This is a genomic window from Acinetobacter sp. AS167 (genome assembly GCF_037152175.1).
Taxonomy (GTDB): Bacteria; Pseudomonadota; Gammaproteobacteria; order Pseudomonadales; family Moraxellaceae; genus Acinetobacter.
Map to the genome: position 1 here is coordinate 230,685 of NZ_JBBCMP010000004.1, position 57,671 is coordinate 288,355.

The following is a 57,671-nucleotide window of genomic DNA, read 5'->3' on the forward strand; positions in this document are numbered from 1 at the left end:
GCTTTCCCTATTCGAAGTGCATTTAAATACTCATCTACCAGTTGTTCCGCGATAGATTTTAAATCATCGTCTCCGATATTCAGCTCTTTGCCAGCCAGAAATATACTGCAAATAAAACGGGACACATCCCACGTTGGATAGGCCAAAATTGCCTCGTCAAAATCATTTAAATCAAAATAAACCACTTGATGTCGACTACGATAACTACCAAAATTCTCGATATGTAAATCACCACAGATCCAAGTGATGGTTTGATCTTTCCATGTTTGTTGGCTTGCTAAATCTTCATAATATAAATGACATGAACCACGAAAAAAGCGGAAAGCACTGCTCGCCATTAATTTATATTTAATTGCTAGAAATTTCTCATCTCGCGACTGATTAAAATGAATAACTCGCTCATAAGGATCTCGCATCGGTTTACTCCAATACTTATACATTTCGTTAGATTAAATCGCTAAGCTGAAAATTTGATGAATAAAAAATTGAATAAATCAAGCACACTTTTTCTTGTTTTAAAAGCTTAACTCTTTAATCTCTTGATCTAAAAGCAAATAGTTTGTGAGTTTTTTGTGATTTTGAGCAGATCCTATTAACACCCAGCGCCCAACAATCTGTTTTTCAGTTTTATTTTGCACGCCACGTAAAATTTTCATATGGTATTGTTTAAATAATTCCTCATATTTATCTAAAGTTTCTTGTTGATAATCACATAAAATTCTATAGTTACGCGATTGGTGAATGGCTTCAATTCTCTCTTGAAAATAGACAAGAAATACGAGAACAACCAATACCAGTACTATACCAACACATGCTAAATATTCATAACCAGCACCTGCGGCCATACCTAAAGCTGCCACCATCCAAATCGTTGTTGCTGTAGTAATCCCAGAAATTCTATTATCATCTTTAAAAATAACCCCCGCACCTAAAAAGCCCAAGCCAGTCAGAATATTTGCAGCCAAACGATCAGGATTTTGCACTCCAATTTTAATTGAAAGTATGGTGAATAAACAGGATGCTAAACTCACCATAATCATAGTTCGCAATCCTGCCGACTTACTGCGATACTCACGCTCTGCTCCAATAATTGCACCAATCGCCAAAGCCATAAGTAAGTGGTAGATGTCATTATTCATTGATTTTCTACATAGCTATTTTTATCACTCTAGGTATACGAAATTTGAGTAAAAAAAAGCAAGCGATTCGCTTGCTTTTCTTGTCAATTTTTATTGAACAACAATGCTTACTGTAACTGTGTCCATTCAATCACAGCTTGAGCATCATCACCAATCAAGGTCCACTCACCATCCATAACATTTAATTGCAATTGCATGGTGCGTTGACATAAAGCTTGAATTGCTGTTGTCGTCGCCTCAGACAATTGCCATACCTGAACATTTGACAATGTTTTGAGTTTAGAACTTCTTTTATACCATTCTGCAACGGCTGAACCATAGGCGATCACAGCCACTTCTTTACAACGCGCTGCCGCTTTTTTAACTTTGTCTTCGTCAGGCAAACCAACTTCAATCCATTTAATCAACTGTCCGGTTAAATCCTTCTCCCATAAAGCAGGTTCATCAGTTTCAAATAAATCTTTGGTAAATTCCAAACGTTCATCTGCAAAGCGAGCATATGCCAATACACGTACCATCAAACGTTCAATCGTTTCAGACGGATGTAATGCCATCGTGAATTGATAATCACCATATTGATGCACATCCATATTGGCAATATTCAGATCAGCCTTATAAATTGTTGCTTTTAATGCCATGAAAGTTCCAAAAAGTTCTTAAATATGGCGCACAGTCTATAAGATTTTCAAAAGGATTACTGCGTTTTTTCCGCCTGATCAATTCGACAATTCAACAAAGCCGTTTCTAAACTTTCCCAATCACGATTGTGCTGGCTAATGAGTTCGATCCGATTATCCAAGCTTTCTTCACCCGATTTATAATTCAAATTTTCAGGATTAAAATTAAATGTCATCCAACCTTGATTGGTATTGAATATCCCTTTGATGCGCAACCAGTCTTTTTGCTCACACAAGACATCTAACAAGTCATAAAAATCGAATTGCCAACGCTTTGAAAATTTCCAACCAGCAACAGTATACCCATTAGCCGTTTCAACATAGTGATAAGGTAATTGTTTAACCACAGGCAGTACTTCATCGGGGTTAAATTGTTTTTGCACTTGAATCAGCGGTACAACTTTTCTCTCCCCCCCTTGATGTGATAGATCCAGCTGTTGAATATCAAGATTACCCTGCTCTGCCAATACCCAAGTTTGAATATAAGCAAAGTAATCATTTTTAAACTGGTTTAATACCTCATGATCAGACGCAGACATGCTATCTGCATGCGAAACCACAACAATTTGTGCAGCTTTTAACTGATCTTGATAATGCGCTTGATTCACCCATTCAGAATCATGTAAGCGACTCCCATCGATTACTGTCACCAACGCACGCATATCAATTTGCGCTTGCCATTGCGGTTCAGTCAATTGTGCCAAAAGTTGAGCGGGATGACCTAAGCCTGTAGGTTCTATAAATAGTCGATCGGGTTGTTTATCATAAATCAATCGAGACAAGGCAATTTGCATAGGCAATTGTCCTGCACAACATAAACAACCACCGAGTAATTCTTTTACTTCATAACCTGAGTCTTGTGGTAACAATTGCTGATCCACACCAATCTGTCCAAACTCATTCATAAGAACTGCCCAAGTTTCATTTTCTGGCTTCTGTTGAAGCAAATGCTGTAATAAGGTGGTCTTTCCAGCCCCTAAAAAACCAGAAATAATATGAGTTTTGACTGTTTTTTGGCTTAAAATCTTCAAAGGATCGACCCAGCATATTAAATGAAAGAAATAGATAGATATTGTGACTCTTCTTATTATTACTGAAAAATTGCCAATAGTTTCAGGTTTAACATCTATTTTTTAAATTAAATTTACAAAAACAATCCAAAACTCCAATACCAGGTTCATAAAGATTGCATAATGAATGTTTAGAGTAAGTAACAATGCAGTGTGTTTTTTAATCAACTTTTCATATTTACATACACTTTTACCTATGTGTAGAAGTCAATAGATCACAAAAAAACAACATAATACAATGATTTGTTTTAAACATGTAAACCAGCCTGTTACGCTTTGTTGCTTAGGTTGCCCATTTTTTCATCTGCACTTAGCATGACATTACTCCCTGTGATCAGCAACGCATTTAACAACTGACGCTCTCACAGGTCGTTATACGATCAATTCAATGAATTAAGGATGCCAAAATGAAACTCGTTAAAACACTTTTAGCTACTACACTTGCTTTCACTGCTTTCTCAACTTTTGCTGCTACTGATACAGCTGCAACTGAAGCTGAACAAGTTGTTGTATCAACTCAAGAACAACCAGCTGCAACTGAAGATACTCAAGCTGCAGGTCAACCTACAGCTCAACCTGCGACTGAAAGCGCTGCTGAAGCTCCAGCGACTTCTGCTCCTCAAGCAGGTCAATAAGATTTAACTCTCCTCCCGAGTTAGCAATTGGGTTGTCTGAAAAGACAATCTGAATAAAAAGACTAGATCATGCTGCGATTTAGTCTTTTTATTTTTCTAATGTCTTTTACTTGATCTTTGCTGTCTTTAAACAATTAGACCCAACATATCGAAATCTGGCTTTCTTATTATTAGAAAAGAAATTTGATAACTTTATATTCTTTCTGATTTGTAATTTTTGATCCTAAAAAGAATTAATTTTTTTATTTCATATAAATAGATTCCATATTTTAAGATTTCAAAAAATATTAACCTAAAGTTTAAAAACTCAATGCCTGTATCGCTTCATTTTGCTCAACTCTAGTATAGAGAGGATTTTTGAATAATTCATATATACTCTTTTGCACTTAAATCAGTTTGTAAATTTATAATTAAAACCTGACATATCCAGACTTACGAGGAATTTAAAATGTTAAAAAAACTGATCGGTTTAGGCGTCATCAGCACCCTACTTGTTGCATGTAGCAAACCATTACCGACAGACAAACAAAACTACTCAGGCACATGGCAAAGTGAGGATGGCAGTGTAAATTTGATGATTACGCCTGAAGGACGCGTTGAATATAGCAATAAACAACCTAATTCAAGCTCATCTGTATCTGCACCAATTTCTAAATTTGAAGGCAATAACTTTAGTGCTGGCATTGGACCACTTTCAACTGAGTTTAAAGTTTCTCAAGCACCGCAACAAACTGCCAATGGGATGTGGAGCATGACGGTAGATGGACGTGTTCTTAACAAAGTCAATTAAAAGTGTGGAACTGTTTTTATCAAATTTTTATCGTTTGAATTTATTGTCAAAGCCACCTAATTATTCATATAAGTGATTTGCATCAAGTCATTGATCATAAATGAAGCTTATGTTTTTGTATGAAATTTTGAAACTGTTGGTTATCAATTCGTTTTTTTACTTTTGAATCGTAGATGGTGATCCTACCGTGGGACGACAGGGATGTCGCCGTTCGGCGGTATAGCCCTCTTCCATGAGCAAAAACAAAGCAATGCTTTATTTGCAGCGCAAGGTCTGGCATCTCCTACATAAGTGAGGCATCGCCTACTCAAAGGTATTTAAACTTTGAATGTAGTGTGGGTCATTGTAAGCTTTTTTAAAATCAAACAATTTATTCCGCTATACAATTGATTTGATTTAAATATTAATTAAAAGAAATTATATTCTTGTGTTTGATTTTTTTGACAGGTTAACCATTTGTTTAAATGTCAATCGCTTATTGCTGGCAAATATAGCGCATCAAGCTGACTACATTTCATTTTAATTTTGAGATTACCTAAAGCGCCCCCTCATTGGCAACGAGGGGGGAAACTTAATCAATTAACTATTTGAAGCTTTTTTATAAATACTACAAGAAGGATGATGATTTTCTTGTAAACGTGCCACTTTACGCTGCTCAGCCGCTTCAAAACGACAGCGTTTCCAATCATTATCCAGATTTAAAGCTGGAATTTGTTGTGGTTTACCATTTTCATCTACAGCCACCATGGTGAAATAGCAACTGTTAGTATGACGTACTGTACGTTTTTGAATATTTTGTGCTTCAACACGAATCCCGATTTCCATTGAAGTACGACCAACATGGTTTACACTGGCAAGAAAGCTGACCATTTCACCCACATGAATTGGTTCTTTGAAATTCACTTTATCGACTGAAAGTGTTACCACATAACTACCTGAATAACGACTTGCACATGCATAAGCGACCTGATCAAGCAGCTTAAGGATGGTTCCACCGTGTACATTACCTGAAAAGTTTGCCATATCTGGGGTCATCAAAACGGACATGGTTAATTCTGACTGGTCATCTGTAGCTGGGATCATTTGATCTAATGGAGACATCGTATTCTAGACTCTATTTTGGCAGGAGATTTAAGTCTATTATTATATATCTTTTCAACTAAAAAACATGTTTAATTCGGCAATTGACCATTCTCTCAATTTATGATTATGAACACGGTCATTTATTTGAAGTATATCTTATTGGTTTATCAATCATTTTCTATTTATTCAACATGTTTGCTACAATATTTCTATATTTAGGTTTTTTCTGATCCGAATACTTGGTGTTGGATTTTAAAGTACTTCTAACTGTTGATCTTAGTTCTGGACTTGAAATTGCTGTTGAGCAGTTTCAATACTTTTCTTACTGGCAATAACCACGTCTAGATCATGCATACGTTGATTAGCTGCATCCATTCCAGCTTGCATAGTATCCTGACGACCTTTTACATCAAAAATATGTGCTTTTTCACGCAAATCTGGTTGAATCACAATATCTGCATTTTTTAATTCTTCAGCCGCTAATCTATTTTGCATGATATTGATATTTTGGTTAAATAGCCCCCAGACATTACTCGTTTCAGTATTGACAGGTTGTGCCAATATATCCACCGCAATCACGATATCTGCACCTAATTCTTTGGCAATATTCACCGGTACAGGGCTTACTAAACCACCGTCAACATATTCCTTACCTTTAATTTTGGTAGGAATAAACATGCTTGGAATAGATACAGAAGCTCTCACAGCCTGACCTGTATTACCATAATTAAAAATCGTCTTTTCACCATTTTGTAATTCTGTAGCAACAACATACATAGGTATTTTCATTTTTTCCAAAGGCATTTGATTGATTTGCTTATTGACATAATCTTCAACTTTTTGCCCATCAAAAAAACCTTTCATGCCAATTTTAAAATCGCGTACATCACCCACTTTCATATTGAGTGCAATTTGGCGTAGTTGTTCAGGCGATTTTCCACTGGCATAAATTGAACCAACAATACTTCCCGCACTTGTTCCAACAATAAAATCAGGTTTAATACCATGTTGCTCCAACACTTCAATTACACCAATGTGTGCATATCCACGCGCGCCTCCACTGCCCAAGACCAAGGCAATCACAGGTTTTTTCTTTGATAATTGTTTGTATTGATAAAAAGTATAGTCCAATCGCGAAGAGGCTTCCAAAACCTGTTGTGATGCCAATATACCAGCTTGCGATTTTTTTTCGGGTGAGTGTGCACATGCAGTTAGTAACAAACCACAAAACAAAGAAGCAAAGATTTTCTTTAACAATGACATATACTCTCAGATCATGGCACAATCTAAATTCGCCTGTATCTAAGCATAATTTGCAATGATTTGCTGTTGTATTTATTTATTCTGTCATGATTTTCGATTAGATTTTAAAAATCAATGTCTAAAATAATCCTAAAAATATGCCCACACTTTTTGAAATTTTTTGGATTTTTTTAAAATTAGGCTGTAGTAGTTTTGGCGGTCCAGCGGCGCATTTAGTGTTCTTTAAACAAGCTTTTGTAGAGAAAAGAAATTGGTTAAATGAGCAGCAATATGATCAACTGCTTGCACTCACCCAAATGCTCCCTGGCCCAAGTAGTAGTCAAATGGGCATGGCTATAGGTTGTTTACAACATCGATATTTAGGCGCAATTGTCGCTTGGATTGGATTTACTCTCCCATCAGCACTGCTAATGTTTGGCTTAGCAAGATTCATTCAGCAGCATCCAGTTTTTAATCTAGCCTTATTTTCAACAATTCACTCAATCATCTTAGCAATTATAGTCTTTGCTTTTTTACAGATGTTTAAAAGCTATTGTAAAACCAAACTACAATTTACCTTAATGCTGGTCAGTACTGTGTTGCTACTCTTATTTTCAAATGCATGGCTACAACTTGCGATTATCCTTGGTAGTGCTATTTTAGCCATTTTAATGACACGATTTAAATACATTCAAAAGGATTCAAATGTTTTTGCTAGTGGTAATCAGCAGGCAAATTTTAATGTATTACCGAGCTCTTATCATCACAAATCAATCTGGTTGATTGGATTTGTTTCAATTTTTTTTGCCCTGTGCTTAGCAATGCTTTTTTCCAACAAGCTACTATTTCAAGCCAGTTTTAGTTTCTATAAAACAGGTGCTTTAGTCTTTGGTGGTGGCCATGTGGTTCTTCCCATGCTTCAGCAAGATTTTGTCGATACAGGCCTAATCAGCAAACAAGATTTTGAATTAGGCTACACACTTGCGCAATTTATGCCAGGACCACTCTTTAGCTTTGCCAGTTATCTTGGTGCATATTTGCCCCTTACAACTTTTCCCATTGTAAATGCTGTCATAACAACACTGTTGATCTTTTTACCTTCTTTTTTCTTTGTTTTTTTAGCTTTGCCTTACTGGTCTAAGCAACTTGTGAATCCTTATATTCAAAATTCTGTGATACTCATCAATGCTGCAGTTGTTGGATTTGTCCTGTCTGTGATTATCCCTATGCTACAAAAAAGCATGGAAAATCCATTAGATATCATCACCACCTGTTTAATGCTGTTGAGTTTAGAACTTAAAATTTCAATTTTTATCAGTATTCCTAGTCTTTTATTTATTCATTATGCCTTGCTAAATTTCATTTAAAAAGCCAGTGATATCACTGGCTTTTTAAATCTAAACATAAATTAAGCGATAAATTTTAGAATCAATTGAATCACTGTTGCATTAATTAAGTCGACAAAAAATGCACCACAAAGTGGAACAATCAAAAATGCTTTATGTGAAGGGCCATACATATTGGTAATGGCTTGCATATTTGCAACAGCTGTTGGTGTAGCACCCATACCAAAACCACAATGCCCTGCTGCCAATACAGCTGCATCGTAATTTTTTCCCATTACACGGAATGTCACGAAGGCGGCATATAAAGCCATCGTTAATGTTTGTGCACTCAGAATAATCACCAATGGCCCTGCTAAATCTGCTAACTGCCAAAGTTTTAATGAAAGTAAAGCCATCGCAAGGTAGAGTGAGAGTGCTGCATTACCAAATACATCGATCGCGCGATCAAACATTTTAACTCTTAAAATGCCTTCAAGTACATTACGAAGAATAACACCCCCAGCCAATGCCCAAACAAATGTTGGTAGCTCAAACCATTGCCCTTTACTGTAACCGGTCATGAATTCAGCAAAAGCCAGACATGCTGCAAAAAGTCCCAATGTTGTAATCGCATTATCTGCAGTAATCAAACGGACTTGGTGTGGATACTCAAATGGAACATATTCCCCAAGATCAGAAACGGCTTGTTGATTGGTCTCATCCACTTCTTTTTGTGTTTTTGGGTTCGATAGCTGATAACGGTTAATCAGCAACTTGGCTAATGGACCACCGATGATCCCACCAATAATTAAACCAAACGTTGCGCTCGCCATACCCAACGCTAAAGCACCTTGTATACCATGCTGGGTTTCTAAAATCTCACCCCAAGCACCTGCTGTACCATGTCCACCTGTGAGCGTAATTGAACCTGCAATCAGACCAATCAGTGGGTCTAGCCCCATGACTGTTGCCAACCCAATCCCAACAAAGTCTTGTACGACAATAAATGAAGCAACACAAATTAAAAAAATGACTAAACCAAAACCGCCTTCTTTTAATTTTGCAAAATTTGCACTTAAACCAATCGAAGCGAAAAATACCAACATGAAACTGGTTTGTAATTCACTACTCGTGGTAATGCTATAACCCCAAAAATTATGGATGAGTAAAGACAAAATTGCGGCAACAAGTCCCCCAGCAACAGGTTCTGGAATATTATATTTACGGAGAAAATCAATCTTATTGACCAGGAAACGACCTAATAACAATACGATGACTGCTGCAATCAACGTATAGAAGGCATTAAAAGAAAATTCCATAAGTAATTGTCCATTCTTTGGCTAGATTTTTTGTTGTATAGGTATAGAAATGCTATTCCATAATAGTAGCAGACTTAAAATCACTCAGATTTAGTGATTACCTAATTGCCTGATATATACAACAAAAAATTAAAATAAAAAGCAGATTTTCAACATTGAAAATCAAAAAGGCTCATCGCGATAAATACATTAGCGATTAGATATAAACAGAATTGCAATGCTGCAAAAATTTAGAAAAGAAAATGGTCATGATGTTACTCCTATTATTGATAAAAGATCATTTCATCAAACAATGAGAAATACAGTTCTCATAAGTCATTCGCTTTACAAGAACAGGCCAAAACAGGTCATTTATCTATACGATAATATGAACATAGAAAAAAAGTGGGTTAATTATGCATTTTTTTAAGCAAATGTCTTACGTTTTTACAATTTTAGCTATCATTTTAAATTATATTTTTTTCTTATCTATTTCTTTTATAAATACTCATGCATAAAAAACCGAGGAGCATTCCTCGGTTTTTGGGATTAATAAATTTCTAAGCTGGAATTAGAAATTGTATTTCGCCATTAAACCTACACGGTTATCTTTATAAGATTGACCCGCGAAAGTTTCACGCTTACCGTTGATATACTCGATACCTAAATCAATCGGTTTCGCTGGAGAATAGATCACGTTTAACCAAGCTTGTTGAATTTTTTCATTCGCGTTTTGGTTTGCTTTCGCAAAATCTGTACCGTTGTCAGCAAACAATGCGCCATATGCTAAAGTCGAACGCAAATTAGGTAAGATTTTATATGTACCACCCACTTGAAGTGCAGTGAACTCATTCTGCTCAATATCGCCATTTACAATAGCATAAGCATTGTTACTGCCGTATAGGTAATTGCTATTGCCCACCACATAAGATGCATCAGCAAAAAGTTTTAAAGGATCCGCAACTTTAAAGTCTGTGCCAAGTGCAACACCCCATCCCGTCTTATCTTTGCCAGCATTGTTATCTTTATAGTTTTCCACTAAAACACGTGCAGACGCATTACCGTTGCCATCAGCATATGATTGTGTAATTTTACCTGTTAACACAGGAAGACTATATTTAACTGCTGTACCTGTAGCCCCAGCACTATTACCTTCTTCAGCAGCAACCAATAATTTTGTAGTTGGTGCCAGATTGTATGCATAACGTACTTGTGGAATACGTGTAGTACCGCCACCTGCGTTAGTTGCAAAGTCAATCATTTCTGGCGCATGGCTAGATAGGAAGTTAGATGTTGTTTGACCGAATAACCAGTTGTTATAGGTTAAATAAGCATGACGAATACGAAGGTTTTCATTTACACCGTTACCTGCAAAGTCAACTTCAACTTTACCACCAACTTTAGCATCACCTACTGGCGTATTAAAATCTAAACCAATACGTGTTGTTTTTGCTGTCGCGCGGAGTTTGTCTTTCGCTTCTCCAGTAGTTGAACTAATTTTGTTGAAGTCGTCATCACCGCCTTCAATGATATAGTTGGCATCACCACGAACAAAACCATAAATATTGATATCTGCACCAGACTTAGACTTTAAGCCAACTGATGAAGAAGATGGTGCTGCTTGAACTTTAGATTCAACTAATCTCACTTGCTGTTGTTGTTGCTGAAGAAGTGCTTTTAATTCTTGAACTTCATTGCGTAATTGTTGAATCTCTTGACTGTCAGTAGCAGCTTGAGCTGTATTTACCATCAAAGCTGTTACTGTTAATGCTAAACTTTTGACGATCAATGACTTGCGATTTGTGAATAGACTCATTAAATACTCCTAGCCTTATTTATGATGTGCATCCGTACAATTTGATCTTTTAACCCCAATACTTTGCTAAAAAATCAATTTTTCTTGTTTTCTTCAGTAGTTTCTCAGACACCACATAAAAAAAACTTTGCACATATATGCTTGCTATTAAATTATGAAAGCGTTGAAACTAAGTTAAAACCCAAAAGTAACAATTTGTGTATAATTCTTACACCTTTGTAATCTAGCGTAACTCAACCCCTTTATTAAATCAGTTTTATCGAATAAGACTTTAATTTCAATTCTTTTTTCAGATTAGTATTTCTATAATCATTATATAATCTAAGGCTTAGCTAAAATTTCAAAAAATGAATATAACCCCTCTACGACTATCGTATATAGTTTATTTGATTGAAAACTAGACCAATAAAGGATTTTTATGTTTTTCGAACAGGTTCAAGTAATAGATCAAGTAATTACAAGCCGTCATTCAGTGCGTGCTTTTTTGGATAAACCTATCGATTTAGCCATTATTAAAGATATTTTAAATGTCGCATGTCGTGCACCATCTGGAGCAAATACCCAACCGTGGAAAGTATATGTAGTTACTGGTAATAAGCGCCAAGAAATGATTGACCGTGTATGTGCTGCACAAATCGAATTATTTACCCGACCAGAACTCGCCGAACAGCATACAGCAAGTTTTTCATACTACCCGACCACTTGGATTTCACCGTTTATTGATCGTCGTCGTGAAAATGGTTGGGGGCTGTATGGACTTTTGGCGATTCAAAAAAGCGAAAAAGAAAAAATGGCGGCGCAACATTTAAGGAATTATCAGCTTTTTGATGCACCTATTGTGTTGTATTTTACTGTAAATAAAATTATGGGAACAGGCGCTAAAATGGACATTTCCATGATGGTGCAAAATGTCATGATTGCAGCAAAAGCACGTGGTATAGACAGTTGTCCTCAAGCTGCATGGAATCATTTTCATCGTATAGTCTTAGAGGTACTCAATGCACCTGATGATGAGGAGTTAGTCTGTGCTGTTGTGTTGGGTTATGCCGATCCAGACCATATTGTAAATACATTTATTACCCCGCGTGAATCTGTTGAAAACTTTAGCGTGTTCTTGGATTAGAGCGACTTTATTTAACAGCCTTCAATAATTTAAATCATTTTAAAATATTTTTATTCGGCTTCTTTCAAAAGCCCTTTTAAAAACTGAGTTCAACATAAAAGTTCCTCATCCTAACCTTCTCGAAAGGTGGAGAAGGAACTTTCAATACCAATATGATTTACTCCACATGAGCATTTTTTGATTTTTAAAAGATTTATTGTTCTGTATCAGTTGAACATGAATATTTCAACGAATGAATCATCCCTTCTGACTTTTTAAAGTACATGTTTTCTTATAGTAAGGGCTTTTTATCGTAGCTGTCTTTTATATAGCTATCGTCTTTTAGCGATCCCCTGCTTTTTCTTACATAATAAATGTCTAGGGATTAAAACCTGTTAAATCTCGAATAACAGACAGCATTAAAAATCAGCACGCTCTCACACACCAAATATTACAAAATAAAACAATGACTTAAATAAAAATCCAATCAAAAAGCATCTAATACCCAGGTTTGTAATCTTTTGTAAAGTAATATTGATAATTAAATAGGCTTTATGACACTATATATGTATTGGCAATAAGCCACCTTATAGGTATAAGCAACATGTCTATCCAAGTCAAAGATTCAAACAACAATATTATCCCTATTCAAAATATCCAGTTTGCGGGTGGTGAACGACATGTTCAAATTTCAGCAGATACGTTAAAAACGTTGAAAGGGCAAATTCAGATTCAAGCCAAAATCAGTAACACGCAAGATTTGATGGATTACTTGTTAATTGAAAATGTATTACTCAATCAAGGTTTAGAAATTGATTTGGAAATCCCTTATTTTCCATACGCACGCCAAGATCGAATCTGTGCGATGGGACAGGCATTCTCATTAGAACTAATGACAAAATTATTAAATATCAATACTGAACAATTTCCACAACAACGTAAATCAATCAAAGTTTGGGATGCACATAGTTGTGTTACTGAAAAACTTTTAAATGAAAATACCCATTTTTTTGAGATTGAGAATGTTCAACCCAGTGAAATCATTCTGCAAAATTCAAAGTTACAAGACATTTTAATTGCTCAAGACACCGTTTTAATCTGTCCAGATGCAGGTGCAAAACAACGGACCAAAATGATTGCCAAAGTCATCAATAGCTTACGAGATCACGAAATCGAAATGGTCTACTGTGAAAAAAAACGTGATGCCGTCACAGGAAAAATTCAGAATGCTCAAGTCAACGCAACTGATTTAACGGGCAAAACAGCTGTGATCACGGACGATATTTGTGATGGTGGTGCAACTTTTATTGGTATTGCACAAGAGTTAAAAAAATTAAATTGCCAACATGTGATTTTATATGTGACTCACGGGATCTTTAGTAAAGGTATGCACGTATTTGAAGGCTTGGTTGACCAAATTTTTACGACATCGAGCTTTCCTCAAACTGAACATCCAAATCTAAACGTCATTTCATTTAGTCGTTTCAATTCATTTTAATTATTTTGGAGAATAACAATGAGCTTAAAAATCAATCCACTGAATGCAATTGACTTTTATAAAGCAGATCACAGACGTCAGTATCCTGTTGGCACAGAATATGTTTATGCCAATTTCACGCCACGCTCTTCTCGTTTAGCGAAAATGTTGCCTGACTTCGACGATAAAATCGTGTTCTTTGGCTTACAAGGCTTTATCAAACACTTTTTGATTGAAACTTGGAATGAAGGTTTTTTCCAACAAGATAAGGCAAAAGTCATTGCTAGATATAAACGTAGAATGGATAACGCATTGGGCGAAGGTGCAGTTCCTGTCGATCATATTGAAGCTTTATATGACTTAGGCTATTTACCGATTCGGATAAAAGCATTAGAAGAAGGCAGTCGTGTCAATATAAAAGTACCTGTCCTCACTATTGTAAATACCCTGCCTGAGTTCTTTTGGTTAACCAACTACTTAGAAACAGTACTCAGCGCTGAATTATGGAAAAGTTGTACTACAGCAACGATTGCATTTGAATACAAACGCTTACTGACAACATATGCGATTAAAACAGGTGTACCTTTAGACTTCGTTGCTGTACAAGGGCATGATTTTAGTAGTCGCGGAATGAGTGGGATTTATGATGCCACACAAAATGGTGTAGGACATTTAACCAGCTTTATCGGTACAGACGCGGTTTCAGCGATTGATTATGCAGAAGAATATTACGATGCGGAAGGCATTGTAGGTGTTTCGGTTCCCGCAACCGAACATAGTGTGATGTGTATGGGCAGTGAAGACAATGAAATTGAAACTTTTAGACGTTTAATCACTGAGCTTTATCCATCAGGTGTGGTCAGTATCGTATCGGATACTTGGGATTTTTGGCGAGTAATTACAGAATTTACTGTGGCGTTAAAAGACGAAATTTTAGCTCGTCAGCCAAATGCTTTAGGTTTGGCTAAATTGGTTTTTCGTCCTGACTCTGGTGATCCTGTAAAAATCATTTGCGGTGACCCTGAAGCTGAAATGGGCAGTCCAGCTTATAAAGGCGCTGTGCAATGTTTATGGGAAATCTTTGGCGGAACCGAAACAGATCAAGGCTATAAAGTTTTAAATGAGCGTGTTGGTTTGATTTATGGTGACTCGATTACTTTGGAACGTGCTTTAAATATTCTTCAAGGGCTAGAAGCTAAGGGCTATGCTTCAAATAATCTGGTCTTTGGGATCGGTAGTTATACTTATAACTATTTAACGCGTGACACATTTGGTTTTGCAGTTAAAGCCACTTGGGGACAAGTCAACGGTGTTCCACGTGAATTGTTTAAAGATCCAATCACTGATTCTGGTATAAAGAAATCCGCTAAAGGTTTACTTCGCGTAGAAAAAACTGAAGACGGATTTGTGTTATTTGATCAGCAAACCATGGAACAAGAGCAACAAGGTGAGTTAAAAACAGTGTTTGAAAATGGGCAATTGATTCTAGCGTGTCGTTTGAATGAAATTCGGGAGCGATTGGCAAATCAGTTATAACAATCATTTTCAGAAACCTTGCTTTTTATTGCAAGGTTTCTGTGCTTAGGCTGCACCATTGCCAATCTCATTTTACTCAACATATTTTCTACTTGGCGAATCTCTTCCACCCTGTAATAATCCAAGACAATCTGTTACTTTAATAAAATTAAGCGAGCCTTACAGTGACCTTTAACTCCGAACAGGAATTTCTCTCCAACTATAATAAAAAGGATTATGAATCCCCATTACTTACAGTAGATATGGCGATTTTTTCTGTTAATGCAGGTCAGCTACAAGTTTTATTGATTAAACGTTCCAATTTCCCACAAAAAGATAAATGGGCACTCCCAGGTGGTTTTGTCGATTTGTCTAAAGATCAAGATTTGATGATAACAGCACATCGTAAATTGGTTGAAAAAACTGGACTTCAATCACCGCATTTGGAACAAGTTGCGACGGTTGGCAATGCAACACGTGATCCTCGGGGGTGGGCTGTAACAGCTTTATATTTTGCCCTGATCGATTTCAAAGCGTTTCAACAGATTGCCACTGAACAAAATGAATATAGTGAATGGATTTCAATTGCTGAGGCAAAAAAATTAGACTTGGCTTTTGATCATTTAGAGCTTTTAGATATGGCTGTTGACCGTTTAAGTAGTAAGGCACGTTATACAGCCTTACCCGTCAGTTTAATGCCTCAACTGTTTACTTTGACTGAGTTACAGCAGATTTATGAAATTATTTTGGGACAAAGTTTAGAGAAGAAGTCATTTAGACGGCGTATGATTGAAGCTGGCGCAGTTGAGGAAACAGATCAATCTAAGATTGCGGGCAAACGCCCTGCTCAATTGTATAAGTTTGCACTACAAAGTTATGATTTCCATTTTCCTCGAATTTTAGAGTATCCAAGGGAAACCACTTAAGCGCTTTGTATTACTTGGATAACAGCAAACAATGAAAACTTTAGAAAGCTTAATCAAAGGGATTTACGCAATAAGCTTAAAAGCTTTGTCTTCACTTATCGACATCACTAAATTACTTCAGATCGACTTCTAATTGCCGTTTCAATTTCATTTATTGGTTTCCAAAAATAATGACATAAGTCCCTATTTGCATTTTTTCCTCTAAACAACAGACCAGTTTTTCTAAAAAATTCATCACTTTGCTATCGTTAAAATGCAGATCTTTAATTTTTAAAATAATGTCTTGTAGGGCATTTTGATCGAAATAGTTATCTGAACAAGGATCAAAACTACACTCAAATTCATTTCTCATTGGGCTAAACAACGGAAATAAAGATCTAAATATTTTAATGACATAAGCAAAATCATCTTACGGAATAAAATAAGTTCTATTGCCTTTATTTTGTATCCTCTCTAAGTTTTCATCTTCTGCCCAAATAAAGAAACCCACTTTATCAACATATTTTGGATTTTCATCTATACTCAATTTGATTGTACGTTGATTAAATTCATTAATTTTTTGAATGATTTTTCAAGATTGGGATGATATCTAGGATCATCATAATATTCTTGTACAAGTTCCGCATCACAATCTGTTGCTGCACAAATTTTTTCAATATTCTGCTGATGATAAACTTGTATGCAATGTGCTATCTCATCATATTGTTTTAATAAAGCGCAAGCATCTGCGATTGAAATGGTAATTTTTGCGCGTAATTCATGTAATTTTTCTTTATCCATAACACATCACTTTTAACTGCCTCATTCTTTCATTTTCAATATTTATACATCACAACTTTGCAAATTCTATTATCTTAATCAAAACATTTAAAATTGGACAATAACAATGAACGCACTAAGCTACTTTAAAATTCAGTCTTCAAACCCTGAACGTGAAGTTAAATTTTATCATGAAGTTTTCGGTTGGAAATTTAGCAAAGTTGAAGGTCTACCCATTCAATATTTTCAAATTGAAACAGCCAACATACATGGTGGCTTATTGGAGCGTCCAGCTCAAACACCACCCACCCATTGTGGAACCAATGCCTTTACCTGTTCTTTTGAAGTTGAAGATTTTGATACAACTGCTGAAAAGATTTTAGCTTTGGGTGGACAAGTAGCAATGGAGAAATTTGCTATTCCCAATAAATGTTGGCAAGGATATTTTTTAGATGCAGATCATAATACCTTTGGATTAGTCCAAGTTGATCCCAATGCAAAATAACATTCAATAATTAAAAATCTAAATAAATGTTCGAAAAAACCTGTCTATATTCGGCTGCATGAAACAGTTGAGAAAAAGATAGCGAGTATTTTTTAAGAATTTTTATAAAAAATACAGATCATATTAAGTGATTAAGGCCTTACAGCTGATTTAAGCATTCAATTTGTGCTACCTTAATTTTAAATTCTGTAAGGCTTATCCAACTAATGACTGTACGCTTTCTTCATACTTCAGACTGGCATCTGGGACAATTCTTCTATAACCATTCTCGCCAGTATGAACATGAGCAATTTTTAGCGTGGTTATTAGCTCAAATCAAAGAAAAGCAACCCCATGCCCTATTAATTGCAGGCGATATATTCGATGTCATCAATCCTGCATCTGCTGCGCAGAAACAACTCTATCAATTCCTAGCCAATGCACATCAGCTTGCTCCACATATGCAAACCTTAATGATTGCAGGTAATCATGATTCAGGTTATCGCATTGAACAAGTTGAGCCCCTGCTTGAAAAATATCACGCCAAAACCGTCGGTGTGATTCATAAAAACGAGCTTGGTCAAATTGATTTGGATCGTTTACTGATTCCAATTTATGATGAACAAAAAAATATTATTGCTTGGTGCCTAAGCTTACCGTTTCTGCGCCCAGCCGAAATTACAGGTTTTAACGAACAAACCAATAACAGTCAAAATGCCATTGCCTATTTACATCAACAGGTGATTTCTGAAGCACGAAAAAGAAAAACAGATAATCAAGCACTCATTCTAATGTCACATGCCCATATGCAAGGTGGAGAAACCTCTGATTCTGAACGGCCTATTATCATTGGCAATGAGGAAGCACTTTCTACCACATTGTTTGAAGATAGCATTGATTATGTTGCACTCGGGCATTTACATAAACCGCAAAAAGTTGGTCAGGAACATATCCGTTATAGTGGTTCACCTATTCCCTTATCCTTTAGTGAAATCAACTATAAACACCAAATTGTCGACGTGAATATTGACCCGCTTAAAATAGATGAGTCACGGGTTTCATTTGAAAGTGTATTTATTCCCCGTAGTGTACAACTACATAAAATTAAAGGGGAATTGAACGAAGTTTTAGCCAAATTAAAGGCATTAGCAAGCGGTGAAATTGAAAATATTGATCAGCGTGAATATGTCGATATTGAATACCATACCGATGTTCCACCTCCGCCCAATTTGCGCCAACAATTTGAAGATGCTTTACCCAAAAACCGTTACCGCTTAGTTCGCATCTCAAGACAATACTTCGCATCAGAAAAAAATAGTGATGAAATTACTTCAATCAATTTAGAACCACCGACACCAGAAAAACTCTTTCAACAACTTTGGGAAAAAAATGGCTATACCAATGATGATGCTGTCTTGAAAGACTTTTTAAGCTTATTACAAGAAGCCGAAAAAACGCTTGAAAATGAACATGACGCATAGGAGTTTGCCGTGAAAATTTTATCTATACGACTCAAAAATCTCGCGTCTCTTTCGGGTGAACATTTTATAGATTTTGAATCTGAACCTTTAGCTTCAGCAGGTTTAGTGGCGATTGTTGGGAAAACAGGAGCAGGAAAATCAACCATTTTGGATGCCATGTGCCTTGCTCTATTTAATAAAATCCCACGTTTAAAAGACAGTGATGGTAAATTACAGGATATTGATGGCTCTGAACTTTTAACCAACTCACCTCTGACTGTACTCCGCCGTGGTACCGCACACGGCTTTGCTGAATTATGTTTTGTGGCACAAGATCAAAAGCATTATTTGGCACGCTGGGAACTTAAACGTTCCCGTGAAAAAGTAGATGGAAAACTACAAAGTGTCCAACGCTATTTAAAATGCTTAACTGATGGAACGGTAGTCGCAGATAAAGCCAAAGCCGTAGAATCAGCGATCTATAAAATTACCCAACTGAGTTTTGAGCAATTTACTCGTGCAGTTCTTTTGGCACAGTCCGAAGTTACAGCCTTCTTAAAAGCACGTGACAATGAACGTGGTGAATTACTTGAGTATTTAACCAATTCATCCATTTTTGGAAAAGTCGGTCAATTGGCCTACGAAAAAACCAAATTGGTGGCATCAAAACGTAAGGATTTGGAAAACCTTCTCGGTCATATTGAACTCCTCGCTGAGGAAGATGCCGCTGAATTACAGATGCAATTCCAACACATCAATCAAGACTATAAAAAACTTGAAGATGAAAAATCGCAACTTGAAAAACAACAGCAATGGTTTGAGCGTAAACAAAAACTGAATAATGAAATTGTCGTTAAGCAACAGTTGCTTAATACACAGTTACAAGCGCAACAAGGCTTAATCCCTGAGCGTGAACGTTTAAATCGTTTAGAAATATTCTCAGAGATTCGTTCTAGTATTTTTCAAAAGCAACAACTGATAAAAACCGAACAGCAACTCGCACCACAAACTCAAAAACAACAACAGCTTTTTGATGCATTACAAGTTCAATTTGACACTGAAAAGACCCGTTTTCTCCAAACTGAAACGGCTTTAACTGTTCAGCAAAATTTCGAAAATACCCATCGTGGATGTTTGAGTGAAGTACGGAAATGTATTCAGGAGCGGGATTTTATTGGGGTCGAATTTAAGAAAATTCAGACCAGATTAAATGATTTAGAATCGTCTAAAACCCCACTACTCAATCAACAACAACAACTTGAACATCATATTCAGCAGATTACAGAAAAACGAAATCTTTTAAATCAGCAACTTGCAGACTCTCAGCAGTTCTCAAGTTTGGATAAAGGTTTAACTGCACATGTGCAACAGTTAACCCAATTTATTCAGCACTATCAATCTATTGAAAATCAATTAGGGAACCTGTCTCAGGCTGAAACGAAATTAATTGAGCAAAAAACACAATTACAAGACTCAATTCATCAATTTGGAACTGCGGAGCAACTTGAAACTCAGCTTGAACAAACGCGCCAACAACGTGAATTTAAACTGAGCCAACTCAACCAATTGGCTACCTTACAGCAAAAATTAGCCCAGTTTTTTGAATTAAAGATTGAATCTCAGCAGCTTAATGACCGATTGAAACGTTGCTCGGAACAATTTCAACAACTAGAAAAAACCACAATACAGGCTGAACAAGATTTCCAAACGGCGAAACAAGCCCGTTTAAAACTGCAAGAGGTTTTACAACAACAACGCTTATTACATGCTGAAAATGTGGAACATTTAAGAGCTGAATTAATAGATGGTCAACCTTGTGTTGTTTGTGGAAGCACAACCCATCCCTATCACCTTGATGATTCTGCTATATCTAAAGTACTGTTTGAGCTACAACAGCAACAGGAACAACAAGCCACGCTCAAAGAACAACAAACCTTTAACCTTTGGCAAGCGGCTCAACAAAACTTGACCAAATTGAGTGTCGAACAGCAACAGCTTAAGACCACTCTTCAAAATGTGACTGAAAAAATAACCGTCATACAACAGCTATGTATTGAACAAGGTCAATCATCCCAAATCCCGCTGAACTTAACTCATACACAATCTGAAATTAAGCAACAATTGGAGCAACTTACCCAGCAATATCAGTTTGATATTCAACAATTGGAAGCACAATCTAAGCAATGGATTCAAAGCATCAAAATTCAGCAACAATTAAGTCAAAGCATTCAACACACTGAACATTTATTGCAAAATGCCAATAACCTACACAATCAGGTACAACATATTGTCAGTTGCTTAGCTGATCGTGAAAAAAATGCATGGCAACAGTACAGTATCACCACAGCACAATATATCTTGAGCCAATTAAATACGCGTACACAACAGCTTGAACAGCTTGAGTTATTGTCGAAACAGCATGATCAATATCTACAGCAACTCAATACAACTCAACTCAATATAGCGAATACAGCCAAACACATTTCTGAAACTGCTCACAGCTTGAACGAGATAAAACTGAAAGGGCAACAAAACACAGAATTGGCAAATCAACTCATTCAAAATATGACGGGATTAACCGAAGTTAAGCCGAATGAATGGTTAACGCAGTATGACCATGAATACCAAAAAATTCAGACGCTTTACCAACAACAAAAGCAAAGTTTTAATCAATTACGCAATCAATTTGAGCAAGAAAAAAGTCAGCTCGAACAACTCAACGCTCAGCAACAACACAATCAGAATAACCTCAATCTAGTGAATCAGGATATTCAGCAATGGCTTACTCAGCATCCAGCTTTTCAGCCTGATGATTTAGAGCTTTTGGCTCAAATCACGGCGGTACAAGAACAACAGATTCGCCAACAACTGCAACATGCTGAACGAATGTTAAATGAGGCCAATTCAGCACTTAACACCATACAAGAGCAATTAACTGAACATACGCTTCATCAACCCGAAATTGATTTTGAACAGTTACAACAATTGATTTTGAATAATGCGAATACGCTAAAAACCCAATTTGAAATCCGCGATCAGTTAAAACTCAAACTTGAATTGCATCAACAAAATGTTGCTAAGCAAAAGCAATTTACTGATCAGATTCAACAAGTACAACAGGAAGAACATCGCTGGGGCAAAATTTCAGGCTTAATGGGAGATGCGACGGGTAAGAAATTCCGTGATTATGCACAACAGTATAATCTGGATATTTTACTCGAACATGCCAACCAACAATTGGCGATGTTGTCTCAACGTTATACCTTAAAACGATTAGATAATTCACTCAGCCTTGCCATCATTGACCATGATATGGATGGTGAAACCCGTTCGGTTGCCTCACTTTCAGGAGGTGAGTCATTCTTGACTGCCCTTGCCTTATCTTTGGCAATTGCCAATATGGCATCAGGTTCAATGAAAATTGAATCTCTCTTTATCGATGAAGGTTTTGGTACATTGGATGCATCTTCATTACATATGGTCATGAATGCATTAGATCAACTGCAAAATCAAGGGCGTAAAGTTGTATTGATTTCACATATACAAGAAATGCATGAACGTATTCCTGTGCAAATTCAGGTACGCCCTTTAGGGGCGGGTGCAAGTACGCTTGAAGTGGTGAGTTAGAATAAATGAGGAGGCCACCCTCCTCTAAAACATAAACTCATCGTATTTATTTATGTTCTAAATACGCTTGTTTAGCTTGATCACAAATTTCTTTTTTATCACTCAAGCCTTGTGTGGCTTCTGCTAAAGTTTCATCAAATGTCGTATCAAACTGCTTATAGTCACGATCATATTGAGCCTTATATTTTTGATTATTTTTCATAGCAGTGATTGAGCTTTGTATTGCAACACACATAGGATAAAGCTCAGATTTGTCCTGTATTTGAGTTACACGTTCCGTTATTTCTTCAATTTTACCAAGGATCGTATCAAAGTTTTCTTGAAATTTGGCATAACTGGGCTGAGGTTTAATAAGGACTTTATATTGATCTTCAATAGGATTTGCAAATACTTGCGTAGACACCATGCCCATTAAGATTACAGTGTATATTTTTAGTAATTTCATTGGATTAAAACTCTTTATAGTTTTCATTTAATTTCATTAAGTTTAATAATAGGCATTCTTTATTTTAAGAATGCCTATTATTATTACAAACGAATAAATTAACGATCTGCGGGAAATGCATTTGGTGGAGGTGCATATTTATTCACAGGTTTAGACTCGTCTTCTGGTGCTTCCAACTCATATAAAACCGTACCAATTACACCAGCGTTCTGAATTGAACCATTCTCTGAGTTCGCAGCATACGCATCTTTAGGCTTACTAAATGTAAAGGAAGCAACAGCAGATTCACTCTTACGGAAACCTTCAATTTTCAATGAATCATGTGCATGTAATACATAACCAGAATTGCTTCTGGAAGCCTCACTGCCATCAATGACATCTACACCATCAACACTGGCAACCACTTCAAACGTTTTAGCTGTGTTATTTTCATAATGAAGTTGATAGCTTTGCCCTTCACGCCCTGACAAATAGTAGCTTTGTCCAACACGATACATTGGAATTCGGTTTCCACGATCATCTACAACAGAAAAACTCACTTTTCCTGCGGCAATAGAAATTGAATTGACCGTTTTACCTTTGTAGCTTTTATCTGCATATTGCACGATAGTTTCAGCAAGAGGTGAATCAGATTTGCGCTTTAATTGCACTTCGGTCACATGGGAATCAATTTCATCACCCCACTTTGTGCCTAACTTTTCATCAGCAGCAACTTGATTGTTGGCTGCTTCAGCGGCAGCATCTGCACTGGTCGCTTCAGTTTGGGATTGAGATACGCTTTCATCTGTTTTTTTCGAACATGCAGCTAGAAAAATACACAAAAAAAGGCAGAGAAATATATTTATATTTTTCATTATAAAACCTATTTTAAAGTTTATAAGTTACGTAGATTATTATCAAAGTCATAATATCGTAGCTATTTTGACTGTGCTATTTTTAAATTATTGCAATTATGTAACATTATAACATCTAAAAAGAGGGATAATAACATCCCCCCTTTCGTCTTAATATTTTTAATTAATCCGCAGGAAAGGCATTAGGCGCAGGTGCGTAATTATCCTTAGATTTTTTGGGTAGATCGTATTTTGGTGCTTTTAACTCATACACCACTGTACCAATCACACCAGTATTTTGAATAGAACCACTGGTAGTGTTGGCAGCATAAGCATCATTTGGCTTACTAAAAATAAATGAAGCTACAGATGAATTACTCTTCCTAAAACCTTCAATCGCGAATGAGCTATATGGTCTTAACACATAACCACTATTTGAACGTGAAGCTTTACTTCCATTAAGAACATCTAAACCATCGACACTTGCAACAACTTCAAAGGTTTGGCTACTGGTATTGGCATAACGCAATTGATAGCTTTGTCCATCACGGGCAGAGAGATAATAACGCTCTCCATCGCGATACAATGGTAAAATTCGCCCACGATCATCCACAACAGAAAAGCTAATTTTTCCAGCAGCTAAAGAAATGCTATTAATACTGCGTCCTGAAAATTGCTTACTGGCATAACGAATTTGAGTTTCATCAATAGGATTACTACTCAAACGTTTTAAATCAACCTGAGTCACATATGAACTCACATCATCTCCCCATTTCGTTCCCAAACGCTCTTCTGACTTTACTCGATTTTGATTGGAGATAGGCGCTGGTGCAGCTTTAGCTGTTGCTGAGGTAGGTGATGGTGCAGATTCGATTTCTTGTGAAATAGCATCCTGCGTTGAAGAATATTTTGCAGTACTACAAGCGCTGATTAAAGCACAAAGACATAACCATAATAATAGTTTGGATTTATACATATTCTATTTCCAGTTTTTAAATTTTATTCAAATCAGTATAGTCAAATCGACAATCATATTACATCTAATATTGTTGAGTATATTTTAAAAAATTTAACTGAATAATTTGCCTTAAAGTAAATTCCAAATGCCTAAACGGATACTCATCAGCTTCATTTTACCTACACATAGAATTGTTTTTTATAGCGATTTATCTAAGCCAATGTAAAAAATCTAATTACTATTCAATAAATACCAACAGAAATCAAAAACGGTATGTAGAAATACAGTTTTTGATTTCATCCATGCAATTACTCAACGTGTATGGGCCTTAAAGTGAGAATCTGTTCACTACGTCCAAATGGCCCATAAATATCATGTAAGATGGAACTGGTTAAACCAATACCATCTTCACCATACTGTTGTACGGTTTCTAAGCCTAGCCATTGACCTTGGGGCAAACGATATAAATGAATTTGTAAATCTAGATTTGGAAAGCCCCAATTAAAAGGTGCTGTTTGTCTCGCCACGACACCATTTGCAGTATCGATCATTCCCATTAACTTCACAAATGCCGATGTCGGTCGACCTTCAACCATATCCAAAGTATTGCTAAGCCATACAATACCAGCTCCCTGTCGACGTTGCTCAGTCCTTGCTTCAATCGAATGAATATATCCACCAGGCCATTGACGTATTTCATGCCAAATCGGTAACTGTTCCGGTGTACCAATAGATTGATCCTCTAAGCCTGCAACACTTTGACTATTGCTGATCATCATGCGCCAACTTCTCGCCACAATACTTATTTTACCTTGTGTGACCATTTCGGATTCAATCAGTTCAATGGTCTTGCCAGCTCGAATTACTTTTGTCCGAATATAAAATTCGCCACCTGCAATTAATCCAAGAATATCTAAACTTATACGACCAATTCGAACATCATTTCGAGGTGAAAACTGTTCTAATTCAGCACAAATAACCCCTGTCGCTGGTGCCATATGTTGCTCATGTGCATTCCAAGCCCCTTGAGCATGATCTGTCGATTGATAATGTGCAGTCACTACACCCTGTTTATCGATATGACGCTGAATCAATTGATAATATGCAGACATAAACTTCCCTATCACTCTTAAAAATCATTCGCTATACATATAATCCCGCATTATTTTTGTACTCGACTTAAGCAAAGAAGTCTAATATTAATAGGAAAAATGACCCATAGCGTTCAATATTTTACACGGGATTGAACGCTTAGATTTAAAGTGACATATTGAAAAGTCAGTGTTTGAAAGCCTAGATTTAACCAATGAGTAAAACGACACCAGAGAAAATCAGACAATAAATACCAAAGAAATGCCAACGACCATGTTCAAGCCAACTCGATAGCCATTTTAAAGCAACAAGACCTGCAATTAAGCTAAACAGCATTCCAAACATACTGGGTAAAAGCAGTTGAGCTAAATAGATATTTTGAAAATTTTCGGCATGTAGCAATCGATAAAGTTCTTTTACAATCACCGCTGGGGTTAACACCACTGCCAAGGCAAAACTAAACTCTTCCGCTTTTTGGCGAGCGATACCTAAAAATAATCCTGTTGAAATTGTTGCACCTGAACGTGAAAAACCACGAAACGGCAAACATAAAGCCTGAACAGCGCCAATCCATGCCGCACTTTTCATCGTCACATCACCAACCTGTCCACGATCTAATCGAGAAGATAAAATAATCAATACACCAGCAGAAGCTAAAGCAGCAGCCATTAATTTTGAGTTGCTAAACAATTGCTCAATTTCAAAGTGGTTTGCCCCAGCAAAAAATACATGTTTGATCATCGATTGCAACGCTAATCCAAGTACGCCCGTGATGCATGTTGCAACAATCACAAACCATGCTTGTTTTTTAAAACGATCCCATGACGAAAAATAGGTTGTGCGCCAAGACTTCCAAAAATACACAATGACCGCAAACATGGTTCCTGTATGTAGCATCACCAATAAAAACGTCATATCGGGCGCTGATGGGTCAAAACCCATCAATTTTTCAGCCACAATCACGTGCGCTGAACTGGATACAGGCAGCAGTTCTGCAAACCCTTGTATGATGGCAAGAATAAGTACATGAAAAATAGTCATCAACAATCTCTACGGATTAGAATTATCGATGCCTTATACGTTTACAGCATTAAATCAAAATTAAAATAAACTTAAACCACTCATTATAGTAAGCTTCATACAAATTTAGCTGCTTTTTTGTCTTGTTGAGTCATACATGGGCGATCTATCGTGTGGCGACATGGATGCAGCTGTTGAGTGGGGCGTACCCTACCCAACATGAGCAAAAACAAAGCAGGGCTTTGTTTGCAGCGCAAGATTTGGCATCCATCCCTGAAAAGAGAGGCATCGCCTACATAAATTTATTTAAATTTTCAAGGTAAGGTGCGGCTACACCAACCCTATAATCCTATAAATTAGCTTTTATGAAATGCTATAAATTAGGGTAAGCGCAATAATCTTTCAAAATACGTCATACCATGATTAATGTTTATTTGAATAATCTCGTGCACCAAACAAAGCTGTCCCGATACGTACCATGGTTGACCCTGCGGCAATGGCTTCCACCATATCTCCAGACATCCCCATGCTTAACGTATCCCAATCTTCAGCATGCGCATGATGAACTTTAACCTGATCAAATAATTGCTTTGTATCACTAAATGCTTGCGGATGATCAGGTGCAGGAATCACCATTAAACCACGCAACTTTAAATTCTTTAATTGACTAATTTGTTTTACCAGATCTGCAACTTCATCAGGCTGACAACCGTCTTTACTGTCTTGTGCATCAATATTCACTTGTAAGCAAATATTTAATGGCTTTTGAGTAACTTCTCGTTGATTTGAGAGACGCTCTGCAATGATAAAACGATCAACACCATGCACCCATGCAAACTTTTCTGCAAGATGCTTGGTTTTATTGCGCTGTACATGACCAATAAAATGCCATTCGATCTCTAAATCTTTTAAATCTTCAATTTTTTCGAGCGCTTCTTGTAAATAATTCTCGCCAAAAGCCCGCTGCCCTGTAGCATACATTTCTTTTAAGAGCATACTTGGATGTGTCTTGGAAACTGCCAACAACTGTACCTGACTCACATCTCGATTTGCTGTCAAACAGGCCTGCTGAATTTGCGTGAGTATATGATTTCGAGCTTGATTTAGATCATTCATTGACAAGGTTCTCATTTCATAAAAATTTCAGCTTCCAAGCAATGAAATTGTTGGTTATGCTGAGTGAAAGGCCTTATTATTCTACAAAATAATGAGGGTGTGTAGATCGTTTATAAATAGCTTGCGTTGTAGGCTAAAATTGAGCAAACAAGGAATGAAATGAAGAGAATAGTAAGCCTATTTTCAAATTTCACAACACAGTTTGAAATAATTTTAACTACAACTCTGTGGGACTTTGATGTTTTTGACTGCTACGTGTTAGCTTGCGAAACGATGTATCTCATCATTTAGAATAACTAAATTTCGTACTTCGCGCCTAGTAACCCAGAAAACACGCTTAAGCACAAGCATGATGAATAATCTACACCCTAGGCAAATAGATTTTTATTCGGGGACATTATGGATATTACAGAATTATTGGCGTTTTCCGTCAAAAATGGTGCATCTGACTTACACCTTTCAGCCGGTATGCCACCGATGATTCGTGTCGATGGGGAAGTCCGTCGTATCAATTTACCAGCATTGGAACATAAAGAAGTTCACAGACTGGTTTATGACATCATGAATGATAAACAACGTCGTGATTTTGAAGAACAATTAGAAACAGACTTCTCATTTGAAGTTCCAAGTATTGCCCGTTTTCGTGTAAACGCATTCAATCAAAATCGCGGTGCTGGTGCTGTATTCCGTACCATTCCGTCCAAAGTTCTGACCATGGAAGATTTAGGTTTAGGACAAATCTTCAAAGATCTTTGTGAATTACCACGTGGTTTGATTCTTGTAACAGGCCCAACAGGTTCGGGGAAGTCAACCACATTGGCCTCTATGATTGACTTTATCAATGACAGTCGCTATGACCATATTTTAACAGTCGAAGACCCAATCGAATTTGTACACCAATCTAAGAAGTGCCTCATCAACCAGCGTGAAGTGCATCGTGATACACATGGCTTTAATGAAGCACTGCGTTCTGCGTTACGTGAAGACCCTGACATTATCTTGGTCGGTGAGATGCGAGACCTTGAAACCATTCGCCTTGCATTAACTGCTGCAGAAACAGGTCACTTGGTTTTCGGCACGCTACATACCACATCTGCGGCAAAAACCATTGACCGTGTCATTGACGTATTCCCTGCTGAAGAAAAAGATATGGTACGCGCCATGTTGTCAGAATCATTACAAGCCGTCATTTCGCAAACACTGCTTAAAAAGAATGGTGGAGGACGGGTTGCCGCACATGAAATTATGATTGGTATTCCTGCAATTCGTAACTTAATCCGTGAAAACAAAGTTGCACAGATGTATTCAGCAATTCAAACGGGTGCAAACTATGGTATGACCACCTTAGATCAAAGTTTAAAAACACTGGTTGCCAAAGGTATTATTAGTCCTCAAGTTGCAAGAAATGTAGCAAAACAACCAGAATCATTTTTATAAAATGGATTATTGAGGTTTAAAAAAGATGGATTTTAATGACTTGCTCAATATGATGATTGAGCAAAAAGCATCAGACTTATTTATTACTGCCGATGTTGAACCATCAATGAAAATTAATGGTCAAATTGTTCCTGTAGTAAAAACCAAGTTAAACGGCGAAATTATTATGCAACTGCTTAACTCAATTATGAGTGAAAAGCAGCGTAAAGAATTTGCTGAGACGCGTGAATGTAACTTTGCCATTACCAATCGCGATAAAACTGCTCGTTTCCGTGTGAGTGCCTTTCAGCAGCGTGATATGCCAGGTATGGTTTTGCGTCGTATTGAAACTCAAATTCCAACTATGGATGAGCTTAAATTACCACCTATCCTCAAAGATCTGGCAATGACCAAACGTGGAATTATCATCTTTGTCGGAGCAACAGGGACAGGTAAATCAACTTCGCTTGCGTCTATCATTGGTTATCGTAATCAAAACTCTAAAGGTCATATCATCACCATTGAAGACCCGATTGAATTTGTGCATGAACATGCAGGATGCATTATTACGCAACGTGAAGTGGGAATCGATACAGATTCTTTTGAAATTGCGCTAAAAAATACTTTGCGCCAAGCGCCAGATGTGATCTTGATTGGTGAAATTCGTTCTCGTGAAACCATGGACTATGCCATAGCCTTTGCTGAAACGGGACACTTAGTATTTGCCACACTGCATGCCAACAACGCAAACCAAGCAATTGATCGGATTATTCACTTCTTTGAGTCTGATCGTCATAGCCAGTTGTTTATGGATCTATCGCTCAATTTAAAAGCGATGGTAGCACAGCAATTAATCCCAACACCTGATGGTAATTCACGTCGTGCTGCAATTGAAATTCTAATCAACTCACCATTGGTTTCAGACTTAATCCGTAAAGGTGATGTGCATGAGATTAAGGATTTGATGAAACGCTCTCGTGAATTGGGTATGCAAACTTTTGACCAAGCTTTATTTGACCTTTATAAAGCAGGACAAATTACCTATAAAGATGCACTTAAACATGCTGACTCTCCAAATGATTTACGTCTACAAATCAAATTGGATGAAGAAGGTGGTGCACAACTACTTAATGCAAATAGTAAACTCACCTTTGATGGACAATAGTCCCAAATCAAAAAAAGAGCGTATAAAAAAGGGGGGCTTAAATAAGCCCCCCTTCATTTGTTGTATTTATGTGATTCTAGCGCTTACGATAAGCTTCCTGACATCCAGGTTCATCACAATAACCGTAAAGATTCAAAGAATGTCCAGTCAACTGAAAGCCGTGTTTCTCAGCTACTGAATGTTGCTCTTGTTCAATGGTTTCATTAGTAAATTCAACGACTTTATTACAATTTTGACAAACCAAATGATCATGATGATCTTCTTGCATTATTTCAAAAACAGAATGATTGTTTTCGAAATGATGGCGCTGAATGATTCCAGCAGCTTCAAATTGTGTTAACACACGATATACGGTCGCTAGACCGACATCTTCACCTTGTTCGAGTAATGTTTTATAAATGTCTTCCGCGCTCAAGTGGTGTTGTCTTGAATTTTCTAATAATTCCAAAATCTTGATTCGTGGTAGGGTAACTTTAAGTCCAGCTTTGCGTAAATCTTGATTTGAAATAGGCATATAAAAAGGTCTCTCAACAAATTTTAAGTTGGAATATGCAACAGAGTTGAGATGCAGTATGATCTATCCTTGGATCAATTGCATCATAATTAATTTGGGATAGTGTAGCAAAATGCAAAAAATCATGCTGACGTTATTCGTCGCTTCTTTACTTGGTGGTTGTTCTGTATTTGGAGTATACAAAGTCGATATTCCTCAAGGAACACCGTTAACCCAAGCTCAAGCTTCAAAAATTCAAGTCGGTATGACCTACCAACAAGTACAATTCTTGTTGGGTAGCCCAACAGTCTCAGATCCATTGAATCCAGGACGATGGGATTACATTTACAACTATATCCCAGGAACTTACGCGAAAAAAGCGAAGATTCCCGCAGCACATGGCCAACATTTAAAGGTTTATTTTGATCAATCAGGTGTCGTAAACAAAATTGAAGGTTTAGAAACCATTCCTGAGTCTCAACCTGGTTTACCTGCTTCTAAAGAAGCAATATTGAATGCGCCCCCACTATAGACACTTTGCGATAAAAAGAAACCCCTCAGTGAGGGGTTTTTCATATGCATTCAATTGTTTAAAGCGATTATTGTAAATAACGCCTTATTTAAATAACAATTGTTGATAGCGATTTCCACGGCAGTAACGTCCGACAGGATTTGCTTTTGCGCGATTGCGACGAATATCTTTTGGATTAATCGTTAAAGGTCTATAAATTTCAACACGATCACCTGCTTGTAATACATGTGATTGTTGTTTTATTTTCACTCCAAAGATACCAAAACTAAAATTTTCAGGCAATTCTACTTGTTGCACCAATCCACTTTGCGCAATTGCATCAGCAATCGTCATGCCTTGAGAAAATTGTAACTCAATGTGAAATTGTTGCTTTTCGGCAGCATATGCCACCCAAATTTTTGCCACGAGATTCACCTTGACCCTTAAATTAACTGTCCAATATAGGATACCAATGCCAACACAATGCTCAAAGGTAAAATAATTCGTACCGCAATACGCCAAATATTATAAAACGCTTCAGAACTAAAATTGATCGCTTTACGTAGATGGCTGATTTTCATAATCCAACCCACAAAGATTGAATAAATCAAGCAAATGACCAAGCCCCAAATCATCAGTAATGGATTAAACACCACGACCATATTTGGAATTGCCCAAATGAATAATGCCACCAATAACACTACAAATTGAATAAGTATTGCGACTTGGCGTTGAGCTAACTGTTCTTTGCCTAGTTGTAATAATAGCGCGGCTGAAATGACTGCAGTAAATAATAAAGTATACGCAGGGATTTGTGCTGAAGCTGCAAAAAAACTAAAGGCAATCACAGCAACCAGTTGCGCAATCCAAATAGGTAAAGCTGTTTTAGACGCCTCATTATTCTGTTGGACATTTAACAAGCTGGTTTGCCAATACAAACCTAAACCGAGCCCTGTGGCCACAAGGGCTAAAATCGTAGCATTGCCCCACTCTTTAAATTCTAAAGGGGTAACATGCCAAGTCTGTAAATGGGTACCAAAGACTTGTGCAAGAATTAAAGAAAGCAGCACGCCTACCGTGATCAAACCCACTAAAATTTGACGAGGTGCAAATGACAAAGCAAAAGCCATGACAGCGGCACCAGCAAACAATAGATGACTTTGTATCGGTAAATTCACCATTTGCACAGTACTTTGACTGATATTCGATAAAATCCCACCCGCTAAGAACGGAATAAAGATAACAGCCAGCCAGCCAACAATACGCCACGATTGTGATGCATCAGCATCACGAGTTAAGCTAGACAAGGCATTGAGTGCAGTTGTTTTAGAACGCTTTGCTAATGCAACTTCTAAATAAGTAATCGGCAATGCCAACACGAGCATTGACACTAACCACAATATCCAAAAATCAATTTGTCGATCAATTTGAATATCCAGACTTGGTGCTAAGCCTGCGATAATTATAAATGATAAACAAAATGCCATGAGCGGCGATAACCATCGTGACATAGAATAATCCTGCATGAGGTGTTTCGTAAAAAGTTCTGCTATTTTGCCTTTGTCGATGCTGAAAATCAAAGTTTAAAAGAAAAAAGCAAATCACCCCTCGATGATTTGCTGCGCTAGATATTGTTATAATCTTTGTTATTTCTTTTTATCCCCTCTGAATTTTTTTAGTTAGAGAGCTGGTGATTTCCATAATTTCACAATCATAAAATGTCTGTAAATTACGAAAAAAATCTTGCAAACCAATTTTTTCCTTTTTTCTTTTCGTTTTCTTTAATGATCCCCATCATATTTAATTTTACAGCCCCCACATAATCTGCATCATCGTGTTGAATATGATTAATTAACCATTTAGACAACACCTCATGTAATTCTTTTTCTATAGAATGCCCTTCTTCAAAACTGGTACGATAACTTTCTATACGTTTAATAAACAGGTCATGTACACGCTTATGAGGAACACGATATTTATAACCAGCCTCTTCTTGTAAGCTTTCTTCAAAGGTAAAATGTGATTGCGTATAGTCAATAATATTATCAAGAATTTGCTTGATACGAGCACGATCCGTTGCCATACCGATTTCATCAATTTCATTGATGTAATCCAAAATCCTTTTATGTTGATCGTCGATCACATCGATACCCGTATTATATTCTGGAATCCATCTCATCTTCATACGATCACCCTAAAATAATGTCTTGACCTTAAGCAACCATATTAACGGCTATCTCTCTAAATAAAAATGAACTGTATTAGTCGGGATTCATTAAAAAAACTATGAAATAAATTAAGTTATTGTTTATACTTGGATAATATTTTAATCCGCACTAAAAGAGTAAGATATTTTTTAACCAATTATTAAATTTAAATGATTTTATTGATTGTCTATATTTATTATTAAGCATGAATAAATGATTATAATTGTGTAATCGATTTTTTTTACAATCACTTCAAATGTTATTTTTATACGATTTCTCGTTAAAAAACTAAGATAATTTTGTCAAAATCAGAATAAATATTCTTTTGTGATTTTGTTGTATTTTTAAATACTTTCTTTATTCAAGTAAAAATATTTTATAGATACTATTATTATTCCTCTTATTTCATGACTCACTTTAAAAGAGTTGAAATATAAATTTTATTAAGACTATTTAATATGATATTTAAATAATTATAACGGTATCATTACATCAAAAAACTATATAAAGAATATAATTAAATATTATTATTTAATCGTCCTCTGTTTATTGTAACAACATCAAAATACTTAGTTAATTATCAAAGATGACAATCCCATATAGTCAACCACCTCATTATTCATACAAGTGATTTGCATCAAGCCATTGATCATAAATGAAGCTTATGTATTGTATGAACATTTAGAAAATGTTGGTTATCAATTCATTTTTTTTGAATCTTAGATCGTGATCCTACCGTATGGCAACATGGATGTCGCCATTGGGCGAGGTACAGGACGTCCCCCTCGCCTAACATAAGCAATAACAAAGCACTGCTTTGTTTGTAGCGCAAGGTTTGATAATCCCTACGAAAAGCGAGGCATCACCTAAGCAAAGGTATTTAAACTTTGAATGTAAGATGTGGCAGTGTAAGCTTTTTATAATCAAACAATTTTATTTACTCATACAGTCGATTTAATTAAAAGTATTATTTAAAAGAAATTATATTCTTGTGTCTGAGTTTTTGACAGGTTGACTATAAATTAAATTTATTTTTACAATGACTTAGATTCTAAAAAATATGGAGTTAACGAATTACGCCTCCCCCAATCTTCACATGAATTCATTCAGATCAAACTAATATTGATCTGCCTTGGTGACTCTAACCAAACTTGGATCAGCGGCCTCACGAGCAAGTCTTTCCACATGGGTCGTTGCGGCTTTTATCGCTTGACCATCTTTAAATAAAATCATCTCACCAGGCTGATATGCGGTCCAAACTTCATTTTGAGTCAACGGCTCTGTGGTAATCACGGCAACACGATCTTCTTTTGTTGTAAATTGACTAAAATCAATATCAACATCAATATCGACTAAGCGTGCATATGTAAATGGATACTCACGTACAATCCAATGCAGCTTAGTTGTCGCATAACTAAACAATGCTTGTCCATTGGAGAGGCAAAAATTAAAAGTGCCATATTCTGCAATTTTAGGTGAGATTTCTTCAAGCAAGGCAAAAACATCATTTAAACTCGGTTCAAAATAACCAAATCTTAAAACTAATTGTTCAAGTAAATAACAAAATGCCAACTCACTATCTGTACTGCCTACAGGGGTAAAACGCCCCGATAAATGCGGATGAAAGTTATGTAAATCACCATTATGTGCAAAAATCCACTGTCTCCCCCATAGCTCACGAATAAATGGATGAGAGTTTTCTAAGGTGATTTTACCTTGGGTTGCTTTGCGAATATGCGCAATAACATTACGAGATTTGATCGGATAGTTACGCACCAGTTCAGCAATTGGTGACAAGACAGCAGATTGATTATCAACAAATAAACGGCATGCTTTATCTTCAAAAAAAGCAATACCAAACCCATCAGAATGATCAGAGGTTATTCCTGCGCGTTGAGAAAACCCACGAAACGAAAAGGTAATATCAGTGGGAGCAGCGCAGTTCATTCCAAGCAATTGGCACATAGTGTATTCATACAGCATTTTATTTATAAGAATATTGTGCATGACTACGCACCTGCTTGCAAATCTCAATAACTGAAAATAACTGCAAACAGATGCATATTAGACTAATGACTTCACACAGAACAACAAAATGCTTGGGATAATTTTAGGATATCTAAGTCAAAGTATCCTTATTTTTTCGGACACTCAGCGATTAACCATTTTCTTTAAAACAAAGTTTTTGGCAATTTCATTGACATCTAAAAAGACAAAATAATCTAAACAATTAAATGCCTCATCATGATAAGCCTGTTTAGATAAACGAGCATTCATTTTCAAATAGACATCAAATAACTTCGGAATTCGTTCATCTTGTGGAAAGCTGTACTCTGGATGACACGGTTCAAAAGCAGAATTTGCCTTTATATCAATCGACTGTTTGCTAGTCATTTTCTTCAAATGCTGATGCGTATAATAAGCACGGGCCTTATTGTCTTCTAGACGAATACTGACACACCCTATTAAATGTTTTGCTTTCATTTTCCACAGCACTGTCGGAACTAGATTTAACCATAACATCGACAAGGCACGCCCATTACGATAGCGCGGATGCACACAAGTACGACCAATTTCTACAATATTAGATAAATGTGAAAGCTGAGAAAGATCAAACTCTTGTGCACTATAACTACGTGCAAGCTCATGCCCTTGAATTAACTTCAAGCGTGTATAAGCAACAATTTCATTGCTCCATTTATCACGTAATACTGCATGTTCACAATCAAGATCATATAAGTCTTGATCTAACCCATTTTCAAATGTAATGCCAAATTGATCTCCGAACTGTACTGCACGAAATTTTTGTACTTCTTTGAGTTGTTTCAGGTCTTCGACCCATTCAAATTTATATTGTGATTGTGCTTTTTTAGATTTTGGTAAAGGTAAATTTAAGTTCTGGAAGTTCTGACGATACTGATTTAATTTTGCGAACATATTTTCGACTCCTTGAGCTTTTACTTACACTAGGCAATCCCGATGACACTTATATGACGAAAAAATGACCGTTTAAAAACACGCAATGAGTAGTTAATTTGAAACAGTGTCGGTAAAATAAAAAGCCAATGCTTTCACATTGGCTTTCAAAGAAATTAACGTATAAATTAAAAATTATTTATGAGGCTTGCCACGGTTGGTAATTAATGTTCCTACACCATGATCTGTAAAGATTTCTAAGAGCGTTGCATGGGGTACACGCCCATCCACAATATGTGCACTAACAACCCCACCTTTAACCGCATCTAACGCACAGCCCACTTTGGGGATCATCCCCCCGTAAATCACTCCGGTTTCAATAAGACGATCCACTTCTTGAGTACTCAAACCAGTAAGGAGGTTTTTATTTTCATCTAAAACACCCGAGATATTGGTCAATAGAATCAATTTTTCCGCCCCTAAAGCTTCTGCCACTTTACCAGCAACTAAATCAGCATTGATATTATAAGTTTGACCATCTTCATCTACACCTAAAGGCGCTATCACTGGAATAAAATCACTCTGGGTAAACATTTCCAAGACATCAGTTTTAACCCCGATCACTTCTCCCACAAGACCTAAGTCAATTTGTGTGACTGTACCATCTGCAAGCGTTTTTTCCATCAAGAGCTTTTGAGCACGTAATAAATTACCGTCTTTCCCTGTTAAACCAATAGCACGTCCACCGTGTTGATTAATCAAGTTAACGATGGATTTATTGACACTGCCGCCTAAAACCATCTCGACTACTTCCATGGTTGCTGGATCCGTCACCCGCATTCCATCAATTCGATCAGACTCACGACCTAACTGTTTAAGTAATGAATCTACTTGTGGACCACCCCCATGTACGACAATCGGATTTAAACCTACAGTCTTGAGTAAAACGATATCACGAGCAAATGAACTTTCCAAAGCAGGATCAGTCATTGCATTGCCACCATATTTTACAACGAGTGTTTTACCTGTAAATCGTTGAATATATGGCAAAGCCTCTGTCAATATTTGCGCTTTGTCGATGCCAGTATGCTGATGTGGCATTCGCCTCTCCTTAGTGAGCTGTAGGAATTAGACTGATGAATATGGATAAATTAAGAAATCAGTGTGCCTGTAGAATATCTTTGGCGATCATAGGATAACGGTCACGAAGCATAGACGCAAATGTCTGACGAATTTCATTTAAACAAATTGGGTCATCAGCATCAAACCGTACTGTAAAATATTCACCCGTATTTGATGCTCGAATAATGCCAAACCCGTGTTCAAAATCAAGGCGTATGCCATCAATTTTACTCAGTTCAGCACCAAACTGTTGACTGAGATATTCAATCTCATTCAAAACAATTTTCGGATCAGTACAATGGGTACTGATATAGGTATCTTCGGTATAGAAACGATCGGGATAACACGCTAAGATTTCAGACAATGTGGCTTGAGGAAAATAACATAAGTACTCCATCACACGTAAAGCAGCATATAACCCATCATCATAGCCAAATCCTCGCCCATCATTAAAGACATAATGACCTGCGTACTCACCACCAAAGACAGCTTGGCCTTTAGATTGCGACATGTATTTGCGTAAAAAACTGCTGCCAGTTCGAATCATCTTGGCTTGACCGCCTAAACGCTCAACCACTTGACGCACCATAGATGAACATTTCACATCAAACACGATTTCATGCTGTGGATGATCTTTCAAACAGATTTGCGCGAACAGTGCTAAAAGTCGATCCGCTGAAATAATATGTGCATTTTCATCCAACAAAACCACACGATCACCATCACCATCTAAAGCAATACCAATGTCTGCCTGATGATTGAGTACATTTTGTCGTAGTAATTCTAAATGTGAAGCTTGTGAAGGATCTGGTGCATGATCAGGGAAGTTTCCATCAGCATTACAACGTAATGCAATCACCTCACAGCCCAATTTTTTTAAAACAAGATTGGCACAAAAGCCTGCGGAACCGTTTAAACCATCAATCACGACTTTGAGTGGTCGGGTTAATTGAATATCTGTTAATAACGCGGACTGATAGGATAAACAAAATTCAGACTTTATTTGATGAGTTGCCCTTTCAACAATAGCTCCTGTATCAATCCATGCTGACTGCTTATTTTGCAGATAATTTTTTGCTTGAATTCCAATGTTTTGAATCATTTCAGGAGAAGGTGGCTCAAACTGCATAATCCATTTAATACCATTGTCAGTTTTTGGATTATGACTTGCTGTCACCATAATGCCATTGCCCTGCGTATTTCTTGCGGCAAAGTACAATTGTGGGGTCGCACAGCAGCCTATTTCAGTAACTTCAATGTGGTTATTTTGAAATACCTGTTTGATAATTTGAGCATACGCAGGACTACTTAATCGTGCATCATAACCCAAGGTTATTTTTGATTGACCCTTTTCAATCAGTTGATTAACTAAAGCATATGCCACTGCCTGAATCAATTCTGGGGGCATCATTTCAACTTTTCCACGGATATCATAGGCGCGGAAAAGTTGAAAAGGAAAATCATTCATCTTTTTCATAAGCAAAACTTCTATTTGCTCAACCCTTTATTTTGTTAGCTTCATCTCTCTAATGATTAGCAGTCAATTCATTTATATGAAAATATTTATATCAGGTCAAATGCAATATACTAAAAACTCTTGATAATATATTCAATTTCATACAAGGCTTTATACATACTTTTTGTTACAAATCAATATAATATTAAAAAAGCCTGATAAATCAGGCTTAAAAAATTATAGAAAAATCTAGTTTTTCCCAGTATGACCAAAACCACCAGCACCACGTTCAGTCGCTTCAAATTCATTTACAATATCAAATTGCGCTTGAACTACAGGCACTAATACATATTGCGCTAAACGCTCACCAGGCTCTAAAGTAAAGCTGGTTTGACCACGATTCCATACAGAAACCATTAATTCACCTTGATAATCTGAATCAATTAACCCAACCAAATTGCCCAATACGATCCCATGCTTATGGCCCAAGCCCGAACGTGGTAAAACTAGACCAGCAAAATTAGTATCTTCAATATAAATGGCCATGCCTGTTTTAACTAAAACAGTTTGACCAGGTTCAATCTGAATCGCTTCTTCTACACATGCACGTAAGTCCAAACCTGCTGAACCTGATGTTGCATATGTTGGCATTGGCCATTCTTGACCTAAACGTTGATCAAGTACTTTTACTTGAACTTTCATATTGAAATCCTTGGTTAAATAAAGCTGTTAAAAGTTTTTTTATTTTTTTCGATCTGTTCAAAATCAAATCGAAAGAAAAAAAAAGAACTGGTTTAAAAATTAACGTTTTAATAACGCTTTTAAGTTTTGTAAATATTGCTGTGCTTGTTGCTTTGGATCGACATGTTCAGCTATTTTTTTCTTACGCCCTAGCCAATCAAGCTCATCTTGTGGCAATTCATCTAAGAAGCGACTTGGCGTCATTTGCTTCATTTGTCCACCATTTTTACGCTGCTCAGCCAAAGTCAAGGTCAAACCTTGTTGTGCACGAGTAATCCCCACGTACATTAAACGGCGTTCTTCTTCGATCGTTTCCGCAGCAATGGAGTTCTTATGTGGCAGAAGCTCTTCTTCTAAGCCCATAATATAAACAAATGGAAATTCCAGACCTTTAGATGCATGTAATGTCAGCAGGTTGACCTTATCGGTGTCTTCATCTTCCTGTTGTTGCTCAAGCATATCCAACAACACCATTTTACGAATCACACTTTCAATGTTCTTTTCATCTACATCTTCAGCACGGTTGATTAAGCTTTGAATACTGGTATAGAGCATCTCCACATTATCAATCTTGGTTTTTTCTTGTGCAGGCGTTGCCGCAGTTTCACGTAAATAATCGATATAGCCTGCATCATTCATCATTTGACGAATTTTAGGAACAGGTTCATCGTCATCTAACAATTCACGAGTGAAATCATTGATAAAGCCAGCAAACTCAGCCAATTGTGTTGTGGCCTTTTTTGGCATCACCATAGTTAAGCGTTGATCACTTGCCGCAGCCAACAGTGATAAATGATTTTCTTGGGCAAAAAGACCTAACTTTTCAAGTGTTACTGGGCCAATTGCACGTTTAGGCGTATTGATAATACGTAGGAAAGCACTGTCATCTTCAGGGTTAATGATGATACGCAAGTAGCTCATCACATCTTTAATTTCTGCACGACCAAAGAAAGATTGACCACCAGAGAGCTTGTATGGAATCTGCATTTGACGTAGCTGAGTTTCCAATACACGTGCTTGGAAATTTCCGCGATACAACACCGCATAATCTTTCCAGTTTTTGCCATTCATCAATTTATGCGTGAGCAGGTCTTTTACTACGCGTTCAGATTCATCATCATCATTACGACAGGTGATGATTCGAATGACTTCACCATGGCCTTTATCACTCCACAACTTTTTATCAAAAATGTGTGGGTTATTTTCAATGACATGGTTCGCGGCTTTTAAAATACGACTGGTAGAGCGGTAGTTTTGCTCCAGCTTAATCACTTTTAAATTGCGGAAATCTTCTTTGAGCAATGCCATATTTTCAGGCTTTGCACCACGCCATGCATAAATGGATTGGTCATCATCACCTACAGCGGTGAACTGCCCCATCACACCGACCAATAATTTCACCAAAATATATTGCGCGGTATTGGTGTCTTGATACTCATCCACAAGTAGATAGCGAACTCGGTTTTGCCAACGATCACGAACTTCTGCATTGTCTTGTAAGAGGCGTGTTGGCATCACGATCAGATCATCAAAATCTACGGCATTATAAGCACGTAAATTTCGCTCATATAATTGATACAAGTGGGCAAACTGCACATCTTCTGGTGTTTCACAAGTCGTATGTGCTTGTTCAGGCACAATCAAATCATTTTTCCAATCTGAAATCTTTTTCATGGCTTTAGCAATCAATTCTTTGCTTTCAGCGCCCGATAAATTATCACGATGCATCAAATCCATAAGAATACGCTTACAGTCATCGGCATCAAGGATTGAGAAATTATTTTTCAGTGGGGTATTTTTCAGCTCAATTCGTAATAAATTTAAACCAAAGGTATGAAAGGTTGAAACCGAAAGCCCTTTCCCTTCTTCTTTACCCAACAACTTACCGACACGTTCTTTCATTTCACGTGCAGCTTTATTGGTAAAGGTCATTGCAGTAATTCGATGTGCAGGAATCCCACACTGTTGAACCAAATACGCAATTTTTCTTGTAATTACTGAGGTTTTACCTGAACCCGCCCCTGCAAGTACTAACAAGGGTCCTTGAGTATATTTCATGGCTTCAAGTTGCTTGTCATTTAGTTGACTTGCTTTCGACATTGTTCATCCTCTAAAAACTTCGAGCTCGATTATAGTCATCTAAAGTAGAGTTGCAAAATGCTTAATTTGAATTTTTCAAATATAAAAACCAGATAAAAATAATTTCAGTTAAATTATGCTTTAGTTTCAAACCGTCTTGTTTCAATACTCTATTTTGCTCTGAGCTGTTGTTATTCAGTTAACCTGTGATCAAATGGCGAAAGCATAACCAAAAGCTATCACCCAAAGCCATAATAACGGTTTACACACTGCAGCAAGAAGAGAGACTATCCTCGAATCAACGCTCGTATTAATGATAAAAACCTTAATCTCATGCTTAAAAAGATTAATAAAATTTAAGCAAAAATTTGGAAAATAAAAAAAAGGAATCATAGCGAACTATGATTCCTCTTCAACACTTTTAGCTAAAAAATTCGCTACTTTTATTACGATTTCTTAGTTTGTCGCATAAATACTAATTTCTACACGACGGTTCTGTTCACGACCCGCAGCAGTTGAGTTATCTGCGATTGGATTTTGCGAACCATAACCTTGGGTATCAATACGGCTTTGTACGCCTTTACCTTTAAGGTAGTTAGCAACTGAGTATGCGCGGTTTTGAGATAATGGAATGTTAATTGAGTCATTCCCTGTATTATCCGTATAACCAGTCACAAGAATTACACTCTTGTTGTCTTCCATTAAAGTTTGTGCAACTTTATTCAACGTACCGTAGAAGTTCGGTTTAATTGATGACTTATTGGTATCAAATGTAATGCTACCTGGCATAACTAAAGCTACAGAACCATCTGGATTACGGTTAACTTCTACACCAGTACCCTGCATTTGCTGACGTAATTTCTTCTCTTTATTGTCTAAATAAAGACCAGTACCCGCACCTAAAAGCGCACCTATTGCTGCTGCACGATTGTTTTGTGCAGATGAGTTTGCATTACCACGAGACAAACCATAGCCCGCTGCTGCACCGATCAAACCGCCAATAGCAGATTTGTCGTACTCCATACCACCAATGTTATTACCAGTTGATTGACAGCCAGAAAGTACTAAAGCCCCTGCTGTAAGTGTTGTAATTAATAGTGCACGCATTGCATGCCTCCAAGTTGTGTTTTTTGTTAGCTTAATTTTGGTATAAAAAACAAAGCACCACTATAGGCGTTTTGTTAACAATCACGTATTTTTTTACATTTTGTAATATTTACAATGAAATTTACAAAAGTGATCATCATAATTTGTACATAGTCATTAAATGTGTCTTTTTAAATTGCATTGTAACGATTATATTTAAGGGCTGTGGACAATTCGTCTATGTTTGCGATTATGTATATTTCTAGGTGATACGAGGCAAGAAATACGAAATTTATTCATTCTAAATAATGATAAACATTATTTCGCAACGTAGCAGTAAAAAATATCTAGTCGCTTGAACTGGCACTCACAATAAATCATTAGGACTGTTCTATGTCATCTCAACAGCAGAAGCAACCTATTTTAAAAAAAATTACGAAAGGTTTAACCGTTGGCTCAGTGATTACTGGCAGTACTTTTTTTCACGGCCCACCTGTTTTAGCTTTAGGCTTGACCAAATTATTTAAAAAGTCAAAAAAGGTGGATGAAACCAATATCAATATCACCAATAGTTGGTTAAGTGTAAATAATTGGTTGATTGATCATGTTCTTCCCGAAACACAATGGGACATTACTGTTGATGACAACTTGGATTTAAATATGCAAGGTCGTTATTTAATGACCTGTAACCATCAAAGTTGGGTCGATACTACCGTAAACCAATATTTTGGTCTAACACGCATGCCTCTCACCCGCTTTTTCACCAAATGGGAACTGATCTTTATACCATTTGTTGGGCAAGCATTTAAAATTCTTGGCTTTCCGATGATGAAACGCCATACAAAAGAGCAGATTGCAAAGAACCCTGATCTCAAAACACGTGATATGGAAGAAGCACGTAAAGCCTGTGAACAGTTATTAAGCCAGCCTTTTACATTGCTCAACTACCTTGAAGGAACACGTTTTACCCCAAAAAAACATGCTCAACAGCAATCCCCTTTTACCAATTTACTTAAACCTAAGGCCGGTGGACTTGCTCTCGCCTTAAATATCTTAGGTGATAAGATTGACGCTCTGGTGGATATGACCATTGTGTATCCAGATGGTGCACCCGGTTATGGTGAGTTTTGGTTAGGTGAAGTACCTCGAATTGCAGTTAATATGCGTAAAATTGAGATTCCTGAATGGGTACTGGGCGGCAATTATGAAGATGATGCAGAATATCGCGAACGCTTTCAAAACTGGGTTGATGATTTATGGAGTGAAAAAGATCAACTGATTAGCACCATAAAACAAAAATATAATCACTAACTTTCAATTGAAGAAAAAACTACAGAATAGGATGGATATGACAGAGCAAGTTCCACCACTCGAAAACAGTACAGAAACGAAAAACGATATGTCACGAGGATGGTGGATCGCTTTTGGTTATGACATCTTTATGATGTTTATCATCGTCTTCAACCTATTCTGTTTATGTGCCAATGCTTTTTTAATGAGTAATTTTGGTGACTGGCTTTTCAATGAAATTCATCTACCGCAAGTTTTACAGTATTACAAAACAGATCTGCATCCGTGGGTGATTAAAACTGAAAGCTGGTTTATTACCTTTTTGATTGTTGAATTAGGCATTCGCTGGCTCATCGCTATTATCAACAAACACCATGCGCGTTGGTTCTTCTTTCCATTTATTCACTGGTATGAGATTTTAGCGATTATTCCTTATTTACGTTTTTTACGTTTAATTCGCGTCGGTATTATTGCTTATCATTTTCATGAGTTAGGTTATAAGGTTATTCCCGATAACATTCTAAAACGTGTGCTGTTTTATTATCGAGTACTGATGGAAGAATTATCAGATCGTGTTGTGATTACCGTCATTGATGGAATTAAACAAGAATTAGACACCAGCTCAAGCCATAAAAAAATCATTCATGATTTAATTGATCACCATAGAGATCGTTTTGCACAAACTTTAGCTGAAGTATTACAAGAATCTTTGGCCACTGAACTAAAAGCACAAAGTCATGTGATTACCCATAATGTCGGACAGATTGTACGTCAAGCGATTGAGGACACCCCGCAATTGACCCAGTTATTGCGCATGATCCCAATTGCAGGCAGTATGATTGAAAATCAGATTCAAAATATTGGGCAACAGCTAGGTGAGAATATTACGCAAGGATTGGTGCAACCGTTTACTCAAGGCAATCTACAAAATCCAAACGCGACCTATCAATTAATTTCAACCAAATTAAGCCAATTAAATATTGAAAATCAAAAACTTGAAGAACTAGTTGAATCTATAGTCTATGAAAGTTTAGAATCGTTAAGGAAACAAGTGAAAGTAAAACAATGGCAGCTTGAATTAGAAAAAAATGATCAAGTAAAAGATGAGTGATTCAAAGAATAAGCAATTCATTGAAAATATTTGTATCTTTGCTAGAGAAATCATTCAATATGTTCTAGCATTTGCCCTATTTCACAATTTTTGACGCTTAGATAGAAAAATTTAGGTCACATGCCTTTTAAGGAATAATTATGGCTGATATACGGATTACAGGCAGAATGGTTAATTTTACCCGATTAACCTTCGATACTAATGATCATGATGCCATCCGCCAGCAATTAACTTCAATGATGAGTGAGACCTCTTATCAAGGGGCTTTGGTCATTATTGATACCACAGTTGAACAAGAGCTTATTGCCCTGATTCAACTCATTATCAGCCTAGATTTACAGCCTATGGCTGTGATTGATGGTTTATTGGGTGACCAAGCACGTGCAATTCAATTCCCAGTCTTGCCTGCCGATCGTCCATTGCAACGGATTAAACCGACGAAAGAACAAGTGGTTGAAACTCCAGTAAAAGCACCCGCTGTAGCGACACCAAATGTAAGCGTAGATGCGTCTAAAACATTGAGTCATGTCACTTCATACCATGATGAAATTTTAAGAACTGGGCAATGTTTGGTTCAAGATCATGGAGACATCATACTGAATGCTGGTATTAACAGTGGTTCAGAAGTGATTGCTTCAGGAAATATACATATCTATGGCAGTGTTCGTGGTAGAGTCATTGCAGGCGCAGGTGGTAACACCAGTGCAAGAATTTTTTGTCATTCACTAGAAGCCGAATTGGTTTCTATTGCGGGAACATATTGTGTAGCAGATGACATTCCTCAAGATGTAATTAAAAAAGCTGTACATATTTACTTGAATGACCAGCAAGAGCTAGTGTTTGAAGCTTTGCAATTTTAAGGTATAAATTAAACACCATATAAAACTCGTTTAATCGGGTAAAATGACCATAACAGGAGTGGATTCGGTGGCCAAAATTGTTGTCGTTACATCAGGCAAAGGTGGCGTAGGTAAAACTACGACGAGTGCATCTTTTGCAACAGGATTAGCCCTACGAGGTCATAAAACTGTTGTGATTGATTTCGATGTGGGTTTGCGTAATTTAGATTTGATCATGGGCTGTGAACGCCGTGTCGTATATGATTTTGTAAATGTCATCAATAACGAAGCGCGCTTACAGCAAGCGCTAATTCGCGATAAAGATATTGAAAATTTATATATTTTACCTGCATCGCAAACCCGTGATAAAGATGCACTGAGCGATGATGGTGTTGCTCGTGTAATCGATGAGCTTGCACAAGAATTCGATTATATTATCTGTGACTCACCTGCAGGGATTGAGCGTGGTGCAATTTTAGCCATGTATCATGCAGATGAAGCGATTATTGTAACAAACCCAGAAATCTCTTCTGTTCGAGATTCAGACCGTATTATTGGTATGCTCGACAGTAAGACGAAAAAAGTAGAAAACAACGAAGGGCGTATTCGTAAACATTTATGTATTACGCGTTTTAACCCTGAACGTGCCGATAAACAAGAAATGTTGACCATTGATGATATCTCAAAAGATATCTTACGTGTACCAACTTTAGGCGTCATTCCAGAATGCCCTAGCGTACTTCAGGCATCGAATGAAGGTAAACCTGTCATTCTTTACCAAGAAGCATCTGCTGGGCAAGCATATGATGATTTAGTTGCGCGTTTCTTGGGTGAGGAACGTCCTTATCGACATATTACAGTGAAACCTAAGGGTTGGTTAGCACGGTTATTTGGAGCGTAGAAATGGCAGGATTTTGGAGTAAACTTTTTAGCAATGATGACAAACCATCTAGCGCCCAAACTGCTAAAGATCGCTTAAAAGTTATTGTTGCTTCTGAAAACGGTTTGGGCAAACGTTTAAGCCAAGACAAGATTGACCAAATGAAAAAAGAAATCATGCAAGTGGTTAATCGTTATGTCCGTGGCGTGGATGAACAGCATATTCAAATGCAAGTTCGTTCTGAAGCCAACATTGAAATGTTGGAAATGAATATCAATTTACCTGAAGAACGATAATTTCATTATTGATTAGTCAAGCGGATTGATTCAGGGCAAAATATAGGGCAGAGTTAAAAAGGGTTACTTTTTCTCGTGCAATATATTTTGCCCTTTTTGTTTTAGATTTTTTTCAGCTAAAGATTGTATTTATCCTTATAAAATGAAAGATAAATAAGGTTGATATAATGTTGTAAATTAATCATTTAATTTAGAATTATTTTATTTGAGGAGATGCTGTTATGGCACTTTCACAGCCAGCAACGTTCAATGAAGAATGGTCAGACGAGCGTGTTTTTGCCTACTTAGATCAACTTCCTCCTGAAGGTACTAATACTGATTTTCATGTACTTTATCATGCCTTTAAACATATGCGTCCTTTTGACTATGAACGCTTATTGACTAAGTTTGTTGCTGCTGGTCGAAATATCAACGCAACTAATCCAGAAGGTCTACGTATTCATGATGTGATTGCAGAGTACCCGCGTCAAAAAGAAGGTTTCTTAGAAGTATTAGCGAAGTTTGCTTAAGCACTTCAACCAACGACCAATGTAGTCTTGAAATATTGCTGATCTATAAACGCCTAATGAACTTCATTGGGCGTTTTTTAGTTTATATATCCCATTTTATCAATGTCTATATCTCAATGTTCTATACTATTTCCTACAAAAAAATATTAAAAACATCCATATAAACAATTAAGTCAGTCAGCATAATTTCATATGAACAAATTAACTTTTCTAAAATTACACTATTTTATTTGATCTTTAATCACGTTTAAACATCATTTAATTTTATTTATGTCAAACAACCATATGCTTTGTAAATACGCATTGCTTTTATGATTTACTTTAAATCACTCCTGTATATCAGCACTGGATAATTATATTTAAATGTAGTTCCTGTTTGATATGTCTGAAGTTGAAGTATTTAATTCTACAGACTCTAATAACCTTTCATAAAAAAACCCAGCTTGCGCTGGGTTTTTGAATCAAGTCAATGCTTAGTGAGCAGCAAATTGGTTCATTGTGTTTTTAGCATCGTCATGCGCTTTAAGTGCATTGTCACCAGAGAAGATTTCTTTGTGATCATCACCGATGTCAGAACCCGCCATCGCTTGGTGTTTAACACAAGCGATACCACCACGGATTTCTTTACGTTGTACACCAGCAACATAAGCCAACATACCTTCAGTACCGAAGTAACCTTGTGCAAGCTCATGAGTAGAAAGCGCAGCAGTATGGTAAGTCGGAAGTGTAATCAAGTGATGGAATACACCCGCTTCACGAGAAGCATCTGCTTGGAATGTACGGATTTTCGAGTCAGCATCAGCAGCCAATTCAGAAGCATCGTACTCAGCGCTCATTAATTTAGCACGGTCGTAAGCAGAAACATCTTTACCTTCAGCAACCCAACGATCGTAAGCTTGTTGACGGAAGTTTAAAGTCCAGTTGAATGATGGGCTGTTGTTATAAACAAGCTTCGCATTTGGAACTGTTTCACGTACACGGTTAACCATGTGTGCAATTTCTTCAACGTTTGGAGTCGCAGTCTCGATCCAAAGAAGATCTGCACCGTTTTGTAAGCTAGACACACAGTCAAGTACAACACGGTCAATTTGAGTACCTTCACGGAACTGATATAGGCCTGAAGCTAAACGCTTAGGACGGTGTAATTTACCATCACGTTTAATCAAGATTTCATCTTCTTGAGCATCTGCAATGTCAATTTCAGTTGTATCTAAGTAGCTAATATATTGAGAAGCAATATCACCTGGCTCTTTAACCACTGGGATTTTTTGAGTCAAGTCAGCGCCTTCAGAGTCAGTACGCGCAACGATAATACCGTCATCAAGACCCATTTCTAAGAATGCATAACGTAATGCATGGATTTTAGAGATAAAGTCTTCATGTGGAACTGTTACTTTACCAGCTTGGTGACCACATTGTTTAGCATCAGATACTTGGTTTTCGATTTGAAGTGCACATGCACCGGCTTCAATCATTTTACGCGCAAGTAAATAAGTTGCTTCTTCGTTACCGAAACCTGCATCGATGTCCGCAATAATTGGCACAACGTGAGTTTGGAAACCATCGATTTGTGCAGTGATTTCAGCAGCTTTAGCTGTATCACCAGCTTCGTTTGCTTTTTTAAGCGCACGGAATAAATCATTAAGTTCTTTCGCATCAGCTTGACGTAAGAATGTATAGATTTCAGCGATTAGAGCAGGTACAGAAGTTTTTTCGTGCATAGATTGGTCAGGAAGTGGACCAAATTCTGAACGAAGTGCAGCAACCATCCAACCAGAAAGGTAGATATAACGTTTACTTGTAGTACCGAAATATTTTTTGTTTGCAATCATTTTTTGTTGCGCAATGAAACCATGCCAGCAACCTAAAGATTGAGTGTATTTACTAGAATCAGCATCATATTCAGCCATATCACGACGCATGATCGCAGCTGTATATTTAGCGATATCTAAACCAGTTTTAAATTGGTTTTGCAGTTGCATACGCGCAGCATCTTCTGGGCTAATATCGCGCCATGTGCTTCCGAATTTTGCTTTTAATTCACGGATTGCATCAATCGCTGTTTGGTATGTAGTCATGATATGTTCCTGTAATAATATTAGGATTTCATCAATCGAAGAGCTAAATCCACTCGGTATTTGTTTGTTCAGATTTAGAACACTTCGTTGTTATGGTCTTAGCTTAGATTGAGTCCTCAAATTAATCCAATATTCTGAGTTAATTTTCAGTATTTATTTAAAAAATATGTAGATCAAAGTCATATTATAATTAAACCAAAAATCGATAAACAATTAATTTATATAATTTTTAATAATTAACAACTACCTATAAATTGCTTAAATATCAGTCAATTTGATAATTTTATCTCTATTAGACTTAAGTCTGAGCTTGTAACAAAAAAACCAAAACTGCATTTTTTTAATATAAAAACACCCTGAATGATCAAGAATCGGACAAAGCATAATTGGGTGATTCATCGAGTGATAAACAATGTTGTTGCTTAAAAATCTGCTTATCTTCACTTATAATAGCAAAATGAGGATTTATTCAAACGCGCATCTCAATTTAAAATCAGCACCACAAATCTTAATCCTTCTATAACAATAAATCGTGTGCTGTTTTTTTATCTACTTTTTACACAAAAGCATTTCCTTATGGCATAATCCCCTGTGATTTCTAAATTTTATTTTCGGTATTTTTTTTATGAATCTGGAGCGGGTCGATCTCAACCTCTTAATTTACCTTGACGTTCTTTTACGTGAAAAAAATGTGACTCGTGCTGCTGAACAGCTTGGTGTTACCCAACCCGCAATGAGTAATATTTTACGTCGTCTTCGTAATTTATTTAATGACCCTCTTTTAATTCGTTCTTCTGAAGGTATGACACCAACAGAACGTGCTTTAGAATTACAACCCCGCATCCGTGACGCACTGTCTGATTTATCCATGATTTTGGAACCTCGTACTGAGTTCCGACCTTATACGTCAAACCGTGTATTCCGTATTATGACCTCTGATTATGCCGAAGCAACACTTGTTCCTCGTCTAGTCAAAGCCTTGCGCTCTGAAGCACCGAATGTTGTTCTCGACTTTTTAACACCAAGTGACGTGTCATATCGTGACATGGAACAAGGAAAAGTTGATTTAGCCATCAACCGGTTTAATGAAATTCCACAAAGTTTTCACCAAGTTTTAGTGTGGCGTGACAGTTTCTCTTGTCTACTCAATAACAAACATCCAGCTTCAAGTACTTTAAATCTTAAAAGTTATTTAGATGCACAACATATCTGGGTATCAAAAACAGGGATGGGTGTTGGTTTTGGTGTGAATCCTGAAAAACAAGCAGGATTAGGTTGGATTGATCAAGCTTTAGAGCGGATTGGTCAAAAGCGTAAAATTTCAGTCTTTACGCGTCATTATCAAATGCCTGCATTATTGGCTTCAAATGTAGATTTAATTGCGACCTTACCAACCCGTATCGCACGTTTACAAGCCAAAAGCCAAAATTTACTCATTAAAGATCCGCCATTTTATATTCCTGAATTTGAATTAAAAATGGCATGGTGTCCTTTACTTCATCATCATCCTGCACATCGTTGGTTACGCCAATTGATTCTTTATGTTGCACGTCAAATGATTGAAGAAGAAAATCGTGAATTTATGCAAAATAATTCGCATTTTTCTCAATATTAATAGGAATTTTGTTAAATTCTTATCATTTCAAGCTTATACTAATTCTAGATCGGTAGTGTGTTACTCACTACCACCCCCTTTTATGTGTTAAAAATATCTCATAATAATGATGATCCATAGGTGGATTCGTGAGCCTGTTCCAGAATATCCTAATCATCGCTGTCCTCATCGCAGGAGCTGGTTTTTTATCTTTAACTGAAATCGCACTTGCGGGTGCGCGTAAAGTTAAACTCAAAATTCTTGCCGAATCTGGCGATGAGCGAGCACAAAAAGTCCTAGACTTACAGCAAAACTCTGCCGATTTCTTTGCCGCATCCCAAATCGGTTTAAATGCTGTTGCTATTCTTGGCGGTATTTTAGGTGAAGGTGCATTTCGCCCTTATTTTCTTGAATTTGTTTCTCGTTTCTATGTCGGAAATTGGACTGAAACCATCAGTTTTGTCCTCTCATTTACTTTAGTCACCTCACTTTTTATTCTTTTTGCCGATTTAATGCCAAAACGTATGGCGATGATTGCACCCGAAAAAATTGCAGTTTCAGTCATCAATCCCATCCAGATCTTTATCGTGGTATGTAAACCATTAGCTTGGTTTATCAATGCTGTTGCTAACTTATTATTCCGCTTGTTTAAAGTCAATACAACGCGTGAAGACAATATTACCTTTGATGATATTTCAGCGGTGATGGATGCAGGTGCACAAGCGGGTGTTTTACAAAAGCAAGAACATCACTTTATTGAAAATGTATTTGAACTTGAAGAACGTAATGTTCCATCCAGTATGACCCCACGTGAAAACGTAGTGTTTTTTACTTTAAAAGAACCAGAAGAAAGTATTCGCCAAAAGCTAGCTGAATACCCTTATTCTAAGTTCCTTGTTTGCAACGAAACCATTGACCAAGTGATTGGTTATGTCGATGCCAAAGATATTCTAGTTCGTATTCTCAATAACCAGAAAATTAATCAGTTACATGAGTCAACTATTCGTACAGTATTGACCATTCCTGATACATTAACACTATCTGAAGTCCTTGATCGCTTCAGATCTAGCAAAGAAAAATTTGCAGTCGTATTTAATGAATATGCCCTTGTCGTTGGCGTTATTACCCTGTCAGATATCATGATCACTGTGATGGGTGACTGGGTTACACCAATGGATGAAGAACTACAAATTATTAAACGTGATAACAACTCATGGTTAATTGATGGTAGTACACCAATTGAAGACATGAAGCATGCTTTAGCAATTGATGAGATGCCAGATGAAGAGAACTACGAGACACTGGCAGGCTTTATGATGTATCAGTTAAGAAAAATTCCTAAACCAGCTGACACCGTGATTTTTGGTGGTTATAAATTTGAAGTGGTCGATGTTGATCATTTTAAAATTGACCAGCTACTTGTCACACGCTTACTTGAAAAAGCAGAACCCTCGACATCAGAAGACTCTTCACAATAAGCTTCTTTAGCTCATTTAAAGCTTAGCAATCACCTTGCTAAGCTTTTTTTATGAAAAGTGGCGCTTTAATATTGCAAGATCCAGAACGCTATTGATTAGATTATAGCCTTTTGATTTATAAATTTTAAAAATATGAAAATTAACATGAATACAGTTTTTAAAATCATAAAATATAATAAACATATAAATCAATATCTTAAATTTTATAACCATTTTGGTGCAATTATAATATTCATTTTTAAATATCTGTTTTGAATACTCTATTTATTTAAAAAATAGTACTGAATTCAGTATTTCTACAAGGATATTTTAATTTAATCCAATAACTATTAGCATGCTTCTGCTTAAAAAATTAAAAGACTTCTGTTACCCAAGTCTCATTCAAGGATCGAACTATGCTAACCGTATTAGGTTTGGGCATGATTTTGTGCTTTATGTACTTAATTATGTCTAGACGAATGACTGCTCTTGCAGCACTCACACTTATTCCAATTTTATTTGCATTAATCGCTTACGGTCTTAGCTTCTATTTCGACAGCCTTGGGCATTTAGAAATCAAACAGCTCGGTGAAATGATGCTTGATGGTGTAAAAAAACTTGCACCAACAGGCGTAATGCTACTTTTTGCAATTCTTTATTTTGCCATCATGATTGATACGGGATTGTTTGATCCTTCTGTAAAATTTATCTTGAAGCTGGTCAAAGGTGATCCACTTAAAGTCGTTATTGGTACCATTACCCTGACACTCATCGTCTCTCTTGATGGCGATGGTTCTACCACCTACATGATTTGTGTAGCAGCAATGCTCCCACTTTATAAAAAGTTAGGTATGAGCCCATTGATCATGGCTTGTTTAATGATGCTGGCAAGCGGAATCATGAACCTTACCCCGTGGGGTGGACCAACGGCACGTGCTGCAAGCGCGCTGCATGTAGAAGCCAGTGAAATCTTTGTGCCAATGGTTTTACCAATGCTCGCTGCTATTCTTTGGCTCTACTTTGTCGGTTTTATGTATGGCCGTATGGAACGTAAACGCTTAGGTATTATTGAACTTGATGTTAGTCATGGTGATGACATTCAAATTTCAAGTAATCCAGAAGCAAATCGTGCACATTTAAGATGGTTCAATGGTTTATTGACAGTTGTCCTTATGATTTGTTTGGTGAAAGGCGTGTTGCCTTTACCGATCTTATTTATGATTGCACTTTGTATTGCATTGGTGGTCAACTATAAAGATGTCGATATGCAAAAATCTTTAGTTGCTCATCATGCAGGTAGTGCTCTAAACGTTGTGGGTATTATTTTTGCTGCAGGGATTTTTACTGGGATTCTTTCAGGGACAGGCATGGTTGATGCGATGTCTAAAGAATTGGTGGCGATTATTCCACAAAGTATGGGTCCTTTTTTAGCGCCCATTACTGCTGTGATTAGTATGCCTTTGACCTTCTTTATGTCGAATGATGCTTTCTATTATGGAGTGTTACCGATTCTTTCTGAAGCGGCAAGTCATTATGGTATTACACCTGTAGAAATGGCGCGTGCTTCAATTGTCGGCCAACCTGTACACTTACTTTCACCATTGGTTCCTTCAACATATTTATTATGTGGATTGGCTGGTATCGAATTTGGACAGCATCAAAAGTTCACTATTAAATGGGCGATTCTGACCTGTTTGGTAATGCTTGTTGCAGCCATGCTGCTCGGTGTATTCCCACTCTATTCAACACTACACTAATAGAAAAAAGCCGATATAAATATCGGCTTTTTTCATTTTAAATAGATTATTTTCATCATCTATTTAAAATAATGATTTATTTAGAATCAAATCCAATTAAGCATGAATCAATACATCAAGCAATGCTTGATAATGAATTGAAATATCATCTTCTAAAATTTTATAAGCGCTATCAAACTGCACCATTGGCCAGCCTTCTTTCCAGAAAGGAAAAATATTATGCAGGTCACGCGTCACGATTGCATCTTCACGAATAATCGCTTGAGCAACTTGTGATAACACTTGAGCGGTTTCTGCCCCATCAAGAGCTAAATAATCGATACCTTTTGCTTTTAAAATACGGATTCGATCTTTCTTATAACGAATTTTCTTGGCCTGCGCTTCATTTAAATTTAAAGCCAAAGTCACAGCTTCAACAAATTTGTCTTCAAAGCTTTGATGTAAAGCAACCAATGCCTGTTTATGTGCTTCTTGACGCCCAGCTTTTCCACCATCACGAATGATTTTTTGTGCTTCAACATTCAATTCATCCGATTTCATCGACTGAAGAATGTCTAAAATTTCAATATCACTTAATGAAGCAGAAGAATCTGTCATGGGAGTCCTAAAACAAAAATAAATAGAAATCCTATTTTCGCACAATTTTAAAATTAAGTCAGAGATAATGTTAATCTGTGGCGATGTATCTCTAGCTGATCAAATAACAATAAAGGATAATATTTTAATGCTGTTTTAGCCCTACTTGCCTGTATTAGTTTTTATTCTGCCTTATATCTTATCTATTTTTATTTTGCTCAACAACCTTAACCTCTGTCCTTGTGCTGGCAACAGTTTTACTCATATAGTCCACCTGTCAAAAGCTCAGCCAAAAGAATATAATTGCTCTTAAATAATATTTTAAATTAAATCAATTGCATGGAAAATAAATTGTTTGATTATAAAAAAACTTGCCATGCCATACCTTACATTCAAAGTTTAAATATTTTTGCGTAGGCGATGGCTCGCTTTTCGTAGGGATTGTCAAACCTTGCGCTGCAAACAAAGCAGTGCTTTGTATTTGCTCATATTGGGCGAGGGTACATCCTACACCACCGCTCAATGGCGACATCCCTGTCGCCCCGCGCTAGGATAATCATCTAGGATTCAAAAGTACAAAAAATGAATCGATAATCATTGGTTTCTAATAGTTCATATAAAAACATAAGCATCATTTATGATCTATGACTTAATAGAAATCGCCTGTATAAATCATTAGGTGGTTTGAATATATTTTGCTACCCTGCGGCTTATCAAAAGGGACGACAAACATTTAACCGCACCTTGAATCATGAAAATTGGTTGACTCTACCGTTTTACATATACTGGCAATTGTTTATCTTGCGTATACGCTTGTTACTGTCCAAATTTCTTGATTAAGATCATTTGATAAAATCTTATCAATAAGCATAAACTGACAATTTTTTTCTTTCTTAATTGAGGATTTTTTGCTATTGATTTGATATGCCAATAAAAAGTGAAACCTTATGAAAGCTATTGCTTATAAAAAACCATTCGCAATTTCAGAAGCCCATGTTTTTTCCGAAATCGAAATCGAACAGCCAGTTGCAACTGGTCATGACTTACTGATTGAGGTTAAAGCCATTTCAATCAACCCAGTCGATATCAAAATGCGACAGCGTACTTCGCCAGACAATGATACTTGGAAAATTTTGGGTCATGATGCGGTTGGGATTGTGAAAGCAATCGGAGAAAATGTTCAAAATTTTAAAGTGGGTGATGAAGTTTTTTATGCGGGTTCAAACCAAAGACAAGGCTCTTATGCTGAATTCCAATTGGTTGATGAACGTATCGTTGGATTAAAACCGAAATCATTGAGTGATGCAGAAGCCGCAGCGTTGCCTTTAACGTCGCTCACCGCATATGAAATGTTATTTGACCGTTTAAAAATCCAAGACACCAAAGTTGAAAAACCTGTGATTTTAGTCATTGGCGCTGCAGGAGGTGTTGGCTCTATTACAGTTCAATTGTTAAAAGTACTGACTGAATTTACAGTGATTGCTACAGCTTCCCGCCCTGAATCTAAAGCATGGCTGACTGAAATTGGCGCAGATTATATTGTGGATCATAGCCAACCTTTAGAACAGCAAATCCTAGACTTGAATATTGGGCTACCTCATTATATTTTTTCAATTAACGGTACAGGGCGATATACACAAGCCATTGCCAATTTGATCGCACCCCAAGGTCATTTTGGTTTAATTGATGATCCTGAAAACTTTATCATTAACCCGTTTAAAGTTAAGTCTGTTTCAGTTCATTGGGAATCGATGTTTACTCGCTCTACATTCCTGACCAAAGATCTCAGCCGACAAGGTGATATCTTAAATAAAGTTTCAAAATTAGTTGATGACCAAAGACTCAAAACCACTTTGGGACAAAACCTCGGTCAAATCAATGTTGAACATATATCCCAAGCTCATACACTGATTGAGTCAGGTAAAAGCATTGGTAAGATCGTATTAGCAGGCTTTTAACCACTCGAATAAAATTTAATTTTTAAGAACCGCTTAAAGGTTTATAAAAAGATTTAAATGACCCTGTGAATATCAATCAATTTAATGAATTAAATATAAATTGAACATTTTTTTCATCATTTAATCATACATAGTGTATCGATAGCTTAGCGACATGGATGTCACGGTTGAGCGAGGGGTACGCCCTATACCCCTCGCTCAACATGAGCAAAAACAAAACACTGCTTTGTTTGCAGCGCAAGGTT

50 protein-coding genes and 1 pseudogene (1 of these 51 only partly in view) are annotated in these 57,671 nt (G+C 36.8%); 23 read left to right on the top strand and 28 right to left on the bottom strand.

The genetic code is table 11. From position 1 onward, the window contains the following. The 4 genes from WFN33_RS09805 to WFN33_RS09820 form a co-directional block, all read right to left on the bottom strand. Positions 1-416 carry the beginning of a DUF2252 domain-containing protein gene (locus WFN33_RS09805; RefSeq protein ID WP_336952864.1) on the bottom strand. Its footprint begins 844 nt before the window's first position, so only the first 416 of its 1,260 coding nucleotides appear in the window; its start codon is at positions 414-416; the stop codon falls past the left edge of the window. A 99-nt stretch (positions 417-515) separates the two neighbouring features. Next, the gene (locus WFN33_RS09810) at positions 516-1,139 is read right to left on the bottom strand and encodes an MgtC/SapB family protein (RefSeq protein WP_336952866.1); all 624 of its coding nucleotides are present in this window, start codon (positions 1,137-1,139) and stop codon (positions 516-518) included. 107 nt (positions 1,140-1,246) lie between these two features. Further along, on the bottom strand, positions 1,247-1,777 hold the full coding sequence (locus tag WFN33_RS09815) for a YaeQ family protein (RefSeq protein WP_004722682.1): 531 nt from the start codon (positions 1,775-1,777) through the stop codon (positions 1,247-1,249). A gap of 56 nt (positions 1,778-1,833) precedes the next feature. Further along, entirely contained in the window at positions 1,834-2,847 is a 1,014-nt protein-coding gene (locus tag WFN33_RS09820; protein WP_336952868.1) for a CobW family GTP-binding protein, read from the bottom strand. 446 nt (positions 2,848-3,293) lie between these two features. On the opposite strand from WFN33_RS09820, the gene WFN33_RS09825 reads away from it, so the two are divergent. Beyond that, complete coding sequence (locus tag WFN33_RS09825; RefSeq protein WP_336952869.1) at positions 3,294-3,521, top strand: hypothetical protein; 228 nt, start codon at positions 3,294-3,296, stop codon at positions 3,519-3,521. 448 nt (positions 3,522-3,969) lie between these two features. Beyond that, positions 3,970-4,311, top strand: a complete 342-nt coding sequence (locus WFN33_RS09830) for a hypothetical protein (RefSeq protein WP_336952871.1) — start codon at positions 3,970-3,972, stop codon at positions 4,309-4,311. A gap of 579 nt (positions 4,312-4,890) precedes the next feature. Here the strand turns inward: WFN33_RS09830 and WFN33_RS09835 are convergent. Together WFN33_RS09835 and WFN33_RS09840 are read right to left on the bottom strand one after the other, a co-directional pair. Beyond that, complete coding sequence (locus WFN33_RS09835) at positions 4,891-5,412, bottom strand: acyl-CoA thioesterase (RefSeq protein WP_336952872.1); 522 nt, start codon at positions 5,410-5,412, stop codon at positions 4,891-4,893. Positions 5,413-5,670: 258 nt separating this feature from the next. Then, positions 5,671-6,549 (bottom strand): annotated as a pseudogene (locus tag WFN33_RS09840) (patatin-like phospholipase family protein); the annotation flags it as partial. Positions 6,550-6,794: 245 nt separating this feature from the next. On the opposite strand from WFN33_RS09840, the gene chrA reads away from it, so the two are divergent. Beyond that, on the top strand, positions 6,795-8,003 hold the full coding sequence (gene chrA / locus WFN33_RS09845; RefSeq protein WP_336952873.1) for a chromate efflux transporter: 1,209 nt from the start codon (positions 6,795-6,797) through the stop codon (positions 8,001-8,003). Positions 8,004-8,044: 41 nt separating this feature from the next. Here chrA and gltS read toward each other — a convergent pair whose 3' ends face one another. Both gltS and WFN33_RS09855 read right to left on the bottom strand, forming a co-directional pair. Continuing rightward, the gene (gene gltS / locus WFN33_RS09850) at positions 8,045-9,280 is read right to left on the bottom strand and encodes a sodium/glutamate symporter (protein WP_336952874.1); all 1,236 of its coding nucleotides are present in this window, start codon (positions 9,278-9,280) and stop codon (positions 8,045-8,047) included. A 550-nt stretch (positions 9,281-9,830) separates the two neighbouring features. Continuing rightward, on the bottom strand, positions 9,831-11,075 hold the full coding sequence (locus tag WFN33_RS09855; protein ID WP_336952875.1) for a DcaP family trimeric outer membrane transporter: 1,245 nt from the start codon (positions 11,073-11,075) through the stop codon (positions 9,831-9,833). Between the two features lie 418 nt (positions 11,076-11,493). On the opposite strand from WFN33_RS09855, the gene WFN33_RS09860 reads away from it, so the two are divergent. The 4 genes from WFN33_RS09860 (at position 11,494) to ntrR (ending at position 16,095) form a co-directional block, all read left to right on the top strand. Next, the gene (locus WFN33_RS09860; protein WP_336952876.1) at positions 11,494-12,198 is read left to right on the top strand and encodes a nitroreductase; all 705 of its coding nucleotides are present in this window, start codon (positions 11,494-11,496) and stop codon (positions 12,196-12,198) included. Positions 12,199-12,781: 583 nt separating this feature from the next. Further along, entirely contained in the window at positions 12,782-13,675 is an 894-nt protein-coding gene (locus WFN33_RS09865; RefSeq protein ID WP_336952877.1) for a phosphoribosyltransferase family protein, read from the top strand. 18 nt (positions 13,676-13,693) lie between these two features. Further along, positions 13,694-15,190, top strand: coding sequence for a nicotinate phosphoribosyltransferase (locus tag WFN33_RS09870; RefSeq protein ID WP_336952878.1), 1,497 nt, complete (start codon positions 13,694-13,696; stop codon positions 15,188-15,190). Between the two features lie 164 nt (positions 15,191-15,354). Continuing rightward, positions 15,355-16,095, top strand: a complete 741-nt coding sequence (gene ntrR / locus WFN33_RS09875; protein WP_336952879.1) for an ADPR responsive transcriptional repressor NtrR — start codon at positions 15,355-15,357, stop codon at positions 16,093-16,095. Positions 16,096-16,617: 522 nt separating this feature from the next. Here ntrR and WFN33_RS09880 read toward each other — a convergent pair. After that, positions 16,618-16,875, bottom strand: coding sequence for a hypothetical protein (locus WFN33_RS09880; RefSeq protein ID WP_336952880.1), 258 nt, complete (start codon positions 16,873-16,875; stop codon positions 16,618-16,620). 106 nt (positions 16,876-16,981) lie between these two features. On the opposite strand from WFN33_RS09880, the gene WFN33_RS09885 reads away from it, so the two are divergent. The 3 genes from WFN33_RS09885 (at position 16,982) to WFN33_RS09895 (ending at position 22,425) form a co-directional block, all read left to right on the top strand. After that, complete coding sequence (locus WFN33_RS09885) at positions 16,982-17,359, top strand: VOC family protein (protein ID WP_336952881.1); 378 nt, start codon at positions 16,982-16,984, stop codon at positions 17,357-17,359. Between the two features lie 206 nt (positions 17,360-17,565). Then, complete coding sequence (locus WFN33_RS09890; protein WP_336952882.1) at positions 17,566-18,819, top strand: exonuclease SbcCD subunit D; 1,254 nt, start codon at positions 17,566-17,568, stop codon at positions 18,817-18,819. 9 nt (positions 18,820-18,828) lie between these two features. Continuing rightward, positions 18,829-22,425: an AAA family ATPase gene (locus WFN33_RS09895; protein WP_336952883.1), complete on the top strand. Its 3,597-nt coding sequence runs from the start codon at positions 18,829-18,831 to the stop codon at positions 22,423-22,425. Positions 22,426-22,471: 46 nt separating this feature from the next. On the opposite strand, the gene WFN33_RS09900 is transcribed toward WFN33_RS09895, so the two are convergent. From WFN33_RS09900 to WFN33_RS09925, 6 genes are all read right to left on the bottom strand, one after another. Further along, positions 22,472-22,897: a hypothetical protein gene (locus WFN33_RS09900; RefSeq protein ID WP_336952885.1), complete on the bottom strand. Its 426-nt coding sequence runs from the start codon at positions 22,895-22,897 to the stop codon at positions 22,472-22,474. Between the two features lie 71 nt (positions 22,898-22,968). Beyond that, positions 22,969-23,724, bottom strand: coding sequence for a hypothetical protein (locus WFN33_RS09905; protein ID WP_336952886.1), 756 nt, complete (start codon positions 23,722-23,724; stop codon positions 22,969-22,971). Between the two features lie 163 nt (positions 23,725-23,887). Beyond that, on the bottom strand, positions 23,888-24,679 hold the full coding sequence (locus tag WFN33_RS09910; RefSeq protein WP_336952887.1) for a hypothetical protein: 792 nt from the start codon (positions 24,677-24,679) through the stop codon (positions 23,888-23,890). A gap of 290 nt (positions 24,680-24,969) precedes the next feature. Then, the gene (locus WFN33_RS09915; protein WP_336952888.1) at positions 24,970-25,773 is read right to left on the bottom strand and encodes a thioesterase family protein; all 804 of its coding nucleotides are present in this window, start codon (positions 25,771-25,773) and stop codon (positions 24,970-24,972) included. Between the two features lie 187 nt (positions 25,774-25,960). Beyond that, a complete protein-coding gene (locus tag WFN33_RS09920; protein ID WP_336952890.1) occupies positions 25,961-26,794 on the bottom strand; it encodes an undecaprenyl-diphosphate phosphatase in 834 nt (277 codons plus the stop codon). A gap of 402 nt (positions 26,795-27,196) precedes the next feature. Next, positions 27,197-27,889, bottom strand: a complete 693-nt coding sequence (locus tag WFN33_RS09925) for a YggS family pyridoxal phosphate-dependent enzyme (protein ID WP_336952892.1) — start codon at positions 27,887-27,889, stop codon at positions 27,197-27,199. A 399-nt stretch (positions 27,890-28,288) separates the two neighbouring features. Between WFN33_RS09925 and WFN33_RS09930 the strand changes: the two genes are divergently transcribed. Both WFN33_RS09930 and WFN33_RS09935 read left to right on the top strand, forming a co-directional pair. Continuing rightward, a complete protein-coding gene (locus WFN33_RS09930) occupies positions 28,289-29,326 on the top strand; it encodes a type IV pilus twitching motility protein PilT (RefSeq protein WP_336952893.1) in 1,038 nt (345 codons plus the stop codon). A gap of 25 nt (positions 29,327-29,351) precedes the next feature. Further along, positions 29,352-30,470, top strand: a complete 1,119-nt coding sequence (locus WFN33_RS09935; RefSeq protein WP_336952895.1) for a PilT/PilU family type 4a pilus ATPase — start codon at positions 29,352-29,354, stop codon at positions 30,468-30,470. Between the two features lie 76 nt (positions 30,471-30,546). On the opposite strand, the gene fur is transcribed toward WFN33_RS09935, so the two are convergent. Beyond that, positions 30,547-30,984 carry a ferric iron uptake transcriptional regulator gene (fur, locus tag WFN33_RS09940; protein WP_336952896.1) on the bottom strand — a complete coding sequence of 146 codons (438 nt, stop codon included), beginning with the start codon at positions 30,982-30,984 and terminating at the stop codon, positions 30,547-30,549. A gap of 112 nt (positions 30,985-31,096) precedes the next feature. On the opposite strand from fur, the gene WFN33_RS09945 reads away from it, so the two are divergent. Then, positions 31,097-31,495, top strand: a complete 399-nt coding sequence (locus tag WFN33_RS09945; RefSeq protein WP_004722739.1) for an outer membrane protein assembly factor BamE — start codon at positions 31,097-31,099, stop codon at positions 31,493-31,495. Between the two features lie 84 nt (positions 31,496-31,579). Here WFN33_RS09945 and WFN33_RS09950 read toward each other — a convergent pair whose 3' ends face one another. The 10 genes from WFN33_RS09950 to WFN33_RS09995 form a co-directional block, all read right to left on the bottom strand. Next, positions 31,580-31,909: an RnfH family protein gene (locus WFN33_RS09950; protein WP_336952898.1), complete on the bottom strand. Its 330-nt coding sequence runs from the start codon at positions 31,907-31,909 to the stop codon at positions 31,580-31,582. 8 nt (positions 31,910-31,917) lie between these two features. Next, on the bottom strand, positions 31,918-32,985 hold the full coding sequence (locus WFN33_RS09955) for a hypothetical protein (protein WP_336952899.1): 1,068 nt from the start codon (positions 32,983-32,985) through the stop codon (positions 31,918-31,920). A gap of 218 nt (positions 32,986-33,203) precedes the next feature. Next, the gene (locus WFN33_RS09960; protein WP_004819397.1) at positions 33,204-33,659 is read right to left on the bottom strand and encodes a bacteriohemerythrin; all 456 of its coding nucleotides are present in this window, start codon (positions 33,657-33,659) and stop codon (positions 33,204-33,206) included. Between the two features lie 1,138 nt (positions 33,660-34,797). After that, entirely contained in the window at positions 34,798-35,646 is an 849-nt protein-coding gene (locus WFN33_RS09965; RefSeq protein ID WP_336952988.1) for a class II glutamine amidotransferase, read from the bottom strand. Between the two features lie 186 nt (positions 35,647-35,832). Next, positions 35,833-36,618, bottom strand: a complete 786-nt coding sequence (locus tag WFN33_RS09970; protein WP_336952901.1) for a GNAT family N-acetyltransferase — start codon at positions 36,616-36,618, stop codon at positions 35,833-35,835. A gap of 174 nt (positions 36,619-36,792) precedes the next feature. Continuing rightward, a complete protein-coding gene (gene argB / locus WFN33_RS09975) occupies positions 36,793-37,698 on the bottom strand; it encodes an acetylglutamate kinase (RefSeq protein ID WP_336952902.1) in 906 nt (301 codons plus the stop codon). A gap of 58 nt (positions 37,699-37,756) precedes the next feature. Next, positions 37,757-39,196 carry a phosphomannomutase/phosphoglucomutase gene (locus WFN33_RS09980; protein WP_336952903.1) on the bottom strand — a complete coding sequence of 480 codons (1,440 nt, stop codon included), beginning with the start codon at positions 39,194-39,196 and terminating at the stop codon, positions 37,757-37,759. A gap of 228 nt (positions 39,197-39,424) precedes the next feature. Further along, positions 39,425-39,877, bottom strand: coding sequence for a dUTP diphosphatase (gene dut / locus WFN33_RS09985; protein WP_336952904.1), 453 nt, complete (start codon positions 39,875-39,877; stop codon positions 39,425-39,427). 99 nt (positions 39,878-39,976) lie between these two features. Continuing rightward, complete coding sequence (locus WFN33_RS09990) at positions 39,977-42,016, bottom strand: UvrD-helicase domain-containing protein (protein WP_336952905.1); 2,040 nt, start codon at positions 42,014-42,016, stop codon at positions 39,977-39,979. A gap of 435 nt (positions 42,017-42,451) precedes the next feature. Then, positions 42,452-43,102 (bottom strand): OmpA family protein, encoded by a 651-nt coding sequence (locus tag WFN33_RS09995; RefSeq protein ID WP_336952908.1) that lies wholly within the window; start codon positions 43,100-43,102, stop codon positions 42,452-42,454. Between the two features lie 372 nt (positions 43,103-43,474). On the opposite strand from WFN33_RS09995, the gene WFN33_RS10000 reads away from it, so the two are divergent. From WFN33_RS10000 to WFN33_RS10025, 6 genes are all read left to right on the top strand, one after another. Next, complete coding sequence (locus WFN33_RS10000; protein WP_336952910.1) at positions 43,475-44,392, top strand: acyltransferase; 918 nt, start codon at positions 43,475-43,477, stop codon at positions 44,390-44,392. 37 nt (positions 44,393-44,429) lie between these two features. Next, positions 44,430-45,482 carry a preprotein translocase subunit SecA gene (locus tag WFN33_RS10005; protein ID WP_419327566.1) on the top strand — a complete coding sequence of 351 codons (1,053 nt, stop codon included), beginning with the start codon at positions 44,430-44,432 and terminating at the stop codon, positions 45,480-45,482. 140 nt (positions 45,483-45,622) lie between these two features. Further along, positions 45,623-46,342, top strand: a complete 720-nt coding sequence (gene minC, locus WFN33_RS10010) for a septum site-determining protein MinC (protein WP_336952912.1) — start codon at positions 45,623-45,625, stop codon at positions 46,340-46,342. Positions 46,343-46,409: 67 nt separating this feature from the next. Beyond that, positions 46,410-47,222: a septum site-determining protein MinD gene (gene minD, locus WFN33_RS10015; protein WP_336952914.1), complete on the top strand. Its 813-nt coding sequence runs from the start codon at positions 46,410-46,412 to the stop codon at positions 47,220-47,222. Positions 47,223-47,224: 2 nt separating this feature from the next. Beyond that, complete coding sequence (gene minE, locus WFN33_RS10020) at positions 47,225-47,497, top strand: cell division topological specificity factor MinE (protein WP_004722763.1); 273 nt, start codon at positions 47,225-47,227, stop codon at positions 47,495-47,497. 221 nt (positions 47,498-47,718) lie between these two features. Then, on the top strand, positions 47,719-48,006 hold the full coding sequence (locus WFN33_RS10025) for a PA4642 family protein (RefSeq protein ID WP_336952916.1): 288 nt from the start codon (positions 47,719-47,721) through the stop codon (positions 48,004-48,006). Positions 48,007-48,479: 473 nt separating this feature from the next. Here the strand turns inward: WFN33_RS10025 and WFN33_RS10030 are convergent, their stop codons facing one another. Then, the gene (locus tag WFN33_RS10030) at positions 48,480-50,084 is read right to left on the bottom strand and encodes an isocitrate lyase (protein WP_056514634.1); all 1,605 of its coding nucleotides are present in this window, start codon (positions 50,082-50,084) and stop codon (positions 48,480-48,482) included. A 625-nt stretch (positions 50,085-50,709) separates the two neighbouring features. On the opposite strand from WFN33_RS10030, the gene WFN33_RS10035 reads away from it, so the two are divergent. From WFN33_RS10035 to WFN33_RS10045, 3 genes are all read left to right on the top strand, one after another. After that, positions 50,710-51,699: a LysR family transcriptional regulator gene (locus WFN33_RS10035; RefSeq protein ID WP_336952920.1), complete on the top strand. Its 990-nt coding sequence runs from the start codon at positions 50,710-50,712 to the stop codon at positions 51,697-51,699. A 128-nt stretch (positions 51,700-51,827) separates the two neighbouring features. Next, positions 51,828-53,156, top strand: coding sequence for a hemolysin family protein (locus WFN33_RS10040; protein WP_336952922.1), 1,329 nt, complete (start codon positions 51,828-51,830; stop codon positions 53,154-53,156). Positions 53,157-53,551: 395 nt separating this feature from the next. Beyond that, positions 53,552-54,892 carry a CitMHS family transporter gene (locus tag WFN33_RS10045; RefSeq protein WP_004722773.1) on the top strand — a complete coding sequence of 447 codons (1,341 nt, stop codon included), beginning with the start codon at positions 53,552-53,554 and terminating at the stop codon, positions 54,890-54,892. Positions 54,893-54,988: 96 nt separating this feature from the next. Here WFN33_RS10045 and WFN33_RS10050 read toward each other — a convergent pair whose 3' ends face one another. Further along, complete coding sequence (locus WFN33_RS10050) at positions 54,989-55,489, bottom strand: hypothetical protein (RefSeq protein ID WP_336952925.1); 501 nt, start codon at positions 55,487-55,489, stop codon at positions 54,989-54,991. Positions 55,490-56,415: 926 nt separating this feature from the next. Here WFN33_RS10050 and WFN33_RS10055 point away from each other — a divergent pair. Then, positions 56,416-57,426: a zinc-binding alcohol dehydrogenase family protein gene (locus tag WFN33_RS10055; protein WP_336952926.1), complete on the top strand. Its 1,011-nt coding sequence runs from the start codon at positions 56,416-56,418 to the stop codon at positions 57,424-57,426. Positions 57,427-57,671: the final 245 nt, after the last annotated feature.

Bases quoted from the DNA above. Each gene is read 5' to 3' on its own strand.
- WFN33_RS09900 (WP_336952885.1), bottom strand. From the start codon at position 22,897: ATGAAAACTATAAAGAGTTTTAATCCAATGAAATTACTAAAAATATAC.
- WFN33_RS09905 (WP_336952886.1), bottom strand. From the start codon at position 23,724: ATGAAAAATATAAATATATTTCTCTGCCTTTTTTTGTGTATTTTTCTA.
- argB (WP_336952902.1), bottom strand. From the start codon at position 37,698: ATGCCACATCAGCATACTGGCATCGACAAAGCGCAAATATTGACAGAG.
- WFN33_RS10000 (WP_336952910.1), top strand. From the start codon at position 43,475: ATGTCATCTCAACAGCAGAAGCAACCTATTTTAAAAAAAATTACGAAA.
- chrA (WP_336952873.1), top strand. From the start codon at position 6,795: ATGCCCACACTTTTTGAAATTTTTTGGATTTTTTTAAAATTAGGCTGT.
- WFN33_RS09965 (WP_336952988.1), bottom strand. From the start codon at position 35,646: ATGTGCCAATTGCTTGGAATGAACTGCGCTGCTCCCACTGATATTACC.
- WFN33_RS09830 (WP_336952871.1), top strand. From the start codon at position 3,970: ATGTTAAAAAAACTGATCGGTTTAGGCGTCATCAGCACCCTACTTGTT.
- minC (WP_336952912.1), top strand. From the start codon at position 45,623: ATGGCTGATATACGGATTACAGGCAGAATGGTTAATTTTACCCGATTA.
- WFN33_RS09930 (WP_336952893.1), top strand. From the start codon at position 28,289: ATGGATATTACAGAATTATTGGCGTTTTCCGTCAAAAATGGTGCATCT.
- WFN33_RS10030 (WP_056514634.1), bottom strand. From the start codon at position 50,084: ATGACTACATACCAAACAGCGATTGATGCAATCCGTGAATTAAAAGCA.
- WFN33_RS09835 (WP_336952872.1), bottom strand. From the start codon at position 5,412: ATGTCTCCATTAGATCAAATGATCCCAGCTACAGATGACCAGTCAGAA.
- WFN33_RS09970 (WP_336952901.1), bottom strand. From the start codon at position 36,618: ATGTTCGCAAAATTAAATCAGTATCGTCAGAACTTCCAGAACTTAAAT.
- WFN33_RS10035 (WP_336952920.1), top strand. From the start codon at position 50,710: ATGAATCTGGAGCGGGTCGATCTCAACCTCTTAATTTACCTTGACGTT.
- WFN33_RS09920 (WP_336952890.1), bottom strand. From the start codon at position 26,794: ATGACTATTTTTCATGTACTTATTCTTGCCATCATACAAGGGTTTGCA.
- gltS (WP_336952874.1), bottom strand. From the start codon at position 9,280: ATGGAATTTTCTTTTAATGCCTTCTATACGTTGATTGCAGCAGTCATC.
- WFN33_RS09910 (WP_336952887.1), bottom strand. From the start codon at position 24,679: ATGTATAAATCCAAACTATTATTATGGTTATGTCTTTGTGCTTTAATC.
- WFN33_RS09945 (WP_004722739.1), top strand. From the start codon at position 31,097: ATGCAAAAAATCATGCTGACGTTATTCGTCGCTTCTTTACTTGGTGGT.
- WFN33_RS09860 (WP_336952876.1), top strand. From the start codon at position 11,494: ATGTTTTTCGAACAGGTTCAAGTAATAGATCAAGTAATTACAAGCCGT.
- WFN33_RS09880 (WP_336952880.1), bottom strand. From the start codon at position 16,875: ATGGATAAAGAAAAATTACATGAATTACGCGCAAAAATTACCATTTCA.
- WFN33_RS09890 (WP_336952882.1), top strand. From the start codon at position 17,566: ATGACTGTACGCTTTCTTCATACTTCAGACTGGCATCTGGGACAATTC.
- WFN33_RS09885 (WP_336952881.1), top strand. From the start codon at position 16,982: ATGAACGCACTAAGCTACTTTAAAATTCAGTCTTCAAACCCTGAACGT.
- dut (WP_336952904.1), bottom strand. From the start codon at position 39,877: ATGAAAGTTCAAGTAAAAGTACTTGATCAACGTTTAGGTCAAGAATGG.
- WFN33_RS09810 (WP_336952866.1), bottom strand. From the start codon at position 1,139: ATGAATAATGACATCTACCACTTACTTATGGCTTTGGCGATTGGTGCA.
- WFN33_RS09960 (WP_004819397.1), bottom strand. From the start codon at position 33,659: ATGAAGATGAGATGGATTCCAGAATATAATACGGGTATCGATGTGATC.
- WFN33_RS10005 (WP_419327566.1), top strand. From the start codon at position 44,430: ATGACAGAGCAAGTTCCACCACTCGAAAACAGTACAGAAACGAAAAAC.
- WFN33_RS10045 (WP_004722773.1), top strand. From the start codon at position 53,552: ATGCTAACCGTATTAGGTTTGGGCATGATTTTGTGCTTTATGTACTTA.
- WFN33_RS09995 (WP_336952908.1), bottom strand. From the start codon at position 43,102: ATGCGTGCACTATTAATTACAACACTTACAGCAGGGGCTTTAGTACTT.
- WFN33_RS09980 (WP_336952903.1), bottom strand. From the start codon at position 39,196: ATGAAAAAGATGAATGATTTTCCTTTTCAACTTTTCCGCGCCTATGAT.
- minE (WP_004722763.1), top strand. From the start codon at position 47,225: ATGGCAGGATTTTGGAGTAAACTTTTTAGCAATGATGACAAACCATCT.
- WFN33_RS09955 (WP_336952899.1), bottom strand. From the start codon at position 32,985: ATGTCACGATGGTTATCGCCGCTCATGGCATTTTGTTTATCATTTATA.
- WFN33_RS10055 (WP_336952926.1), top strand. From the start codon at position 56,416: ATGAAAGCTATTGCTTATAAAAAACCATTCGCAATTTCAGAAGCCCAT.
- WFN33_RS10025 (WP_336952916.1), top strand. From the start codon at position 47,719: ATGGCACTTTCACAGCCAGCAACGTTCAATGAAGAATGGTCAGACGAG.
- WFN33_RS09815 (WP_004722682.1), bottom strand. From the start codon at position 1,777: ATGGCATTAAAAGCAACAATTTATAAGGCTGATCTGAATATTGCCAAT.
- fur (WP_336952896.1), bottom strand. From the start codon at position 30,984: ATGCCTATTTCAAATCAAGATTTACGCAAAGCTGGACTTAAAGTTACC.
- WFN33_RS09865 (WP_336952877.1), top strand. From the start codon at position 12,782: ATGTCTATCCAAGTCAAAGATTCAAACAACAATATTATCCCTATTCAA.
- WFN33_RS09990 (WP_336952905.1), bottom strand. From the start codon at position 42,016: ATGTCGAAAGCAAGTCAACTAAATGACAAGCAACTTGAAGCCATGAAA.
- WFN33_RS09870 (WP_336952878.1), top strand. From the start codon at position 13,694: ATGAGCTTAAAAATCAATCCACTGAATGCAATTGACTTTTATAAAGCA.
- WFN33_RS09935 (WP_336952895.1), top strand. From the start codon at position 29,352: ATGGATTTTAATGACTTGCTCAATATGATGATTGAGCAAAAAGCATCA.
- WFN33_RS09925 (WP_336952892.1), bottom strand. From the start codon at position 27,889: ATGAATGATCTAAATCAAGCTCGAAATCATATACTCACGCAAATTCAG.
- WFN33_RS09825 (WP_336952869.1), top strand. From the start codon at position 3,294: ATGAAACTCGTTAAAACACTTTTAGCTACTACACTTGCTTTCACTGCT.
- WFN33_RS10050 (WP_336952925.1), bottom strand. From the start codon at position 55,489: ATGACAGATTCTTCTGCTTCATTAAGTGATATTGAAATTTTAGACATT.
- WFN33_RS09915 (WP_336952888.1), bottom strand. From the start codon at position 25,773: ATGTCTGCATATTATCAATTGATTCAGCGTCATATCGATAAACAGGGT.
- WFN33_RS09855 (WP_336952875.1), bottom strand. From the start codon at position 11,075: ATGAGTCTATTCACAAATCGCAAGTCATTGATCGTCAAAAGTTTAGCA.